A 56,271-nucleotide genomic window follows, 5' to 3' on the forward strand; every position below is an offset into this window, starting at 1 on the left:
GTCGCGGAGCGCGGCAAGATCCTCGTCGTACGCCGAAGTCCCGGTCGTACGGCGGAACTTGTCCAGGAAGGTGCGGGCGGCGGCGCTGGTCACGAATCCGGCCGGGCCGCTCGTCAGCTCCTCGAAGAGGTACGCGGCGACGGCGGACGGGTCGTCGCCCGGGATGACGGCCGCCCACTCCTCCTGAAGGGCGTCGACCGCCGGGGCGAGGCCGAAGGTCTCGCGGGCGCGGGCCAGCGAGAGCGCCCGCCGGGTCCATGAGGTGCGCCGGGCCTCGTCCGTGCCGTACGCCCAGAAGAGCTGGGCCGACGCCCGTACGGCGGGCGGGCAGCGCAGCAGGCCGGCCCCGGAGTGCAGCCGCAGCAGGGCGGTGAGGATCGCGGTGGCGTCCTCGTCGTGCACGCCGCGCTGATGACCCTCGTCGTACCCGGCGGCAGCCGACTCCCGTACCAGAGAGGTGAGTTCGGCCGGGTCGAGGGCGCCGAGGGTGTCCGCGCCCCGCTCGTCGAGGAGCCGGGCGGCCAGGTGTTCGCCCCGGTAGACCTGCGGGGACTCGGAGGGGAGGGTCTGCTCCCAGTACGGGCGGGTCGCCTCGAACTCCGGGTCGGTGACCGGGGAGCGGTAGTCCGTGCCGGTGAGGGCGAACGCGAGCCGGTCCCCGTGCGGGACGAGCGTCAGGTCGAAGGGCTGGGTGTTCACGGCGAACCGGTGCCGTCCCAGCCGGATCGTGGCGCCGCCGTCCGCGTACAGCTCGCTGCGGTCGCGCAGCGCCCGACCGGCCTCCTGGCGGGCGGCCAGCAGCTGCCCGTCGAGCTCCTCGGCCCGCACCGGATCGCCGAGTCCGCGCAGCTCCTCGGCGGTGCGGCGGACCTTGGCGACCATCGGGTCGGAGGCGAAGTAGGTGTGGACGGCGTCCAGATCGGGCAGGGCGGACAGCCGCCGCGAGACGGTCTCCAGGACCCGGGCCGCCGAATCCGCCAGCCGCTCGGCGCGCCGGGCGCGGGCGTCCTGCAGGGTCTGCTTGCGGGCCGAGAACGCCTCGTACACCTCCGTACGGCGCTCGGCCAGCTCGGCGAGGAAGTCGTCGAACTCCGCGAACCGCGACTCCAGGTTCTCCAACTGGAGGAGCAGCCGGGCCAGTTGTTCGTCGCAGGCGTCGGGGGTGTCCGAGGCGGCGATGGCCCCGGTGACGGCCTGCCCGAGCAGGGCGAACTCGGCGGCGAACTCGGCGCGGCCCTCGTGGTCGAGGAGTTCGCGACGGCGTGCTTCGAGCGTGGCGCGGGCCCGGTTGACCCCGCCGAGGACCTCGGCGATCCGCTCCAGGATCGACGTACGGACCGTCGTGTCCCCGATGTCGAGACCGGCGACGACATCCGTGACGGTGCTCAGGCCCTCCGTCATCCCGGTCAGCCGCTCGCCGAGCGCCGCCGCGTCCGCGACGGTGGCGAGCGCGGACGCCTCGGCGGTGAGGCCGGCGATGTCCTCGTGGTAGCCGCTGAAGGCGTCGTCCCGGCCGAGAAAGGCGACGGCGCGCTGTGCGGCCGATTCCAGGTCGGCGGCGGTCGCGGCGGAGAGTTCGGCGATCCGCCCGGTGTCCGCGTACCGCATCTCGGAGAGCGTCGCCAAGTGGCCGTGGGCGCGCCGCAGTTCGGTCAGCCGGTCCACCCAGGCGGCGGCCGAGCGCGGGGCCTCGCCGCGGATGCGGCGGACGAGCGCGGTGATCCGGTCGGCCGCCCCGTCGAGTGCTTCGGCGGCCTGCCGGGTCAGCTCCCGCACCGTCTCGAACTCGGTCAGGACCTGCTGGGCGGTGGCCCTCAGCTCCGCCAACGGGTCAGCGAGCGCACCGAGTTCGGCGTCGGTGAGCCAGTGGTAGCGGTCGGTGGCGCGGGTGCAGTCCGTGACCAGTTGCGCGTACACGGCGGCGGTCGGGGTCGTCTCGGCGGCGCTGTGCGCCAGCGCCAGGCAGTCGGAGATCCCGCGCACCAGATCGGCGTTGCCGACCCGGGCCAGCGGACCCGTCCCGGCGGGGCGGGAGGCCGCGTGGGTGTCGGAGACGTACGGGGTCCGCCAGCGCTGCAAGGGGTGGACCCGGGCCGGTTCGTCGCCGGTGGCGGTGGTGCGCAGCAGGACGAGCGTGCCGTCGTCGAGCAGGGCGTGGCCGCGGCCCTGGAGCGGGGTGGCGACCTCCTGCCGGATCAGGTTGTAGGGCAGGAGCAGGCCGCGGCCGTCGTCGGGGGAGCGGAAGACGTAGAGGACGTCCTCGCCGTTCGGGGAACGGACGGCGCCCTCGAAGACCGGGTCGGTGAGCGGCTCGGCGATGTCGAAGGTCTTGGCGGTGCCGGTGGTGAGGTAGTAGCCGCCGGGGAAGATGATCCCCTGGTCCTCCGGGAGCCGGTGGCAGGCCGGCCCGATGCCGTCCAGGCGCAGAACGGTCCCGAGCAGCGAGTTGAAGACCAGGTACCGCCAGGACTCCTCGTTGTACGGGCGGACCCGGAGCAGGACCAGCGGTCCGATCGTGGCGTGCTCGACCTCCGCGTCGGCGAGCGACTGGAGGGGTTCGGCGACCGGCTCCTCGTAGATCCCGTCGGGAGTGCCGGTGTCGTTCACCGTCTTGACGGTGAGGGTGCCGCCGAGCGTGTCGACGTAAAGCACGGCGGCGTCCGCGCCGTCCCCGCCCACCGCGATGTGCGGGTGCCGGCCGAGGACGTGCGACTCGCGCCCCGCGACGGTCCAGGTGAAGTCGTGCGACGGCGGGAAGACGTGGTCGCGGTCGCCGCGCGCGTCCAGGAACGCGCCCGGCGAACCGTCCGGGCCGAGCGCCCAGCGGAGCACCCGGATGCCGTCCGCGCTCTCGCCGGTACGGAAGACGGCGAGCAGCTTTCCGTCCACCCGGCGCAGCCGCAGCAGCCGGGCGTCGCGGTAGTAGCGGTGCAACCCCGTGAACTCGCGTACGAAGCTCTCGTCGGCCAGCGGCCCGTCCGCGACGGGCGACCCCAACTCCGGCTCGTACAGGGCGAGTACATCGGCCACCTGGGCCGGATCCGCCGCCCCCGGGCCCCGTTCGAAGCCGAACAGCAGCCGTCCGCCGACGGCCACCAGGTCGCGGGGCACGGCCGCGCGCTCGGTGCGGATCTGCTCGGTGCCGGTGAGCCGGAGCTCGGTCGAGCCGAACACCTCGGTGCGCCGCGTGTTGAGCTCCTCGGCGCGGCGCGCGAGCTCGGCGGCCCGGTCGCCGAGCCGGCGGCGCAGCACGTCGTACGTCCCCGCGTCCACGGGGCCGCCGGTGGGCGCTGCGGTCGTGGTGTCGGTGTCCATACGTACGGCTCTCCCTGCGAGGTGTTACGAGGCGTGCGGTGCGGGTGGTGCGTCCGGTCGTCGGGTTGCGCAGCCTCCGGCCGCGCTGTTTCCTCCGTCGCCGGACGGGCTTCGGGTGCCCCGCCCGTCCGGCGATCCGCGCCCTACGACAGGGCCTGGGTGACCGGCGTCGACCCGTTCCGCGAGACGGGTACGGCGGAGGCGTCCACCGCTCCGGTCGCCGCGGGGACATCCGCCCCGGCCATCGCCGAGACCGGCAGGTCGGCCAGTCCCAACTCCTTCGCGGCGGACAGCAGTTGCTGGATCTGGCCCGGGGCGACCCCGGCGCCCGGGGCCCGCATCATCCGCATCAGCAGCGCGGACACCGTCAGATTCTGCACATCGCCCGTGGACACCGACCCGAGCACCCGGGTCAGATCGTCCGTGAACGAGGACGTGCCGTTCAGCCACGGACCCGCGAGGGCCTTCGCGGTGTCCGAGTTCTCCACGAACCCGTCGAGGCTCTTGCCCATGGAGATGGACGAGACCAGCCGGTCGAAGAAGACCGACTCCCCGCCGACGATGTCGATGTCGGCGTTCTCCAGGCCGGTGGCCAGCACCGTCGCCTGTGCCTCGGCCACCTGCCGCTGCACATCGAGGCCGGCCAGCCGGATCTCCTTCTCCGCGGCGAGCCGCAGCCGGTACTCCTCGTGCCCGCGCGAGGCGTCGTCCAGCGCCGCCATCGCCGCCGCCTTCTCGGTCAGGCCCGCCGCCTCGGCCTTCAGCTTCTCGCCGATCACCGCCGCGTCGGCCGTCGCCTGGGCCTGGGTGCCCTCCGCCGTCGCGAGCGCCTTGAGCCTGGCGCCCTCCGCCTCGGCCTTGAGCCGGGCGGACGTGGCCTCGGCCTCGGCGAGACCGGCCTTCTCGATGACATCGGCCTCCGCCTCACGCACCTGGATCTCCGCCAGGCCGGGCGCCGCGGACTCCGCCTGGATGCCCTCGGCCAGCCGCAGCTTCGCCTGGGCGTCCAAGTCCGCGGTCTTCAGCCGGGCCTCGGCGAGCGTCAGCTGCTCGGCGGCCAGGTGGGTGGCCGCGGCCTCGGCCGCCTCGGCGGCCTTGATGTCCTTGACCAGCTTCTCCTGGGCCTCCGCCTCGGCGGCGATGATGACCGACTTGCGGGTGCGCTCCGACTCCTCGACGGCCCGCAGCGTCTTGATGGACTCCTCCTGCTCGGCGACCGTACGGTCCACTGCGATCCGTTCCCGGATCACATCGGCGACCTCGCGGCGCTCGGCCTCGACCTCCTTCGTCGCGGCGATCCGATTCAGTTCGGTCTGCCGCTCGCGCCCGATGACCTCGATCAGCCGGTCCTTCTCGATGCGCTCGTTCTCCACGGCGATGACCCGCTCACGGTTCTTCTGCGCGACGGCGATCTCCCGGGCCTGGTTCTCGCGCTGGATGCCGAGCTGCTCCTCGGTACGGATGAACGCGGCCTGGGAGCCGAGCCGTTCCTCCTCCTGGACCTTGGCGGTGGCGGCCTCCTCGCGGGCCCGCAGCGTCTCGACCTCGCGGCGCTGCTTGATCTCGGCCTCGGCCTGCCGGCGCTCCAGCTCCAGGATGGTCTCCCGGGCGTCGACGTCCTGCCGGGTGATCTCCTTCTGCTCGGTGCGCTGGAACTCGTTGGTGCGCACGTGCTCGATCGCCGTCAGCTCGGTGATCTTGCGGATGCCCTGCGCGTCGAGGATGTTGGCGCCGTCGAGCTGCGTCATCGGCGTCTGCTCAAGGAAGTCGATCGCCGCGTCGTCGAGGTGGTAGCCGTTCAGGTCCGTACCGATGACCCGGATGATCCGGTCCCGGAACTCCTCGCGCTTGGTGTAGAGATCGACGAAGTCCAGCTGCTTGCCGACGGTCTTGAGTGCCTCGGCGAACTTCGCGGCGAAGAACTCCTGGATCGCCACCTTGTCGCTGGCCCGCTCCGTACCGATGGACTGGGCGACCTTGATGACGTCCTCGACGGTCTTGTTGACCCGCACGAAGAAGTTGATGTGGATGTCGGCGCGGATGTTGTCCTGGCAGATCAGGCCCTCGCGCCCGGTGCGGCGGATCTCGATGGTCTTCACCGAGATGTCCATGGTCTCGGCCTTGTGCAGCACCGGCAGGACGACGGCCCCGGTGAAGGTGACATCGACCTTCTTGGTCTTGGAAATGATCAGCGCCTTGCCCTGCTCGACCTTGCGGAAGAGCCGGCTGACGACGAGAAGCAGGGCGACGGCGATGAGCAGGACAACGGCTACGAGCACACCGAAGCCCAGGGTGATGGCATCCATGACAGTCCTTGGCGGCTGGTGAGGAAGGTGGTGAAAGGAAGGGGGTGCGGCGGTTGTGGCAGCGGAAGGGGTCCGACGGCGGGCGACCGGCTGCGCGACGGCGGCGACGCGACGGCGGCGACGCGACGGCGGCGACGCGACGGGCGGTGCGGGCGGCCGACCGCAGTGGCCGGTCCGGGCGGTCCGGCCGGTCAGCCGGTCAGCCGGTACGGCGCGGGGTCCGGCGCGCACCCGTGCGCGGCGCCGTGCGTGGTCGGGGCGTCGGCGGTCCCGGGTCCAGGGCCTTGTCGTAGGGCGAGACCCAGAAGAACTCGCCCTCGTCGTCGTACGCGTACAGAAGTCCCGCACTGCCCGCGGCGAGGACCGTGTCGTCCGCCGGAGCGAGCAGCCTGACCTGGACGATCGCAGTGGAGCCGTCGTCCGCCCTGACCTCGGCCTGGCCGAAGTCGGAGCTGACGGAACCGGTACGGATCGTGCAGACCCGGCCCAGGAAGTCCTGCCGCGACGGAGGAGGCTCGTCCGGGAAGCGCCGGCGGAAGCAGCGCACCAGCACCCGCAGCACGATCCAGCCGAGCAGCAGTGCCCCGACGAGCACTCCACAGGCGAGCGCGGCCCGGGTGAGCCCGGTGGTCTCGCCGCGGTGCAGCAGGACCGTACCGGTGAGGCTCGCGAACCAGCCGACGACGACCATCACGGACATCGAGACGGTGACCGGCACCCCGCCGATCCCGGCCAGGTCGGTGTCGAGGTCGCCGTCGAAGGAGTGGTGGTCGGCCGCACCGGCCAGCACGAGGAGCCAGAAGAAGACGACGACGGCCAGTGCGGCGCCGAACAGAACGGTCGGAAACGCGGTTGCCGCGCTCAAGAACTCCTGCATTCGTCCACCCCCATGTCCTGCCGGGCGGCCGGTGGTGACCCAGGTGCTGCGGCACCGCCTGAAACGGTGCCGCAGCAGCCGGGTCGTCCCCCGTGTCCCCCGTGTTCCCCCGGTTGGTGCTGACCGGATCGTGTCATCGGGAGGCCTGACACCGCACTGCCGGAGTCCGGCAATCTTTGCCCTTCCTTGATGCCGGGCACCGGCACCGGCCGGTATGCGTTGAGTGAGTGTCAAAGTCGCGTCAGGACTGAAGGAGAAGGCGTGCCGGAGCCGGAGATACCCGATGAGCTTCTGGGGGACTATGCCCACATCCTGGTCGATGTGGCCGCCACCGGCCGCCGTCTCACCCGGGACGAGCTGAAGGACCGCCGCCTGCTGGGCCGGGAGGCCGCCGAGTCCGGATTCCAGTTGCGCGCCCTGGTCGTCCGTCATCTCGCCGAGACCCGTGCCGCCTGGCCGCTGACCTCCGCCGTCGGCGGCGCGTCCGCGGATTCGGTGCTGGCCGCGGTCGAGCAGGCCGTCGACGCCTTCGCGGAGGGCTTCGAGCGGGCCCAGCGGATGACGGTGCGCCGGGAGGAGGCGGCGCGCCGCGAGTTCATCGACGATCTGTTGTACGGGCGCAGCGATCTGGGTCGGCTCGCCGAGCGGGCCACCCGGTTCGGGCTGCGGCTCTCGCGCGCCCACGCGGTCGCGGTGGCGACGGGCCCGGAGGCGTACACGGAGACCGACTCCGTGCCGCGCACGGTCGAGGCGGCGCTGCTCGCCCGCTTCGGCGGCCGGAAGATCCTGCTCACGACGAAGGACGGGCGGCTGATCTGCATCGCCCCCGGCAGCCAGCCCGACGTCCTGCGGTACTTCGCCAAGCAGTCGCACGCGGCGACGGACGGCGGCCGGGTCGCAGTGGGCCGCCCGCACCACGGGCCCGGCGGCGTGGTCCACTCCTACGACGAGGCGCTGGACGCGCTGGATCTGGCGGAGCGGATGGCTCTGGACGATCCGGTGCTGTACGCCGCCGATCTGCTGGTCTACCCGGTGCTGACCCGGGACCGGCAGGCGATGGCCGATCTGGTGCGCAGCGAGCTGGGCCCGCTCCAGCAGGCCCGCGGCGGTGCCGAGCCGCTTCTGAAGACGCTCACCGTCTACTTCGACGCGGGCTGTGTGGCCGCCGAGACGGCCCGCCGGCTGTCGCTGAGCGTGCGGGCGCTGACCTACCGGCTGGAGCGGATCCACCAGCTGACCGGATCCGATCCGTCCGACCCGATGCACCGCTACACCTTGCAGACGGCGGTCATCGGGGCCCGGCTGCTGGACTGGCCCGCCAAGGAGCTGTGACGGGGCTGGGCGGGGCGGGACGCCACGGAACCCCGCACCCGTCGACGCGCTCGTCGCGCGTGCGGTGGATGCGGGGCCCGGAGAGGAGTGGCCGGGAATGCGCAGGGGGGGAGTCGCGCATCCCCGGCCGGCCGGACGCCGACCGGTGGTCAGTCGGTCCGCGTTTCTTCCGGCGGTTCGGGGCGCCGGACCGGGCAGCCGGTCCGGCGGACGGGACGAGCTACAGGTCGAACTCGTGCGGCGGGAGGTCGAGGGCGAAGCACGCCTCCCGCACGACGGCCTGCTCCGACTTGTCGAAGTCGCCGTCGGCGCCGCCGATGACGATGCCGATCTGGATGACGGCACGCGCCTCGGCGGGCTTCTTCTTCGCCTTGCCGATCTCCTGGAGCACGCTGACCTTGCCGAAGGCGAAGTCGGCGGTGAGCTTGTTCACGTAGTCGTTGAAGCGGCGCTGCAGATCGTCCGCCGGGAAGTTCTGCAGGACCTCGTTGGAGGCGATCAGCGAGGCGACGCGCTGGCGCTCGGACGGGTCGATGGAACCGTCGGCGGCGGCGACGAGGGCGCACATGGCCATGCTCGCGTCGCGGAACGCCCCACTCTTCAGGTCGTTCTTCTTCGCTTCCAGCTGCGACTGCATCGACGAGGCGGATTCCTTGATCCGATCCCACAGTGCCATGACGTCTCCATACGTTGCGTTGCGGCGCGTTGCCGGATTGAGGTCCAACTCTACAGACGTGTAGAAGTAAGTGCCCCTCCCGGCATGCTTTGCCCCGTCGCGTCGTCCGGCACGCACGCTCGCCGCGTTGGCCGGGAGTCCTGGTAGCTCCGCTACCAGGACTCCCGGCCGCCTTGCGATCGCACGCACTGGACGACGCTCCTTCCGGGCAGACATTGCCGGTCACGGCACTCGCAGCAGCGGTGCCCGCCGCGTCCCGGAAATATGCCCCGGAAACGGCGGCCAGTAAGATGCTGCGACGCCGCGGCCGACGCGGCATCGCAGAAGGGCGGACCCCCGATGGACTCGGCCAGGCCCGGCCACCACCCGGACAACGAACCACCGCGCGACGGAGTGCCCGCCCCCGCGGAACCACTCCCCGGCGCCGTGCTCCCCGGCGCGGTGCACCCCGCGGCCCGGCGGCTGCGCAGGCGCGGGCAGGGCGAATTGGAGGCCCAGGTCCTCGCCGTGCTGCACTCGGCGAACGGCCCCGCGACGGCCGGCTGGGTCCAGGAACACCTCGAAGGCGACCTCGCGTACACCACCGTCATCACGATCCTCTCCCGCCTCTACGCGAAGAAGGCCGTGACCAGGTCCCGCGAGGGCCGCTCCTACACCTGGACGTCCGCCTCCGACGAGGCCGGTCTCGCGGCCCTGCGGATGCGCCGGGTGCTGGACGGCGAACGGGACCGGGACGCCGTGCTCGCCCGCTTCATCTCGGACCTCTCCCCCGGCGACGAGGAGCGGCTGCGCGCACTTCTGGCGCGGGCGGACGCCCCGGACGATCCGGACAACCTCCGTGACACGGAAGGCCTGTAGACCACCGATGGGTGTCTTCGTCTGCCTGCCGCTCGTGCTGCCGCTGACCGCGCTGCCGATCGCGCGCCTGGCCGAACAGCATCTGCACCCCCGCATCGCGACCCGGCTGCTCGCCGTCGTCGGCGCGATGCTCGCCCTGTGCAGCACGCTCTGTCTGGGCCTGTTGATGGTGGTGGGTACCGCACAACTGCCGGGCAATCCGCTGCCGGACAGCTGGTCGGACCCGGAGGTGCGGGACGCGGTGCCGTACGAGGTGAAGGCGGGCATCGTCGCGATCGGGGCGCTGGCGGCGGTGCTGGCGGCGTGCGGGTGGACGGTCTACCGCCATCTGCGGCTGCGGATCGGCGCGCGCCGCGTGCTGGCCGCCGCGCCCTCCGTCGTCTCCGGCGATGTCGCGGTGCTCCCGGACCCGGAGCCGTACGCCTACGCGCTGCCCGGGAGTCCGGGTCGCGTCGTCGTCTCGACCGCGATGGCCGAGTGCCTGGACGCCCGTGAGCGGCGGGCCCTGATCGCCCATGAGCGGGCCCATCTGGCCGCTCGGCACCACCGTTATCTGCTGGCCGCCCAACTCGCGGCGCGGGCCAACCCGTTCCTGCTGCCGCTGCGTACCGCGGTGTCGTTCAGCACCGAACGGTGGGCGGACGAGGAAGCCGCGTACGCGGTCGGCGACCGGCGGGTGGTGGCCATCGCGGTCGGCAAGGCGGCGCTGTACTCGCACCGCGCTCCGGACGTCTCGGCCGGCTTCGCCGCCTTCGCGGCCCCGGCGGGCCCCGTGCCCCGCCGGGTCGCGGCGCTGCTCGCGCCGGTTCCGCCGGTCCGGCTGTGGCCGCCGTCGTCCGCCCATGTCGCCCTCGCGGCGCTGGTCGCGACGGTGGGCACGGCGGCCTCGGCGCTGTCGTCGCTCAACGCGGCCGTGACGCTGGTGGGGATCCTGCACGCGGCGACCCCGCTGTGAGCCGGGCGGGCCCGGCGGACGGTCGTCCGCCGGGCCCGAACGTCCGGCCTCAGTCGGCGGAGGAGGCGTACTCCTCCTGGACGGCGGGCGCGGCGGACGCGGCGGGCGCCGGATGCGTCGCGGGGAGCTCGACGCTCCCCTTGCCTCCGCCGCTGCTGCTGCCGCTGCCGCTGCCGCTGCCGTCCCGGCCGCGCCACGCCTGGATCCTGGCCACGACCGGCTGGGTCCAGCGGGCGGTGAGAGGTCCGACGATGACGAGGATGAGGACGTAGGCGGTGGCGATGGGCCCGATCCGGGGCTCGGTCGCCACGGCCAGACCGGCGATGACGATGGAGAACTCACCGCGCGCGACGAGCGTTCCGCCGGCCCGCCACCGTCCGCGCGAACCGATTCCGGCCCGCCGGGCCGCGTACCATCCGGTGGCGATCTTGGTGAGGACGGTGGTGATCGCCAGCAGCGCCGCGGGGAGCAGCACCGGCGGGATCTCGGCCGGATTGGTGGAGAGCCCGAAGAACACGAAGAAGACGGCGGCGAACAGGTCCCGCAGCGGCGTCAGCAGCTTGCGCGCCCCCTCGGCGACCTCGCCCGAGAGCGCGATCCCGACCAGGAACGCGCCGACGGCGGCGGACACCTGCAACTCCTGTGCCACACCGGCCACCAGGACGGTCAGCCCGAGGACGACCAGCAGCAGCATCTCCGGATTGTCCGAGGACACCGCGCGGCTGATCAGCCGCCCGTGCCGCAGCGCCAGATAGAGCACGAACCCGACGGTGCCCAGTGCGATGAGCAGGGCGATGCTGCCCCCGGCGAGGCCCACGCCCGCGAGCATCGCGGTGAGCAGCGGCAGATAGACGGCCATCGACAGGTCCTCGATGACGAGCACGCCGAGGATGACGGGCGTCTCCCGGTTGCCCAGCCGCCCGAGGTCGGTGAGCACCTTCGCGATGACCCCGGATGACGAGATCCAGGTGACCCCGGCCAGGGCGACCGCGCCCACCGGCCCCCAGCCGAGCAGCAGCGCCGCCACCGCTCCCGGGGTCGCGTTGAGCACGAAGTCCACGGCCCCGGACGGGTATTGGGTCTTGAGGCTGGTCACCAGTTCCGAGGCGCTGTACTCCAGGCCGAGCAGGAGCAGCAGCAGGATGACGCCGATCTCGGCACCGACGGCGGTGAATTCCTCACTGGCCCCCAGCGGCAGGAGCCCGCCCTCGCCGAAGGCGAGCCCGGCCAGCAGATAGAGCGGGATCGGCGAGAGCCCTATGCGTCCGGCGAACCGCCCGATGAGTCCGAGCCCCAGAATGACGGAGCCGAGCTCCACCAGCAGTGCGGTCGTGTCGTGCACGGTCAGCCCTCCGCAATGATCTCGGAGAGCGTGTCGACGCCCTCACGTGTACCGACGACCACGAGCGTGTCCCCGATGGCCAGCCGGAAGTCCGGTCCGGGGGACGGATGCGCGCTGTGGGTCCGCAGCACGGCGACGATCGAGGCTCCCGTCCTGGTCCGGGCCTTGGTGTCCCCGAGCAGCCGCCCGCCGTACGGGGAGCGCGTCCCGAGCGGGATGTGCTCGGTGACCAGGTCGATGCCCTCGGTGCGTACGGCGTCGATGGGCGCGGCGTCGATGAGGTGCGCGAGGCCGGTGGCCTCCTGTGGTGTCAGGGGTACCGAGAGCCGGCAGGAATCGGGGTCGTCCTGGTCGTAGAAGCCGATGAACCGCCGCCCGTCGTGGTGGACGACGACGGAGATGTGCTGGCCCGACTCGGTCGTGTAGTCGTACTGCACACCGACTCCGGGCAGCGTGGTGCGGTGGGTTCCCATGGCTTCCTCCCGAGAGGTGCGGCGGCTCTTGACGCACTTGGTGATCTCTTTATCTACGCATTACCTTATCCGGAGGGTCCCGCCGCCTGCGGCGTGCGGGGCTGTCGGGTTCGTATCCGGTGCGCCTCACGCGTGAGCGATGAGTTGGGGCGACGGATCGGATCTGCCCGGTATGGCCCGGATCGTCGCTGATCGCGGCCATCGCCGGGCCGGGTCCGGAGATGCGGTGGAGTACCTCGTCGGTCGAAATGCTCCACCCCGCTGGCAGCCCTAGTTCGGGGTAGCCCTCGCATCGGTAAGAACTCCGTCGCTGATCGCGCCTCGCAGTAAGTGAGCAATCTCTTCGGGCTTGAGGTCGATGCTGTCGACTCCGGCCATGGTCAGCGGGATCTCCTCCAGGGCGTATTCGCCCCGGCCTTCGGTGCTGAACTCGGGTCCGGTGCGGTCGTCGAAGGACCATGCCTCGATGCGGGCGAGGTAGAAGAGATGTCGCTCGTCGTCGGTCTCCAGCGTGTGCAGGAGGCGGACGATGTCGGCCTTGCCGGCGATCTCCTCGTGGATCTCCCGATGGAGGGCGGCCTCCCGGGATTCGTCGGTGGCTTCGACGCCGCCTCCGGGCAGGACCCAGTAGACGGGGATGCCGGGCCGGGTGCGGCGGATGACCAGCATCGTCTCGTTCGGGGTGACGAGGACAGCGCGGACTCGCTCGATCATGTGGTGCTCTTTCCTTGGTAGTTGGCGGTCTCAGTGCAGCAGCCAGCCGCCGTCGACGTGTACGGATTGCCCAGTGATGAACGACGCGGAGGGGCCGACGAGGAACGCGACCAGGGCCGCTACGTCCTCGGGCCGTCCACGGCGGGGAACGCACTGCCGCTGGATCTGGTCTGCGGGACGGGCCCGGAACTGGGTCGGGATGGCGGTCTCGGCCTCAACCTGGATGGCTCCGGGCAGGACGGTGTTGACGCAGACGCCGTACGGGCCGAGTTCGCGGGCGAGGGAACGGGTCAAGCCCAGCAGCCCGGCCTTCGCGGTGCTGTACGCGACGAGGTCGGTGCGTCCGACGCGGGCGTTGACGCTCCCGATGTTGACGATCCGGCCCCACCGGCGTTCGACCATCCCGGGGGTCACCGCGTGGCAGATGCGGTAGTGGGCGGTGAGGTTCACGTCGAGGGAGTAGTTCCAGGCGGCCTCGTCGGTGTCCTGCCAGGGGACGCGGGGGTAGGAGCCGGCGTTGTTCACGAGGATGTCGATGGGGCCGATCTCGGCGCGGACGAGGTCGGCCATGGTCTGGACGGCGCCGGGGTCGGTCAGGTCGGCGTTCACTGCGATCCCGGAGCTGCCGTCTCGCTCGAAGGCGGCGAGGAGGGCATGGGCGTCGGGGTCCTGGCCGAGGTGGTTGACGGCGACGGTGGCTCCGGCGGTGGCGAGTGCCCGTCCGATTTCGGCGCCGATGCCGGTGGCGCCCCCGGTGACGAGAGCGATGCGGCCCTGCAGGGGTCGGGCCTGGAGAGGGCTTTCAAGCAGGGACAGGGACATTGCTGCTCCATTCGCCAGGGTGGGAATCAGGGGCCGGTTCGATGGTGAAGAATGCGTCGAGGGTCGTGAGAGGGTCCTGGCTCTCGGCGAGCTTGATCAGTACGAGCAGGAGGTCGTGGCCGGTCAGGCGGGCTGCCGGGATGACGCCGAGGATGCGCAGGGCGAGGAAGGCGTGGAGCCCGTCCAGGCCGGTGCTGCCCTGGCCCCGCAGACTGTCCAGGGACCGCATGATGGCCGCGCGGCGGCCGGGCCCGGTATGCCAGGAGTACCGGACGTCGGTGTGCCGGATGCCCTGGTGCAGCTCCAGGCGCTCGATGCGTGGGCGGGACTGCGGCGGCAGGGCGAGGCGGAGGGTGCGGGCGTACACATCAGGTTGGTAGCGGGGAACGAGCCAGCCGCCCAGGGCCATCAAGTACCAGAGCAGGTTCGCGGCCTCGCCCGCGGCGGTGTTGCGGCCGGCGAACTCGAAGTCGAGCCAGCACAGCGGGTCGGCGATGTTGGGTTCGGTGGGATCCCCCTGCGTCAGCCCAGCAGGCCACCGTCGGTCGGGGGACAGCACGTGGCGGACGCTGTCGATGATGTCAGCGACGTTCAGCGTCAGCTGTCTGCCGTTGGCCGTGACGGTGAAGTCGGCCAGCTCCCGGAGGGAGAGGGCCGTATCGGTGTAGGGCAGGGCGATCGGCAGGTCACGGCCCAGGTACCAGCGGTCCAGTCGGCCGCCGGACCGGATGCGGTCGAGGTAGAGATCCGGAACGCAGTCGACCAGAGGCACGCTCTTCCCGGTCTCCTCGACTGCTGCCCGCAGGTCGGCGCAGACGCCGTCCACGAGGCGGGCCAGGCGGGGCAGCATGGCCGGGTCGCGGTCGGCCAGGGCGATCACGTCGCCCATCAGCAGCTCGCACCGGCCGGTGGCGAAGACGTCCTCGTAGGCGAGGACGTACCTGTCCGGTAACGCGATCTGCCCGTGAAGGGCCGATACCGGGATGCGGGAGGCGAGCTGCGTCCACCCTTTCGCCTCTGCGTTGGCTTGCTCGCGGGTCGCCACGGGCCTGTGGAAGGTGGCCGCGGTCACCGGGGCCGACCAGGCGCTCGCGCTCACTGGATCTCCCCGGGAAGGGTGTCCAGCCAGTTCTGGAGAACGAGGGCTGCCAGTGCTTCGGCGGCGGGCCGCTCGACGCGGGCGGCGGTGACCGCGTTCGTGTCCTGCCGTTTGGCGTCGAGGAGGACGGTCAGGGCGTCGCTGTCAGAGGCACACTCGATCCCGCCGAAGCGGAGTTGGATCTTCGCGAGCAGCGCGGTGACCTTGTAGAGGTCGCGTAGGTCGGGTGCTCTCTTGAGGAGCTGGCGTCGGATCTCTATGGCGGCCTGAATGCCGTCGCGCAGGCTCACGTCGATGTCGGTGGCGGCATCCGGGGCGGGCAGGACCAGGCCGGGGGCGGACCACAGCGGGACCAGTGCGCCGCTGCCGATGAGTGCGAGGACGTGCAGAAGCCGGGAGGTCACGGCGCCCACCCGGCACTCGGCTCGGGTCAGCACGGTCAGACCGAGCTTGACCCCGCCGAGTTCAGCCTCCAGCTCCGCGAGAACCTGGCGCATCCCGTCGAGGGAGGAGGCGTCGGCGATGACGAACACGTCGAGGTCGCTCCAGCCGTGCTGGTACTTGCCCCGGGCGCCGCTGCCGGTGACGGCCAGTAGGTCGATCAATGGCTGTGGGCCGGTCGTGCGGTCGAGGAACTCGGCCAGGTAGGACTCCAGATGCACCGGGAGTCCGAGGGCGTTCACCGGCATGGTGCTGGGCTGGTGTTCCGGCCAGCGGCGGGCGAGCGCCATGCGGTCCAGACAGCGTTCCAGCTCCAGGCGCGGCCCGTCGTTGCAGATGACCTCTTGGGCGATGGAGACGATCCTGTCCGCACCTCGGGCACTTTTGACGACGTCTCTCTCGGCAACATCTTGGGCACCGGCGGCCCCGCGCCGGGTGCGCGTGATCGCGGAGGCGTCCAGGTAGGCGATGGTGAGCTGGGACCCGAGCATCCGGGCGAGTTCGGCCGTCGAGTCGAAGTCGTGCAGCGACTCGACGCTGACGAAGTCGAGGAAGTGATGAGCCTGGCAGTACCGGTCCAGGGCATCCACGATCAGTTCGGCCTGCACGATGGAGCCCAGCCGGTACGGGTCGGGGATGCCCGCCCGGCTCGCCGCGTCCTCGATGAGGTAGCCGATCTTGAGGCGGGCATGTCCGTGGTGCGTGCGCAGGTACTCGCCGGCCGTGCTCTTGCCGCTCTCCGACATGCCGCCGAGCGCGGTGACGTGTACCCCGGCCAGAGCCCGGCCGGGCACGTTCGGGTGCAGGGGCGCCAGGAGCCGGCGGATCTCGTCCTGGATGGTGAGGGTCGGCCGGTCGCCGATGCGGATCGACATCGGGAAACGGCCGTCGGCGACGAGTCGGTTGATCTGCTCGTGGAGGTGGCGCTGGTAGGACGCGTAGGTGTCGGCGACGGTCACCTCATGGGCCAGGCTCCGGCGGGTGCCTTCCTCGGGGTCGTCACAGTGCAGGAGGGCGAGGGCGCGTTCGCCTGCTTCGGCGGCCCGGAGGTCGGTTTCGTACGGGGCCAGGAGGAGCCGAGCTCGGTCCGCGGCCTGCGGGACGCCCAGGTTCTCCCGTACGGCGACCGTCGCGGCGACGGATGCCTCCAGCATGGGGATGCCCCGGTCCAGGAGGCGAAACGACGCGGAAAAGTGGCGCCTGGAGCGTTCCAGGTAGGAAGTGGCCAGGACGTCCGCTACTTCTTGGACCGGGCCGGTCTCGAACCACCACCGGGCCATGCCGTCGGCCCTGATGGTGGCCCAGCGCGGGTCGTAGTGGTCGAGCGGTCCGGCCGAGGTGGCGGCCGGACCCATGCGCCGGGCGAGGATTCCGATCTGCTTGGTCTTCCCTGTGTTGTCGGGGCCGCTGAACGCGACCGACATGGGGAGGGGGTGCGTGTCGCTGCTGTACTGGCTGGACATCGGCTTCCCTTCACTGGTGATGCGGAGCACGTGTGCCGGCGAGGTGCCATAGAGGAATCGCGCCGGGAAGCTGGTGGGCCCCCGGCCGGGCGGTCATGGCCACCGTCGGTTCCTCTTACGTGTCCGGGCAGGCGCCAACAGGCCGTGAACAGTGCCTGTTCGAGCCACTTGGAGTTCTGTGGGGTGATATTCAGTGAACGGTGGTCCGGCCTCCTGGGACAGGGCCCAGGATGTAGTCCTGCGTAATCCCGTGTAATCCAGGTGGGGAGGGTGACGGGGTGCCGAGGAACCCAGCTGTCGCAGATTTGATCAAGCAGGCCTGCCAGGAACGAGGCTGGGGGCCGTCCGAGTTGGCGCGCGCCCTTGGCCTGGCGGAGAGCGGAGATCCGCGACGTCTGCAGCGCCAGCACGCCCGGCGGTGGATCGAGGGAGAGCGGACCCCCGACCACTGGTGGCCCTACATCGCGCAGGTGTTGGGGCTGGATCCCGAGGCGATCAACCTTCCGGAGGCCATGCCGGTGGCACTCCACGCCGATACCGTGGCATCAGTCCTGCACCTGGGAAGGAGCGACGTGGAGCGTCGGGAATTCATCCTCGCGTCCAGTGGATACGCCCTGTCCGCGCTCGGTCTGCCCGACATGGACAGCATCACCCGCCGGACCAGGACCGTCCTCTCCGGAGCCGTCCGCGTCGGCCAGGGCGAAGTGTCGGCCGTGCGTCACATGGTGAAGGCCCTCGGCGATTCGGCCTCCGAGCTCGGCGGCGGCCACGCCCGCCACCTGGCCGTCCGCTACCTCACCCAGGACGTAGCTCCCTGGCTGGAGGGCCGCTTCACCGAGGCCACCGGCCACGAGCTGTTCGCCGCGACCTCTCAGCTCGTCCATCTCGCCGGCTGGATGGCCCAGGACGAGGGAGACACCCCCGAACTGCGCGGACTTGCCCAGCGTTACTACGCGCACTCGTTCCGCCTGGCCGCCGAGGCCGGCGATCCAGAGCTTTCGGCGACCGCGCTGCGGGGGCTGGCCGTCCAGTGTGTCGATCTGGGCTATCGGGCCGAGGCGGTCCAGCTCGGTGAAGCCTGCGTCGAATACGGCCGACACCTCGACAACCCGCGCGCGGTCGCCTACTACGAGGCCACCCTCGCCAACGCCGCTGCCCAGGACGACGACCGAAGCATGGCCATCAAGCATCTCGCCAGGTCCGAGACCGCCATCGCCAAGCCGGCGGCCGCGGTCGGCGACTCCTGGGCCGCCCACTACTCACCCGGCCGCTGGGCCCACGAATCCGGCATGATTCTCTCCCGCCTCGGCGACCTCGACGCCGCCGAGGAACGCCTCCACCTGGCTCTCGACATCCACGGCCTCGACCGCCGCCGTACACGCGCTATTGTCCTCGCCGACCTTGGCGGCGTCCGCCTGCGGCAGGGCAACATCGACGGCGCCATGGCCACCTGGCGCGACTTCCTCGACTGCGCCGACGGCATCCGCTCGGTGAAGGTCCAGGCCGCTCTCCAGGACATGCGCGTCCGCCTGCGTCGGCACAACGGAGTTCCGGAGGCCCAGGAACTCCGCGAGCGAGCGGCCCGCGTGACCGTCTAGACCAAAAAATTGTCCACCTGGACCCGGAGGACCTCTTGTCTGTAAGCACTTTTTTGGCTTCAGTGCACGGAGTTCTCTTGGCTCCACCGACCGGCCGAGTGGGGCGTGTTGACGGTAGCTTTGAAGCCTCGGTGGACCTTCGTCAGCGCGCCCCGGCAGGTGTGTGGAGGGTTGCCGACCCGGCTCGACTCAGGTTGCGGACCGCCCAGTGGCCGCGCCGGGTGGACGAGAACGGGCGATGGTGCGGCCGGCACTGGGACCTGACTCGTCGGCCCCAAGCGCGTATCCGTCATCGGTTGCGGTCACCCGCTCCACGAAGAAGCCCCGGGCCAGCGGCCCGGGGCTTCTTCTTTGTCCACTCCGCGCTGGAGCGCTGTCCATAAAAGTGGACGCGCTGTCAGGAGATGTGGATGGCCGACCAGTTCGTGGTCTTGCCGGCCTGTGACCGGTTGTCGAAGCCGCCGTGGCCGTTGCCCCGGTTCAGCCAGGCGTGGCCGGTCTTGTCGAGCGAGATCAGGTCGGCCCGGCCGTCACCGGACAGGTCGAGCCCGCCGACCACGTCCTTGTAGGAGGTGCCCCAGTCCTTGAAGACCAGCGACCGGGGCTTGAAGGTGCCGGTGCCGGTCCCTCGGAACCGCCACAGCTCGTTCGACGCGTCGAGGGCCAGCAGGTCGTTCTTGCCGTCGCCGTCGAGGTCCCCGGCGGCGAGCAGCTTCTTGTAGCCGCCGAAGCCGGACCCGGCGAGCGAGCGGGCCTTGAAGCCGCCCGCGCCGTTGTTCGCGTACACGTACAGCTTCCCGGTCGAGGCGGACCGGGTCAGCAGGTCGGCCCGGCCGTCGCCCGTCACGTCGCCGGGCGAGACGACCGCGTCGTACCCGCTCCAGTCCGAGGAGACCTTGACGTGGAACGACTGCTGGTCGGGCAGCCCGCCGCAGACCGTCGGGTAGACGCGGGCCTCGCCCTTCGGGTAGCGGACGAACACGTCGTTGCAGCGGTCGCCGTCGAGGTCGCCGTACGGCAGCACGAGCGTGCCCGTCGGCCAGCTGCTCGCGCGCTGCCCCGCCGACAGCTTCGTCGCGTCGCCCGCGTACACCTTCAGCCCGGTGCTGTTCCGGCCGAACAGGTCGGGCTTGCCGTCGTCCGTGTAGTCACCCCACTTGGGCAGCGCGCGGCTGGTGGTGGTGGCCTGCTGGACGCCGTCCAGGACGATGCTGTTCGTCCCGGTCAGCTTGTACTCGTCCCACAGCACGACGGGCCGGCCGAGCGCATCGGCAGCCACCTGGGGCGCCCCGGTGGACTGGGCACTCGTCGCACTCAGCCGCCGCGGGGCGGACCAGGTGCCGCCCTTGAAGACGGCGGCCATCGTGTACTCCTCGCCCGAGTAGCCCTCCCGCCAGGTCACCGTGACCGTGCCGCCCGAGGTGGCGGCCGCGCTCACCGCGCGCACCTTCTTGTGCGTGGAGAAGGGCTGCGTGTACGGCTGCCAGACGCCGGTGGCCGCCGAGCGCACCGCGTACCAGGGGCCGGTCGAGTAGCCGGGTCCGCCGGCGACGAAGAGGTCGCCGTTGGGCAGGTGGACGGGTGCCGTCATCCCGTACGTGCTGCCGTAGTTGGCGGCGGAACGAGGGGTGCTCCACTGCGTGGCGCTGACGGCCCGGCGCGTGTGCATGAGGTGCGCGTTGTCGTCGTAGAACACATCGAAGCCGCCCTGCGGACTGGCGAAAACCTTCGGGCGCGCCAGGTCCACGCCCGGGACCGGGAAGCCCTTGACCGCGGTCCAGGCGGACGCGCCGGGGGCCTTCTCCAGGGCGACGACGGCCTTGCTCGCCTGCCACTGCCACACCAGCAGAGCGGTGCCGTCCTTGGCGACCGCCAGGTCCATGGCGGAAATGTCCCGGCTGCCGGACGGCGGCTGCACGTTGAGCTCGACCGGAGCGGTCCACGCGGCCTGCGGGCCGGTCTTCTCGGCGGCCTTCACCACGCCGGAGACCGACCACACGGCGACCAGCCGGCCATCGGGGGCCGCTGCCAGGTGGTGGTAGCCCTTCTCGGGGACCGCGGCGACGTACTCGGACTCGGAGAAGGCGGTCGCGCCGGGCGCGAGGGTGGCCACCTTCAGCCAGTAGTTGTTGTGGTCGTCGGCGCGCTTGGCCCGCCAGACCAGGCGCACCGAGCCGTCGCCGAGCGGGACGAGCTCGGTGTTGTACCCGCCTGCGTCCGGCCAGGTCTGCGGGGCGAGCCAACGGGTGCTGCCGGCGGGCCTGATCCGGGTGGAACGGGAGAGCCCGTCGCCGGTGAGGGAGACGAGGGCGCCGTTCCCGGCCGACTCCAGGACGTTCAGCCCGCCCGATGCGGAGGCGGGGTTGGGGTTCGGGGCATGCAGGGTGCGGGTGCCCCACGGGCCCGGCGCACGCGTCTCGACGGCGGCCGTGGCGGTGGTGCCGGTGGTGGCCGGGGCCGCGACCGTGGCGGTGGTGCGGGCGGCGGCCGGGGCGGCGGCCGCCAGGGCGAGGATGGGAGTGAGCGCGATGCCGAGCACCACGCGGGACTGCGAAGTCATGGGAATGCCCCCCCGGGCAGGCGTATCCGGAGATACGGATTCGCCGAACTGTTCGATCAAGTCAGGCGCAGCGTATATCAGCCAAGATCGGCCCGTTCGGGGGTTTCCCTGCCCCTGCTCAATCGTTCTGTGCGGGGGATTCCCTGCCCCTGCTCAGAGGAATTCGGCCAGCACGCGCAGCACCGGCAGAGTCTCGGTCAGCCCGTGCCCGCCGATCGGCTTGACCGACCTGTACCTCTATCACTCCGCGTCCGCCCCAGCCGATGAGATCGCCGCGCACCACGACGCCCTGTGGGATTCGCTCGCCGCAGGTGGCTGGAGGGAAGCACCCGGTCCGGTGCCAGAGCTCGCCGAGAACTACGCCCCTGGCGACAGGAACCCCTCGTCGCTGAGGTCCACGACAGACTGTTCGGCCTGATGACGGCAGCGTAGAAGAGAGAAGGAGACACCGATGGCAGCCAGCTCCCGGCCCACGCCAAGCAGGCGGTACGCACGCAGGTCTGGGACGCCCTGACCGCCGCGGACGCCGTCCACGACGCCTCCGTTCACGGCCGCATCCCCAACTTCAAGGGTGCCGAGGAAGCCGCGGCCCGACTCGCGGCGCTCCCGGCCTGGCAACGCGCGAGCGTCGTCAAGGCCGTGCCGGACAAGGCCCAACTACCGGTCCGCGCAAGGGCCCTGGAGGAGGGGAAGACCGTCTACATGGCGGTCCCGAAGCTGGCCACCCTCAAGCCCTTCTACCTCCTCGACCCGGCCGCCCTCACGGTCCCGCCCACCGAGGCCGCGGTCAGCCGCAACGCAGCCACTTTCGCCCCCACTGTCGAGGTCGACGCCCTTCGTCCCCTGGACCTGATCATCCTGGGCAGCGTCGCCGTCAACCGCGACGGCGCCCGCATCGGCAAGGGCGCCGGCTACTCCGACATCGAGTTCGCCCTGCTCACCGAGGCCGGTCTTGTGACGCCGGAGACCACCATCGTCACCACTGTCCACACACTCCAGGTGACCGACACCCCGATCCCCACTGCCGACCACGATGTGAGCGTCGACCTGATCGTGACGCCTGGCGAGGCCATCGTCTGCCCGAACCCCCACCGGCCGTCAGGAGTCGACTGGTCGGCCCTCACGGCGGAGAAGATCGCTGCGATCCCGGCGCTGGCGGCACGGCAGGGAGCCTGACGACCGAAGCCGGAAGTGTCCGCTCCCAGCGCGGTAGAACTTTCCTACTTCATCAAGGCGCCTCGCAACGCTCGCCGCGCGCTCCCCGGCTCACCGCCAGGGCCTGACGCCTGCCTCCGGCCCGCTCTGGCCCCGGCTGTGCCGGTCGCGCGGCTGGAGCGAGCACCGTGGTGGGGGAGAAACCCGCTGTGGCCGGGGCGGTCGGCTCTACGGCTCTAGGCAGCCACTTTGGGGCGAGCCTCGAAGATCACGGCCCCAGCATCGTGCTCTGCAGGCAGGTCCACTGGCTGCCCGACTCGTCATCATTTTGCGGGGCCGTGATCACTCGCCCCAAAGCACCTCCAGCCCAGGGCCGCTCCGCCGACCTAGTCAGACGCCGCTAGCGGTGTAGCTACACAAGGCATACGGTTTGGAGAGCAATCAGGGCGGCTAACGTCTTATAACGGGATGAAACTGCACCTAGCTAGTGAGGTAGTCATGCTTCTGAGGTTCCGCGTCACCAACCACAAGTCCATCCGTGACACCACTGAACTCGTGCTCACCAAGTCAAGCTTCGAAGGGGTGCGCCCCAAGGACGGTGACTGGGGCTCGGTGACGAACCGTGCCATCGGCATCTTCGGACCGAATGCATCAGGCAAAACCACACTCCTAGATGCAATGGATTTCGCCGCGAAAGCCATTAATCATTCCGCCACATGGAGCGATCGAGACTCCTTTCCTTACGCCCCCTTCCTGCTTGACGAGGACTCAAAAAAGGAAACCTCTGCTTATGAATTCGACTTCACGGTCAAGGGGACGCGTTACGCGTACGGATTCGAAAGTAACTCCACAGGGGTCGCTTCCGAGTGGCTTTATTCATTTCCGGAGGGGCGACGCCGCACTCTTTTCGACAGGAGTGGCCCGAGTCCAAAAGATTTGACTTTTAGTAGGAACCTGAAGGGTGAGAACGTTCGAATTTCCCGCCTGATGGGAGCCCGTAACCTTTACCTCTCCACGGCAAGCATGGCAAATCATGGGCAATTGCAGGGAATTCACCACTACCTGACCAGGCATTTGCGCTACGCCGCATTCTCCGAATTCTATAAACAGAGCAGAATCAGGTCGGTAAAGAAATGGATTGAAGAAGAGGAGACTCTGGGGCAGGCCCAAACTTTGCTACGTTTCGCCGACCTGGGGATTCAGCGCCTCTCGCTGGAGGAAATTGAGATCGATGAGAAGACCCAGTCGAACATGCGTAGGGCAATGAAGGTCGTTCTGGAGGAGGGGGATGATGAAGAAAAATTCTTCGCCGACTTCCTGGAAGAGCAAAGGAAGGTGATCAGTTTTTGGCATCAAGGATCATCCAGCGATGACGGCTCCCACAATCTGGACCTAAGCGACGAGAGTAGCGGTACGGTTGCATGGCTTTCTCTTGCATTGCCTGCGCTACGAGAGATTAGGTACGGTGGGGTACTAATCGTGGACGAGCTCGACTCCAGCCTGCACCCAAGGCTCGCATCGGCACTCATTGCCATGTTCAAGTCCCCGAAGATCAACCCGCTCGGCGCTCAGATTGTATTTACCTCACACGACACTTCTCTGATGGGGCATCTCTCGGGTGATGGCCTGGACAGGGAGGAGATGTGGTTTGCCGAAAAATCACCAGATGGAGTCACGGAGCTATACCCCCTGACAGATTTTCCCGTCAAGAAGGACCACAACGTGGAGCGCCGGTATCTCGGCGGAAGATACGGAGCGGTCCCCACGCTCGCCTGGGAAGAGTTGCTTGCGTCACTGCAGATGGAGGCGCAAGCATGAGCCGTCGCCAATTGCGGGGCCCTCAGAGAATTTCAAAGTCGAAAAATAGGAGGATCGAGCACACAAAGATTCTCATCGCCACTGAAGGTATCAACACGGAGCCACAGTATTTCGAGAAGTTCACCGCATTAATAAAAGCCAAAGCCATCCGAGTGGTCAGCATAAAACCAGTCGGAGTCGGTCGAGATCCTTTGAGTGTGGTAAGCGAAGCGAAAAGACTTCGGGATCTCGAAGGGAGAGGTGGAGATCCCTTCGATGCGGTCTGGTGCGTGGTTGATGTGGACGAACACGCCAGTCTTGAGAGAGCATGCATCGAAGCTGGCCGCGCGAGCATCGAAATAGCGGTCAGCTCGCCGTGCTTCGAAATTTGGTTACTTTGGCATTTCGAGAACCGCACGTCATGGATAAATGCGAGCATGCTTTCTAAACTCTTGCGAAAAAAGGGATTCTCCGGAAAAGACATGCCGAGTGGATTCCCTTACGAGAAGTACCCGGAAGCCATGAATAATGCCTCTAGGTGCGAGAAGGTCAAGGTGAAGCACGCGCCACCAAATCCGCATAGTTCAGTCCCAGATCTGATCTCGGCGTTACTCGACGCGCATGGTCAGAAGCCTTAGTGAAAAATGCTGTTGTCAAAGTAATGGATTACGCGGGCCGACCGTCTGCGACTTGGCCCATTTCCCTCAAGCGAGCCCTAGCAAGCCGGGGAGTTCACTCTCAAAGCCAGTCCGGCTCGAACAGGCTGATCCCTCCACAATAGGCCGGAGCTGCGGGTCTACAGCTGTCGGTCGACGGTGGTAGGGCGATCGCCTGACCGAGCAATGTCGGAGGACTGAACGGCGGCCACGGCGCACCAGATGAGCACCAGTACAGCCAGTCAACAGCGGTCAGCGCCAGTCGTGTAATCGTCATCCAGCAAGGCGACGGAGGCACGGTTGCCGCAGGTCAGGATCCACCCGCCCGCAAACGATAGGGCGGTTCGACGCCCTCCAAAGCATCGGCGATCTGACGCCGCCCTTCCCTGCGGCGCTCAGGCTGCTGCTGGAACGCCAGCACGTCCGCGAGGCGGACCACGCGGTGGCTGCTGCCAGGCAGGTTCGTCGAGGGGATGTCGCCGGCGTCGAGCAAGCGTGTGACGAACGGCCGGGACAGTCCCAGGAGTTCAGCGGTCTCAGTGGGGGACAACTGCACCTCGGAGGCCAGGACCGTAACCGCATGTCCGCGGGCCAGCTCACCGGCCGAGGCCAGAAGGATGCGGACCAGCTCCCCCGGCAGTATCAGTTCGCCGCCATCCGGGGTGCGCACCAACACCTCGACTGACTCCGGCGCCATCCGAGCAGTCGTGGCGAGCGCGCACCGGTGCGAGGGATTCGGTTCGACCTTCTCGGCACGGGCAAGAACGCTGGAACGAGCCATGGCCGCCCCCAATCACTGACCCGCCGAAGAATGCATCTGCAATACCTGTAACTGTACGGTCCGCGTGGGTGACCGTGGAGAAGGCACCCCCGCCTCGCTCGCTCCCGCGATTCGCGGTCGGCTTCGCGGGGACTGGTCAAGTCGCCCTGAGAAAGGCCGTTTCGGGCGGGCCGGGCAGGTTGGGTCGGGGATTTCCGGTTGTGGTGCAGGGAGCCGATTTCATGCGGTACCGTGATCGCGTCATCACGCTCCGTGTGTTCCAGTGCATGGGGCGGCCCCCGGGGGTGTTACGAGCACCATTCCGAGGGCCTTCACCACGAGTGGAAGAGACTCCACCGGGATGCTTTGGCATGCTATCGCGCCCTCTCGGCGCTACACGAAGGCTTCGCACGACGTCGTGCGGCATCCGCGTCTGAGCAGTGACGCGAAGATTCTTCTCCTGTACGTACAGGGGCTTCCCGATGAGCAGGCCGACAAGGCGCTCAGTGAGCACGCGAAGAAGCTCGGGATCACGGGACGGGCGTATCAGAGGGCCAAGGGGCAGCTGATCGCGGTCGGGTTCGTGCACGAGTGGAGGCGGCAGGGGGACCGCGGGTTCTGGGTGACCGACCAGCTGTGCGCGAATGTTCCTCTGACGGTTGAACAGGCTGCCGCAGTGCGGAACGACAGGGTTGGTGCCCCATCAACCCCATCAACCCCAGCGGCTCCTGCGGCCCCGGGCGCCCGTCCGGGTGCGCGGAATCCGGCCGTCGGTGAGCCGGGGGGCCGGGCGGTCGGTGGTTATGAACCGGTAGATGAAGAACTTGGGGAGAACTACTCCCACCCACCCTCCGAAGACGTCGAAGCGTTCGAAGCGTTCGAAGAGTTCGTAGCTTCCGAAGTCGGGGAGGGAGAACGGGTGTTGCTCTCGCTGCGGCACGCGAATCCCCAACTGCACCTCGGGGTCCGGGAGGCGCGGGGGCTGGCCGAGGTCGCTGCCGAGTGGATTCGGCGCGGGGTGAGTGCTGCGGATCTGCGGCGGGCGTTGATCAGTGAGCTGCCCAGGGACGGCGTACGGTCCGCTGTCGGGTTCCTGCGTCACCGGCTCGTCCAGAAGCTCCCGGCGCCGGTGGCTGACCCGGCCCCACCCGTCGCGCCGCCGCCCGTAAGGGAGTTCATCGTCTGTGAGGGGGAGGGCGAGGAGCATGTGTTCCGTCCCGCCGGGGACGAGACCCTGTGCGGGCCGTGTGCCCGTGAGGCGAACCGGGTCTACTGGGCTGCCCGGCGGGCCGAGATGGAGAACGAACCCGATCCGTTGCCGTGGCGGGAGCGGGTCGCGGCGATCATCGAGGGAGAGCAGGGGCCGGAGCGAGGCCGAGGGCGAGGGGCGGAAGCGGGTCCGCTCGCGGTTCCCGCCGTCATGCGCGCTTCCAGCAGCGCCCGCGATGCGGCGACAGGGGCGTAGCGTCGTAGGCGTGCGGGCGCAGTCGTCACGGGGGCCGGCCGGGATGCCCGCAGGCGGCGACAGGTGGAAGGGACACGCGATGGCGGACTTTCGGGATCTGAAGTTCAGGGCGGTCACCTCGCTCCAGCGGCACGTGGTGAACCCGCTGGCCAGGCGGTCGGGATCGCAGATCCTGCTGGAGACGACCGGCCGCACCTCCGGCCTGCCACGCCGCACCCCGGTCGGCGGTCGGCGTGTGGGCCAGGAGTTCTGGCTGGTCTCCGAGTACGGCGACAAGTCGCAGTACGTCCGCAACATCCGGGCCGATCCCCGGGTCCGGGTCCGTATCGCGGGTCGCTGGTACGACGGGATCGCGCACCCGCTGCCCCAGGACGACGCCCGTGCCCGGCTCCGGACCCTGCCGCGCTACAACAGCGCCGTCGTGCGGGCCGTGGGTACGAATCTGCTGACCGTGCGGGTGGATCTGGCCGATTGAGTCCGGAACCGAGTGAGTCCGGAACCGATTGAGTCCGGAACCGAGTGTGCCGGAACCGAGTGTGCCGGAACCGAGTGTGCCGGAACCGAGTGTGCCCGGACGATGTGCAATCGTCCGGGCACGTACGGGCGTTGGTCCGCCGGATCAGTCGGTGATCTCGATCTTGCCGTTCTGGCTGCCGTCCTGGGCGGCGGTCTCCGGCTGGGCCGGGACCTCCGCCCGGGAGCCCGAGCCCTTGAGGTTCTTCAGCAGGGCGGTGAGGTCGACTCCCGTGGTGGAGCTGAGGAGTTCCATGCCCTGGGCGACATTGTCGGTGACCGTACGCGACAGCTGGCTCGCGCCGTCCGTCGAGATCACGGTCATCTTGTCGATGGCGCTCAGCGGCTCGGACGCCTTGGCGACGACCTGCGGCAGCACCTCGACCAGCATCTGGAGCACGGCCGCGTCGCCGTACTGCGCGAACGCGTCGGCCTTCTTCTGCATGGCCTCGGCCTCGGCCGCACCCTTCGCCGCGATGGCCGCGGCCTCCGCCTCGCCCTCGATGCGGACGGCGTCGGCGAGCGCCGAGCGGTGCAGCTTCTCGCCCTGACCGGTCAGCCGGGAGCGCTCGGCGTCCGCCTCGGCCTCCTTGACCTGGGCGATCCGGCGGGCCTCGGCCTCCTGCTCGGCCTGGTAGCGGGCGGCGTCGGCGGGCTTGCGGACCTTGGTGTCGAGCTCGCGGTCGGTCAGCGCGGCCTGGCGCTGGGCGACCTTCTCCTGCTCGGCGAGGACCTCCTGCTGGCGGGCCGCCTCGGCGAGCGGGCCCGCCGCGTTGGCCTTGGCCGCGGCGGCTTCCGTCTCGGCCTTGATCTCGGCCTGCTTGAGGTAGAAGGTCCGCTCGGCGATGGCGATCTCCTCGGCGGCCTTCAGCCGGGCCTGCTCCGAGGCCCGCTTGGCAATCGCCTCGGCGATGTCCGCCTCCTGCTTGGCGCGGGCGGCCTCGGGGCGGCCGAGGTCCTCCAGGTAGGAGCCCTCGGTGGTGATGTCCTGGATCTGGAAGGCGTCCAGGATCAGGCCCTGGCCGGAGAGGCTGGCCTCGGCCTCCTCCGCCACCTGGCCGGCGAACGCGGCCCGGTCGCGGATGATGTCCTCGACCGACATCCGGCCGACGATGGCGCGCAGCGCACCGGAGAGCACTTCCTGGGTGAAGCCGACGATGCCGTCCTGCTGCTGGAGGAAGCGCTGGGCCGCGGCCCGGATCGCTTCCTCGCTGCCGCCGACCTTGACGATCGCGACGCCTTCGAGGTTGGACTTCACGCCGCGCAGGGTGACGGCGCCGCGCACCGCGATCGGGATGTGCCGGCTGGAGAGGTCCAGGGTGAACTTCTGCTGGACGAACGGGACGACGAAGACGCCGCCGCCGACGACGACCTTCTGGCCGCTGTTGTCGATGCTGGTGCGGCCGGTCACCGGGTCGGTCGACTTCTTGCCGCGGCGGCCGGTGATGATGAACGCCTCGCTGGGCCCGGCGACCTTGTAGCGGGTGATGACGACGAGTGCGAGCAGCACCAGGAGTACGACGACTCCGGCGACTGCGGTCACGACTGGGCTCATAAGGGTGTCCCCCCTGCCTCCCTGAGGGGACGGCAGCTCGGTTTCGGGCGGTGTGCCGCGGTGCGGCACGGTGGATCGGCTCGGGCGGTGGTCGGCGCCCTACGGGTCGGACTCGGCGTTCGACGGGTCGGACTCGGTGCCCGACGGGCCGGGCTCAGCGCTCGACGGGCCGGACCGCGACCGAGGTGGCCGACAACGCGGCCTCCACCCAGATCTCGGTGCCGCGTGCGACCGGCACCGCGCTCTTCGCCGCCAGCTTCACGTGCTGGCCCGCGAGTCGCAGCAGGACCTCGCCGTAGCCTTCGGCCGGGATGGCCGTGACGACCGACCCGGACGTGCCGACGAGGTCGTCGCTGCGCGGTGTGGCGCTGGTCTGGTCCCGCATCAGGGCCCGGCTGAACTTCCAGGTCAGCCAGGCCGCGACCAGCCCGGCCAGCGCTCCGGCGGCGGTCGCGGCGACCGTGCCGGCGCCGGTGGTGCCGAGCACGATCGCGCCGCCGAAGCCGAGCATCGAGAGGAATCCCGCGATGACCGGGAGGGACAGGAGGCCGTCGAAGAGGCCGTCCAGCACGCCCCCGAAGAGACCTTCGAGGATTCCGTCGAAGGTCAGGGACAGTACGAGCAGGACGATTCCCGCAATGCCGAGACCGAGAAACAAGGTCACGTGATCACCCTCCCCGAGATCTTCGAAATCCCCCGAACATTTCCGTCGAACTGGCTGGATGATCCCATAGGCGCCCGACAACCCGTACTGCCGGGTTCCGGCAATCTTTTACGCGCTCTTGATGCCGGACAACTGCTCGGTCAGTTTGTCGAGCGACTGGTACGTGGCACCGAGCAGCGCGACATGCTTCCAGCGCAGCACCCCGTCCGGGCCGATGAGGAAGATCGCGCGGCGCACCCCGATCCCCGGCGCCGCGACGCCGTACGCCCGCGCGGTCTCCCGCCCGGTGTCCGCGAGCAGCGGCATCCGCAGGCCGTGGGCGCGGGCGAACGACTCATGGCTGTCCACACCCTGTGGACTGATTCCCCAGACCTCCGCGTCGAGCTCGCCGAAGGCCTTCATGCCCGAGGAGTACGAGCAGAGCTGCTTGGTGCACACGGCCGTGTTGTCGCCCGGGTAGAACGCGAGGACCACGGAACGGCCGCGCGCCGCGGCGAGGCCGTAGTCGCGGCGTTCGAAGTCCTCGCCGGCGAGCCGGCCGCCCGGCAGGGTGAAGTCCGGGGCGATCAGGCCGAGTTGTGGTGACGATCCCATGTCGGTTCCTCCGTGGTCCGGTGCTGCCGGGTTTTTCCGTCCGTGTCCCGTACAGCATGCTCGGTACGGGTCCGGCTCCCGCACCAGGAGGTACGTATGGCAGCACCGCCGTCCGCCGTCCGCCCGTCAGCCGTCCGCCCGTCAGCGGCCGTGCTCCTGCTGCACGGGGGCGCGGAGACGGGCCTGGCCGCGCCGCTGCCCGGCCCGCTGAATCTGCCCGGCATGCGGATGCGCCCCTTCGCCCGGACCATCGCCGGGGCGACGGGCGGCGGCGGAGACGTTCTCGTACGCACCGCCCGCTACGCCCACCACGGCTGGAACGGCCCCCGCGAGGACCCGCTGCACGACGCCCTGCGCGCCCTGGACGCCCTCGGCCGCGAGGCCGGGGAGATCCCGGTGGTCCTGGTCGGCCACTCGATGGGTGCCCGCGCCGCCCTGCGCGCCGCCGGTCACCCGCTGGTGCGCGGGGTGGTCGGCCTCGCCCCGTGGTGTCCGGCGGACGATCCGGTCGACCAGCTCGCGGGCCGCGACGTCGTCCTGCTGCACAGCACCCGCGACCGCATCACGAGCCCCCGCGCGTCCCAGCGCCTCACGGCCCGTGCCCGGCTGGCCGGTGCCCGCTCCTGTCTGGTCGCGATCCGGCGCAGCGACCACGCGATGCTCCGGCGCGCCGGGGAGTGGCACGCGCTGACCGCCCGGCTCGTCACCGGTCTGCTGGGCCTGGGCCCGCTCCCCGGGCCGGTCGCGACCGCCCTACGGCTCCCGCCGGACGCCCCGGCGGTGGCGGGCACCCTCGACCTGGACCTGCTGGAGGCGTGGCGGAACCGGGGGCCGGTGCCGTGGTGCAGGGGCGGGGGAACGGGAGCACCCTGGTAGGGAGGTGATCGTGATGGTGATGACAACTGTCGGGTGGCATGTGGAGCTCGAATTCGACGAGGACACCCACCGCACCCGCGCGGCCGCCCTGGTGCGGCTGCCCGACGGGACCGAGGTGCGGGCCCACGGCTACGCGAGCCGCCACCCCTCCGACAAGGACCAGCCGAGGGTGGGCGAGGAGATCGCGGGAGCCAGAGCGCTCAATGAACTGGCGATGAAGATGCTGACGAAGGCGCACGACGAGATCGACGAGGCGTCCGGCCGGACTTCGCACCCGCTGGCCTGACGCGGGGCCGGGGCCCGCGCCTGCCCCGGGACCCGGTCCGCACGGCGGACGCCGGCCCGGCGGCACCGGTCTGCGGATGCGCGGCGGGTGCGGGCGGCCGACGATATGAGGGCCGGGCAGCGGGTGGTCCGCGCCCGTCCAGGAGGTTGACGTGCAGGCCGATGCGTACGCCGACAGCCCTGTGCCGTTCGAACTCCGCGAGTTCGCGGCCCTGGTCGGCGGCACCATGGCCGGGGTGGGCGTGCTCGACACGGGGCTGCGCTACCTCTACGTCAACCCGGCCCTCGAACGGATCAACGGCATCCCGGCCGCCGAACACCTCGGACGCACCGTCGCCGAGGTCCTTCCGGGGCTCGACGCGCGCGAGGACATGATGCGCGCGGTGCTCGCCGACGGGAAGCCACGCGAGATCACCCTCAGCGGCTTCACCGCCGCGGACGCCACGGTCCGGCGGTACTGGCACGGGGCGTTCCACCGGCTGGAGTCCGACGGGCGGGTCGTGGGCCTGGCCGGGATCGTGCTGGAGGTCATGGCCGCGGACAAGGAGCGGCGCGAGCTGGAGCAGGCCCGGCGGCATCTGACCCTGCTCGACACCGCGGCCGCCCGGATCGGCACCACCCTCGACATGGACACCACCTGCGCCGAACTCGTCGACCTCGTCGTGCCGGGGCTGGCGGACCTCGCGACGGTCGAGGTGTTCCCGCCCGACGTCGCCGCACCGGTCCGGCCCGCACCGCCCGGGGTGCTGCGGCTGCGACGGGCGGCGCTGCGGGCGGTGCGCGGACTGAGCGACGAGCTGGACGGGTTCGGGCTGACCGGCGAGTACATCGACTACCAGGAGGGCGCGGCCGTGCAGCGCTGCCTGGCGGTCAACCAGCCGGTGGTGGAGAACCTCACCTCCGACGAGCAGCTCGTCCGCTCCGCCCCCGGCCCCGAACGGCTCGCCGCCTACCGCGCCCTCGGGATGCACTCGGCGGTCATCGTGCCCGTTACCGTGCGCAGCGGCCCGCTCGGCATCCTCGGCCTGATCCGGGCGGGCGACTCACCGGTCTTCACGGACGAGGACGTGGTGGTCGCCCGGGAACTCGCCGGCCGGGCCGCCGTCGATCTCGACCACGCCCGCCGGTACGCCCACGAGCACACCATCGCCCTGGAGCTCCAGCGCTCCCTGCTGTCCGAACCGCGCCCGCCGCATCCGCACATCGAGATCGCCACCCGCTATCTGCCGGCCGACCGCAGTGTGATGGTCGGCGGCGACTGGTTCGACGTCATCCCGCTGCGGGACGGCCGGCACCTCAAGGCGATGGGCGATGTGATGGGGCACGGGGTGGAGGCGGCGGTCGCCATGAGCCACTACCGCTCCCTGCTGCGGATGCTCGCCGACGACGAGCTGCCGCCACACCGGATCCTGGAACAGCTGGACCGGATGGTCGAGCGGTCCGGCCTGGACCGGGCGGCGACCTGTCTGCTGGCCGTCGTCGACCGGTTCGGCGGGGCATGCGAGGTGGCGAGCGCCGGGCATCTGCCGCCGGTGCTGATCGATCCCCGGGCGGGGGCCAGGGTGTGCGAGGAGATGGCGGTGGGGCCACCGCTGGGGACCGGTTTCGGCGGGTACCGGACGACGCTGCTGGAGTTCGAGCCGGACACGGTGCTGTTCCTGTACACCGACGGTCTGGTCGAGCGGCGCGACGAGGACATCGACGTCTCGGTCGGCCGTCTCAAGGAGCTGGTCCTGCCGGCCGGCGGCAGCCTCGACGACCTGCTGGACGACGTTCTCGAACGGTTCGGGCCGGGTGCCGAGGACGACATAGCGGTGCTGGCCTCCCGCACCCGGAACCCGCGGGCGTGGACGCCCGACGCCACCTGATCCCGTCCGGGCGGCGTCAGCCCAGCTCCAGGCTGGTGATGCCGAACAGTCCGGTGTGGTCGACGTCCGGTACCGGGCCGGTGTACATCCGGGCGGTCTCGAACGACGGGGTGAGGCCCAGCTGTTCGGCGAGACGCACGGCCGCCGGGTTGACGTCGGGCACGTCGATCGCGACCGGGACGCCGGGATCGGTCGCCGCCAGCGCGCCGACCAGGGCGCCGGCCACCTCGGGCGATTCCGCGTACACGGGACCGATGCGGGACGACGTACGGCAGGGGCGCAGCACGGCCAGACCCCGCAGTTCACCGTCGCGGACGGCGGCCAGCGAGGTGCGCGTGGGGTGGGCGATCCACGGCGCGAGGAAGCTGTCACGGTCGGCCGGGAAGAAGCGGCGGTCGTAGGCGGCGAGCCGGTCGAACGGGACGGAGCGGCCGTCGACGAGCTCCGTACCGGCCGGGGCGGGCAGGCCGGCGGGCGGCAGACCCTCGTAGCGCATGTTCGTCCACACGGAACGGAAGCCGGACTTGCGGTAGTTGGGCTGCTGGGCCACCACCCCGTCGAGGCCGACGTTGCGCCCGTCCAGCCGTGCCATGCCGGCCTGCCAGAGCTGGATGCCGTACCCCTGGCCGCGCAGGTGCGGGCGGGTGAGGTAGAAGCCGAGGAACCCGAAGCCGGAGCCGTAACGGACGACGGAGACGCAGGAGACCGGCTCGTCGTCGAGGCGGCCGATCAGGAAGCCGCGCGGATCGGCGGCGAAGAAGGCGTGGCGGTCGGTCAGTCCGGGATTCCAGCTCTCCTCGTGGGCCCATTCGGCGAGCATCGTGAGGTCGTCGGCGCTTGCGGTGGTGATCTCGAAGTTCGGCACGGGGCACCTGTACCCCTCGCGCCACCGTTTCAACGGTGGCTTCTCCGTCACCACCCGGTCCACAGCAGGTGGTTGACGAGCAGGGCGACGACGGCCTGTGCGGTCAGCCAGCCGCGCCGGGTGGCGGTGGGCAGCAGGGCGCCGAGGGGCAGCAGCCAGAGGATGAAGGGCTGCCAGATGCGTTCCGTCTCCGCCTTGCTCAGCCCGGACAGGTCGGCGGCCAGGAGCGCCGCGAGCGCCGCCAGGGCGAGCAGGATCAGCTGCCCGGCCGGGCAGGGGGCGCCGCCGCGCAGGGCGCGTACGGCCGCCGGGGCACCGGCCAGGGCGCGGCGGAGGCCGGCGACCGTGGCGAGGCCCGCGGCGATCGTGGTGCAGGCGAGATTCGCCCACACCCAGTAGGAGTACGGACGCAGCCCGCCCGCCCCCTGGTGGTAGCGCTCGACCAGCAGCCGGTAGCCCTCCCACCAGTCGTAGCCCGCCAGGGTGAAGACGGCCGGGACGACCAGCGCCCCGAGGAGGACGAGCGGGAGGGGGCGGGCGGTGCGGCTGAGCACGAGGACGGCGAGGAGCGGGACCGCGATCAGCGTCAGTCCGTAACTGAGATAGCAGGTCAGGCCGTACAGCAGACCGGAGCCGAGCGCGGCGAGGCGGGGCAGGCGCCCCGAACGGGTCGCGGCCACGGCGAGGAGCGCCACCGACCAGGCGGCGACGGCGGTGAAGTAGGCGTCGGCGGATGTGCCGGCCCACACCGCGACCGGCGCCAGGACCAGGAACGGGGCGGCACGGCGCGCGAGGCGTTCGCCGGCCAGCGCGCGCAGCGCGATCAGGGCGGCCGGGACGGCGGAGCCGCCCACCACGATGCACCAGGTCCCGGCCCAGGCCCCGCCGCCGAGCCCGATGTGGTCGAGCAGCACGAAGGTGAGCGTGGCGCCCGGCGGATGACCGGCGACATGGGTGGGCCAGTTGTCCGGGGAGCCGAGCAGGATGTGCTGGTCGAAGCCGCGCAGGGCGGCGCCGATGTCCTGGAAGCGGTTGACGGCCGACAGGTATTCGTTCCTGGTGGTGAGCCGTTCGGCGACACCGGGGCCCCAGCCGTCGATCAGCGCCAGCGAGAAGATCCAGGCGAGCGAGGCCGCCCAGGCGGCCGGGGGCAGCGCCCGCGGCCGGATCCGGTCGGCCAGCGGCGGCCCGTACGCGACGACGGCCGCCGCGACGGCGAGGGCGGCCGGGGTGCCGGGGCCGGCGTGCGGGTGCCAGGACGCCAGCAGGGGAGGCCAGTGGACGGACAGGATCCGGTCGGCGTTCCGGATCGACCGGCCGACGAGCACGGCCGCGGTGACGAGCAGCACGCCCGCTGCGGCGGCGAGCAGGTCGCGGCGGCGGCCGGTGCGGTCCGCGGTGCCGGTGGGGGTCTTCACGCGGTCACGCTATGCAGGGCGCGGCGCCATCGGGCGGTGCCACGGGGCCGCGTCACCGGACCGGCGGGTCTTGCATGGCCCCCGGGCGGTCGTGGCGCGTTGGTACGGGGAGGGCGGCTGACCGGTCTCCGCCCCGGTCGCCGCCTACCGGAGCGGCGGCCGGGTCAGCCGGGCGAGGGTCGCGGCGAACCGGCCGTGCGGCGCGGCGGCGGCGACGGCCTCGGCGTCCCGCGCGGTGTCCACATCACGCAGCCGGGGCAGATCGCGCACGGTCAGCCCGGCGGCGACGAGGCGCCCGCGCTGCACCGCGCCGGTCTCGGGTACGGACATGGGCACGCCGCGCAGGAGCTCCGGGGCGGGGGAGGCCAGCCCCAGCGCCCAGAAGCCGCCGTCGTCGGCCGGGCCGAACCAGGCGTCGCAGCCGTCCCAGGCGGCCGGGACGAGCGCGGCGGCCAGGTGGGCGGCGGTGATCTGGGGGGTGTCCATGCCGATGAGGAGCGTCGGGCCGGTGACGGCGGCGAAGGCCGCGGCGAGCCGCTCGTCGAGGCCGCCGGTGCCCTGCGGGAGCACTTCGATGCCGGGCGGCAGCCACGGCCCCGGCCGCCCTTCGAGGACGACGGCGCGGCGCCGGGCGGGCAACGAGCGCACGGTCCGCAGGGTGTCGGCGAGCGCCGCCTCGGCGAGCCGGGCCGCCTGGGCGGGCGTGAACGGCGGGGTGAGCCGGGTCTTGACCCGGCCCGGCAGCGGCTCCTTGGCGATGACCAGCAGGGTCGTGGGGCCGGAGGGGAGGGCCGGGGCGCTCATCGGGGCGCCCCTCGGGCGGCTGCCGCGGCCGGTGGTTCGAGCAGCACCGCGCGCATGTCGCGCACCGCCTGCCAGGTGCCCCGCCAGGTGCCGGTGACCTTCGACTTCCCGGTGCGGGGGACGTACGGGACGCCGGTCTCCGCGATCCGCAGTCCGGCGTCCGCCGCGCGGACCACCATCTGGAGCGGATAGCCGCTGCGGCGGTCGGTGAGACCGAGCCCCAGCAGCTCCGTCCGCCGCCCGGCGCGCATCGGGCCGAGATCGTGCAGCCGCAGGCCGGTGCGGCGGCGCAGCAGCCGGGCGAGCACGAGATTGCCGGCCCGCGCGTGCAGCGGCCAGGCGCCGCGGCCACGGACGAGGCGGCGGCCGAGCAGCAGATCGGTCTCCCCGGCGGCGATCCGGCGTACGAAGGCGGGGAGCAGGCCGGGGTCGAGGGAGCCGTCGCAGTCGCAGAAACAGACGAACTCCGTCTCGGCGGCGAGCAGTCCGGCGTGGCAGGCGGCGCCGAAGCCGCGCCGCGGCTCGTGCACGACGGTCGCGCCGAGCGAGCGGGCCAGGTCGGCCGAGCCGTCCGTGGAGCCGTTGTCGACGACGATCGCGCGCCAGCCGTCGGGGATCGCGCCCAGCACCCGGGGCAGGGCCGCGGCCTCGTCGAGACAGGGCAGGACGATGTCGCTGGGCGGCACGGGGGCGGCGGCGGGCACGGTGCTCACCGTCGCAGCGGGGACGTCGCGAACTCCGCCATCCCCTCCGCGAACCCCACCTCCGGCAGCCAGCCCAGTTCCGTGCGCAGCCGCCCCGAGTCCGCCGTGATGTGGCGTACGTCCCCGAGGCGGTACTCGCCGGTGACCACCGGGGCCGGGCCACCGTGCGCGCCGGACAGGGCCGAGGCCATCTCGGCGACGGTGTGCGGCTCCCCGCTCCCGGTGTTGTACGCGGTGAAGCTGCCGGGTTCGCGTACCGGGAGGGCCTCCAGCGCGGCGGTGTTGGCCGCGGCCACGTCCCGTACGTGGACGAAGTCCCGCCGTTGGCCGCCGTCCTCGTGGACCCGGGGCGGCTCGCCGCGCGCCAGGGCCGAGCGGAAGAACGAGGCGACCCCGGCGTACGGGGTGTCGCGGGGCATTCCGGGGCCGTACACGTTGTGGTAGCGCAGCGACACCGCCCGTCCGCCCGTCGCGCGCGCCCAGGCGGCGGCCAGATGCTCCTGGGCCAGCTTGGTGGCCGCGTACACAGTGCGCGGGTCGGCGGGCGCGTCCTCGGTGACGAGGCCGGGCACCAGCTCCGCGCCGCAGCGGGGACAGCGCGGTTCGAACCGGCCCGCGGCCAGGTCCGCCGCCGCCCGCGGCCCGGGGCGGACGCGGCCGTGGCGCGGGCAGTCGTAGCGGCCCTCCCCGTAGATCACCATCGAGCCCGCGAGCACCAGATCGCGGACCCCGGCCCCGGCCATCGCGGCGAGCAGCACCGCCGTGCCGAGGTCGTTGCACCCGACGTACTCCGGAGCGTCCGCGAAGTTCCGGCCCAGCCCCACCATCGCCGCCTGGTGGCACACCGCGTCGACACCGGTCAGCGCGTCCGCCACCGCGTCGCGGTCCCGCACGTCCGCGACGACCGTCGGCCCACCGTCCTGCGGGGCGGGCACCTCGCCCCGGTCCCCGTGCGCCTGCGGCAGCAGCGCGTCGAGCACCACCGGCTCGTGCCCCGCCGCCCGCAGCGCCCGGACGATCCGCGACCCGATGAACCCGGCTCCGCCGGTGACCAGTACCCGCATGTCCGCCACGCTAGGCCGGGTCGCCGGGGCCCGCGCGGCGGACCGGCGCGGATCAGAGGAGCAGGAACGCGCCCGCCGTCGCGGCGCCCAGCGACGCCCCGGCGACCGTCTGGGCCACCGAGTGGTACCCGAGCGCGACGCGGGACCAGCACACGGCGACGGTCATCGCGTAGGCGAGCAGCCACCACGGCGAGTGGACCGCGGCGAGCAGGGCGACGACGGCCGAGGCGACCGCGGCGTCCACCGAGATCTTCCAGACCGTGTTGACGGCCAGCAGGATCACGGTCATCGCCCAGAGGGCGAGCATCGCCACGAGGATGCCGGTGGGGGCGTGGCCCAGGACCATCACCACCGAGCCGGTGCCGATGGAGCCGAGGATGACGAAGAAGATCGGGGCCCGCTTGGTGCGGTCGACGACATGGCGGTCGCCCCAGGTGCCGCGCCCGCGCTCCCACTCGATGTACCCGGCGGGTATGAGGCCCGCGCACAGGGCGCCGAGGAATCCCCAGAGCAGGCCGGTCCAGTGACCGGCGGCGGCCAGGCCGATGGCGAGCATGCCGATCAGCAGGACGTTGCGGGGCTGGAAGACGTCGGTGACGGTGCGCGCGGCGCCGGTGTACGGCGATGCGGGGGTGTCGGTGGTGTCGGTGGTGTCGGCGGAGGTCATGCTGTCTCCTCGGTGGAGTCCGTGCGGGGCGCGGCGGTTGCGGTGGACGGGGCGGGTGCGGCATCCGCCAGCACCTGCGCCGCCCGGTCCTGCGGGACCGTCCGGTACGCGGTGGCCACCCGGACCAGCCAGGCCACCTCGCCGTCCTGGTCGGTGGCGTGCTGGGTCTCCACCGCGGCGGCGGTCGAGGCGGGCGCACCGCTGTTCTTCGCGGTGAGCGCCGCCTTGATCCAGTACGCCTCGGCGAGCGGGCCCGCCCAGTCCGGGTCCGTGCTGCCGTCCGCCGCGGCGGCCTTCGCGGCCGGGAGCAGGGTGTCGGGCACGTAGTGGCGCAGCTTCTCCACCGCGTCCGCGATGTCGGCGGCCCAGCGGTCGATCCGCAGGTCCGCGGGGGTGTCGAAGCGGGTGAGTTCGCGGACCAGCGAGGCCGGGGGGTCGAAGGGCTGCTCGGGGAAGGCGGTCATCAACTCGCGCCAGAGGCCGTGCAGTTTGACCTGGGCCCGCCACAGTTTCGCGCGCCGCCGCCCCTTGCTGAGGGCGGGGATGGAGGCGCCCACGGCGAAGAAGGCGAAGAGCACCACCTGTGCGGCCTCGGTGATCTCGTCGAAGTGGAGCGCGAAGGACTTGCTCGGGGTGTCGACGACGCTGACCCACAGGAACAGGGTCCGGCTGACGGTGTAGCCGACCCCGATGAACATGGCGAACGTCATCATCCCGAGGCCCACCCGCAGATGACGGAGCCCGGCACCGGCGGTGGCCAGCGCCCACTGGTACGCGCAGACGGCGGACGCGGCACCCAGGTAGAGGTAGAACACGCTCATGTACAGCGTGGCTCCCCACTGTCCCGCGTGGTCGGCGACGAAGCGGTCCGAGGGGACGGAGCGGTCGACGACGGTGAAGAACAGCACCGTCAGCAGGACCAGCGTGGCGATCGACGCCTTGGCCGCCACCTGCTGGATGGCACGGGCGAACCGGACATGGCGCGGGACGGTTCCGGCGTCGGGGTACTGGCCGTAGATCGCGACGATGTAGCTGAGGATCGCCAGGATCGCGATCGTCGCCGTGTAGTGCTTGATCAGGACGGCGAGGTCGGTGACGGCGCTGTCGTTGAGCGCGATCCGCACGGCCCGGGTTTTGGTCCACAGGGCGGCGGCGAAGCCCGCGTAGCAGCCCCAGAGGGCCCGGCGGCGCTTGTCTTCTTCGTCGCCCCACAGGGCTGCCGGCATGCGCCACAGGGCGACGGCCGTCATCAGGACGGCTATGAGGTAGCCGGCGAGGTCGAGCGGGGTCACGGCGGAGTCCTTGGGGTGGGGGACGAGGGACGGAGAACGGGGGACGGGGGACGTGCGGTGTCAGCTGCGGCGGAACAGGCCGCGACGGCGGTTGGCGACCGGGCGGGAGAGGGAGTTGGCCAGCCGCCCCACCATGTCGTCGCTCGTCACGTCCATGGCCATCCGGGGAATGAGCGAGGCGCCGAACTCGGCCATGCGCTCGTCGTGGGTGTCGTACTGCGCGCGGGCCTGCACGGTGCCGTCCCCCGACCGGAGCGCGTCGGCGATCTCGGCCACGGCCGGGGGCGGAGGCGCGGGCGACGGCGGGGGCTCGGTTCTGAGGACCCGGGCGATCAGCGAGGTGTCGAAGACCGGGAGCAGGCGCCGGAGTTGCTCCGGGTCGAGGGAGGTGCCGTGGTCGAACCACTCGTGGCACAGCTCGTGCAGGATCACGTGCTGGGTCTGGTACGCGGTGGGCCGGCGGCGGTAGAGCACGAAGCTGGTCCCGCCGGTCTTCAGGCGCAGCCCGCAGGCGGCGTTGACGCGGGCCAGCCGGTCGGGCATCTCGTGCAGCACGATGGTGCGGCCACGGGCGGCCTCCATGTTCGCCACCAGTGCGTCGATGGAGAAGGGCGCGGGGATGGGCAGGTCGGCCAGCCCGGCCTCGCACTCCTTCCGTAGTTCGCGCAGGGACATGGAGGGCTACTTCTCCGGCTCGCCAGGGGCGCCGCCGTCGGCCGCGCCCTGCCGGCCCCTGGCGTCCTCCAGCAGGGAGAGCGCGAACTGCAGCAGCTCCGGCGGGAGTCCGTCCTCGTCGAGGCCGCGCCCGGCCACCCCGCTGATCTCGCCCGTGCGCCGCATCGCGAGGAACTGCAGACCGGCGACGACATCGTCGACGACCTCGGACTCCTCCTTGAAGAACCGCCAGTCCACGCCGAAGCCCAGGCCGAGCGCCTTGAGGATGTCCTCGGAGGGCTGAGTGACCTTTCCGGCCAGGATGTTGGAGAAGTAGCTGTGCGAGAGCGAGCCGCCGCGTTCCTTGACCAGATCGGCGAAGACGCGCCCCGAGATCTTCTGGCCGGGGAACGTCTTCTCCACCATGTACTCGACCTTCTGCTGCAACGTCCGCAGCTCCGGCGTGCGTTCCTCGACGCTGTCCATCCGGCCCCCCACGTATCCGCTCCGTCCGATCGGCGTTCGCGGTCGTCGATTCGGTCAACGGGCTCGTACTGTAACGAACCCTGACGTGGTGCCCTCGGTCCGGTAGGCGGTACGGGAACGGGCTTGCGCAAACACGCTACGTCACTGTTAACTCGAAAAAACACGGGCAGGGGACCACGAGGGGAGTCCCCTGCCCGTGAAATCGACGTGTTCCGTGTGAATTCACCGCGGACAAAAGGTGCATGACGCACATGCATGTTGTGCGGGCATAGGTGTAGCCCTTCACGACGGGGGATGCGTGAAGGGCTACACCTGCATTATGACTGCTGGTCAGGCCGTCATCAAGCAGCCTCCGGGGCGGCGGGTGGTCGGGCGGGGCCGCGGGGCGCGGTGGCGGCGGGCCGGCGAGGGGTGCTCGCCGGTGGGATCGCGGGTGCGCGGGCCGGGCGGACGAATGTGCGTCGCCGGTGGAACGGAATTTCACGCGCCGACGGAAAATGATTTCACGCAATGTCCCGCGTGAATTTATTTATCATCCGTCGGAGCGCAATTACTTGCCGCGCCCGGTTGCTTCCGTCGTGCTATTCTGGAAGCAGTTGCAGTTGTGGTTCCCGAAGACTCCAAGTGCCCTCCCCGGCTCAATGTGCCGAGGGCCGCGCTTCTGTGTTTTCCGGTGCTTTCCGGATGGGGTAATCATTGCGGCGACGTGGGATCCGCACCGTGCGAATCCCCGGGAACTGCCCCCCATGAAGGAGATAAAACATGGCTACTGGCACCGTCAAGTGGTTCAACGCGGAAAAGGGCTTCGGTTTCATCGAGCAGGACGGCGGCGGCCCCGATGTCTTCGCCCACTACTCGAACATCGCTGCTACCGGCTTCCGTGAGCTCCAGGAAGGCCAGCGGGTGAACTTCGACGTCACGCAGGGCCAGAAGGGCCCGCAGGCGGAGAACATCACTCCTGCCTGATCCCGCCGCTCCGGCGCCGACGCGCTGAGACGACTTGCACGACCGGGACCCGCACCTCCGGGTGCGGGCCCCGGTTCGCTGTTCTCCGCCGGTCCGCCCGAGCCGGCCGCCCCGAATTTTTCGCAGCCGGGCTCCGTCCAGGCTTGTCAACGGCCCGTTCTTGCGATTCCTGTGCCGCCCGTCGCCGCAGCGAATTCCTCGATACGCGCCCTATCGAGGAAGGGTTCCGTATGGACCGCGACCGTAACCGTGATCGCACAGCACGTTCGAACGACCGGTTTTCCCGTGGCCCGGGGGGCCGTTCCGGCGCGCCCGCCCGGCGTTCCGGCGGCCCCGGTGGTTCCGGCGGTTCCGGCCGCAGGCCCGCCGCCGTGCAGGGCGAGTTCGCGCTGCCGAAGACCATCACCCCGGCGCTGCCCGCCGTGTCGGCCTTCGCGGAGCTGGAACTGCCCGGTCCGCTGCTTTCGGCGCTCACCGCCGAGGGCGTCACCACGCCGTTCCCGATCCAGGCGGCCACCCTGCCGAACGCCCTCGCGGGGCGCGACGTGCTGGGCCGCGGCCGGACCGGCTCCGGCAAGACGCTCGCCTTCGGCCTGGCCGTGCTGGCCCGTACCGCGGGCAACCGGGCCGACGCCCGGCGGCCGTTGGCCCTGGTCCTGGTCCCCACCCGGGAACTGGCCCAGCAGGTCACCGACGCGCTCACCCCGTACGCCCGCGCGCTCAAGCTGCGCATGGCCACCGTCGTCGGCGGCATGTCGATCGGCCGCCAGGCCTCCGCGCTGCGCGGGGGCGCCGAGGTCCTCGTCGCCACACCGGGCCGGCTCAAGGACCTCATCGAGCGCCGCGACTGCCATCTGGACCGGGTCGCCGTCACCGTCCTCGACGAGGCCGACCAGATGGCCGACATGGGGTTCATGCCGCAGGTCACCGAACTGCTCGACCAGGTGCGGCCGCAGGGCCAGCGGATGCTGTTCTCGGCGACCCTGGACCGCAACGTCGACCTGCTGGTCCGCCGCTATCTGCACGATCCGGTGGTCCACTCGGTCGACCCGGCGGCCGGTGCGGTGACGACGATGGAGCACCACGTGCTCTATGTGCAGGGCACGGACAAGTACGCCACCACGACGGAGATCGCGGCCCGCGACGGCCGGGTGATCATGTTCCTGGACACCAAGCACGCCGTGGACAAGCTCACCGGCCATCTGCTCAACAGCGGGGTGCGGGCCGCCGCGCTGCACGGCGGCAAGTCCCAGCCCCAACGCACCCGCACCCTGGACCGGTTCAAGACCGGGCAGGTCACGGTGCTGGTCGCCACGAACGTCGCGGCGCGCGGCATCCACATCGACAACCTGGACCTGGTCGTCAACGTCGATCCGCCGAGCGACCACAAGGACTACCTGCACCGGGGCGGCCGTACCGCCCGTGCCGGTGAGTCCGGCAGCGTCGTCACGCTGGTGCTGCCGGGACAGCGCCGTGAGATGACCCGGCTGATGGCCGACGCCGGGATCACCCCGCAGATCGCCCAGGTCCGTTCCGGCGAGGCCGAACTGAGCCGGATCACCGGCGCGCGCAAGCCCTCGGGGGTGCCGGTCGGCGGCGGCGCACCGGTGCCGGAGCGGGCCGGGAGCGGTGGCTCGTCCTTCCGGGGCCTGGGCAGCCGCCCCGCGAGGGCGGGCCGGTCCCGCCGCTCCGACCTGCCCACCGCGGAGGCGCGCGCCGCCGCGAAGCAGCGCCGCACCAACCGCGGCGGGTAGCCGGTCCGCGGCGCTCAGGGGCTGTCCGGCGGCTCAGGGTCGGGCAGACCCAGAGCCGGTCCCCGGCCCCGTTACCGGCCGCCCGCGACCCGCAGGACCGTCCCGGTCACATAGGACGCCTCGCCCGACAGCAGCCAGGCGATGGCGGCCGCGACCTCCGGGGCGGCTCCGACGCGGCCGAGCGGGATGCCGGGGACGGCCGCGTTCGCGCGCCCGGGGTCGCCCGCCGTGGCGTGCATGTCGGTGTCGACCATGCCGGGGGCGACCGCGTTGACCCGGATGCCGTCGGGCCCCAGCTCCTTGGAGAGCCCGATCGTCAGCGCGTCCGTCGCGGCCTTCGTGGCGGCGTAGTGGACGAAGTCCCCGGGGCTGCCGAGCGTGGCGGCGGCCGAGGAGACGTTGACGATCGCGCCCGCCCCGCCGGCCGCCATGTCCTTCGCGGCCCGGCGGCAGCACAGCAGGTAGCCGAGGAGATTCACGTCGACGACGCGGCGCAGCGTCCGGGTGGAGGTGTCGGCGAACCGCCCGAGCGGACCGGTCACCCCCGCGTTGTTGACCAGCCCGGTGACGGGGCCGAGCTGCCCGGCCGCCGTGTCGAAGAGGCGTTCCACATCGGCCTCCTCGGCGGTGTCCACCCGCACGGTGACGCAGCGCGCCCCCGCGGCCCGGACCGCCGCCGCGGTCCGCTCGGCGGCCTCCTCGTTGTGCACGAAGCCCAGGGCGAGGTCATGGCCGTCCGACGCCAGACGGATACAGGTGGCGGCGCCGATTCCCCGGCTGCCGCCGGTGACGACGGTGACGGGGCGCGACGACGGAGTGGTGCTGGTGTCCGGCACTGGAGGCCTCTCGTTTCGCTCGGGGACGATGAAGATCACGACGGTCGTGGAGATCACGCGGTTCATCCGTTTCATGCAGCGAATCACCGCGGGCGCCGGCGGATCAAGGCCCGCCGGCCGGGTGACGGCGCCGGGACCGGCGCGCATCGCGGCGCCTGCCGTTGGGGTGGTGCCGGTCAGGACACCGGCGTGGTGCCCGGCGCGGGGCGCGGACGGTTGCCTAGCGTCGGCGCCTGACGGACCGCTGTCGGCGCGGAACGGGTTGAATCGCCCGGCGCTCGGCGACGGCTCCTCCTCAACGGCGTTCCCCTGCCTCCGCCTCGCATTGCGGTGGCAGGGGACGCCGACCGTTCCCGCCCCGCCGCTACGCCCACAGCTGCCGCGCGAGCGCGACCCCGGCGAACACCGCGGCCAGCCCCGCCGCCACGCTCGCCACGACATTGGCCGCCGCGTAGGACCTGGCGCCGTCCTCGGCCAGCCGCAGCGTCTCGTAGCTGAACGTCGAGTACGTGGTGAGCGCCCCGCACAGTCCCGTGCCGAGCAGCAGTTGCAGGTGCGAGGAGGCGGCGCCGGCCGCCACCGCACCGGTCAGCAGGCCCAGGATCAGGGAACCCGACACATTGACCGCGAAGGTCCCCCACGGGAAGACGCTGTCGTGCCGGGACTGCACCGCCCGGTCGGTCAGATAGCGCAGCGGCGCCCCGACCGCCGCCCCGGCGATCACCAGCAGCCAGTTCACCGGCCCCGCTCCCGCCCGCCGCCGAAGCGCACGATCTCGCACTCGTCCAGGACGACCAGACCGCCGTCCGCGACCAGCTCCTCCACCAGCGGCAGGAACGCGCGGATCCGTGCCTCGGTGTCCACGATCACGACCGCCACCGGCAGGTCCTCGCTCAGCGAGAGCAGCCGCTGGGTGTGGATCACCGACGAGGCGCCGAAGCCCTCGATCCCGCGGAACACGCTGGCACCCGACAGCCCGGCGCGGTGCGCCCGGTGCACGATCTCGGTGAAGACCGGCCGGTGGTGCCATCCGTCGGACTCGCCGACGAGGACCGTCAGGCGCAGCGCCCGTTCCGTCCGCGGGGTCGTCATGGCTGCCTCCAGGCCAGCACGCGGCGGGTCGCCCACACCGCACTCCACACCGCCGCGAGAGCCGCGAACAGCGTCAGTCCCAGATACCCGAGACCGGCACGGACCCGGTCGCCGTCGATCAGGCGCTGGATGTCCACCGCGTACGTCGAGAACGTGGTGAACCCGCCGAGCACCCCCGTACCGAAGAACGGCCGCACCAGCCGGTGTGCCGTCCACACCTCGCTGATCACCACCATGAACACGCCGATCACCGCGCATCCGACGACGTTCACGACCAGCGTCGTCCACGGGAAGCCGCCCGGGGCGGTGGGCCAGATCAGCGTGGCCCCGTAGCGGGCACACGCTCCGACCGCACCACCGAGTGCCACCACCGCGACGACGGATCCTTGCGGATTGGGGGCTCCCATGGGTGCACATGTCTCCTGCCTGCTCCACGCACCAGGCTATCGCCGCCGCCCGCGGCGGGCCCACCGCACCATGGGCGGGCCCGCCGGCCTCTTCGTCGGTGCGTGACCTACCAGGTCTTGCCCGGGGGCTGCTTGGTGGTGACGTTGATGCGGTTGAACAGGTTCGTCAGACCGATCGCGAGGACCAGGGCGGAGAGCTGCTTCTCGCCGAAGTGGCGGGCGGCCTCGTCCCAGATGGCGTCGGGCACCGGGTCGGAGCGGTCGCTGAGCCGGGTCGCGTGCTCCGCGAGCGCCAGCGCGGCCCGCTCGGCGTCGGTGAAGTACGGCGCGTCGTTCCAGGCCGACACGGCGAAGAGCCGCTCATCGCTCTCGCCGGCCTTCCGGGCGTTGCGCACGTGCCCGTCGACGCAGAAGGTGCAGCCGTTGATCTGGCTCACCCGCAGACCGACCAGTTCGAGCGTGGTTTCCGGCAGCCCGCCCTTGCCGATGGCCTTGACCAGGCCCAGTACGGGCGGCAGGGCCTCGGGCAGGATCTCGGCCGGGTTCTGGATGCGTGCCTGCATGATGTCTCTCCCTCGATGTCCGTCGCGGTCGCGGCTGCGTTCTCGCCGCGCCCTCACTGCACTGACGGACGGCGAAGGGGAAGTGTGACGAGAGCGGCGGCCGGGGTCCTCACCGCGTCCGCCGGAGGGAGCTGCGCAGCCCGTTCTCCTCGGTGACCCTGGCCCGGAGCTGCCGTATCGACGCGGAGTCCCCGGCGGCGTTGTCCTCGCGGGAGCGGCACCGCGCGCACTCGCAGGGCGGCCAGCGCAGCGGGTTGAACTCGGGCGACTCCGGCTCGGGCTCAGGTTCTTGATCCCTCATGCCGACCCCCGCTCCGTGCAGTCCGCCGTGCCCCGGTGGCGCTGGAGCAGCACCCGGCAGTCGGTCGCCCCGCTGTAGTCGTACTGATCATTGGCGAGGGCCTCGGCCAGCCGGAGCTTCTGGCATTCAGGACAACAGCCTTCTGTTTCACGCCCGTTTTCGGCGAGCACAGACAACTCCTCTCCGTAGTCATTCCACTACTAAGGGAGCTCAGATTGGCCTAGAGTTGGGAGTGCTTCAACTTGTTGGGCATGAGCGAAGAGTCAGGTGACAGCCGTTGAACCGCAAGGACTTGGACCCCGAGAGCAGCCCGGAAGCCGCCTTTGGCGCACGCATCCGCCGCTTGCGAGAGGAACGCGGGTGGAAACAGGAGGAGTTAGCCGACCGGATGGGCTACTCCGGCACGCATATCTCCGCCGTCGAAACTGGTCGCAAGATGCCGACTCTTCGGTTCTCGCGCAGTGCGGACCAGGTTTTCGGCACCGGGGAGACAGCAGACACGTTCGAACGCCAGTACCGCGAGATCCGGCACGGTTCGCTGCTGGAGGGGTTCCCGCAGTACGTGGGGCACGAGGGACGCGCGGCGGAGATCCGGCTGTACGAAATTGGCATCATCCATGGGCTGTTGCAGACGCCGGAGTACGCGCAGGCGCTGGTGAACAGCGCCATGCGGCGAGGGGTCATCGGCCCCGAACAGGCGGCCGAACGCACCTCGTTCCTGGCGGAGCGTCAGGCTGCGCTGGTGCGGCCCCGTCCTCCCGCGATGCTGGTGGTGATGGACGAGAGTTGCATCCGCAGGAGGGTCGGCGGGGACGGAGTCATGGACGCCCAGCTCGACCGACTGCTGGAGTTCGCCGAACTGCCGAACACCGTGCTCCAGATCGCCCCGTTCGGCATGGGGGAGCACCGCCCGTTCAACCTCCCGATGACCCTGCTGACACTCTCGGACCTGTCTGTGATCGCGTATGCGGAATCCCAGATGCGGGGACATCTGGAGCGCGATACGACCGCTGTGCTGCCCCTGTTGGCGGGCTACCATCAACTACAGGCCGAGGCGCTGTCCCAGGCGGCATCGGTGGCCATGATCCGCGAGGCACGAAAGGGCACCCCGTGACGACCACGACCGAATCCCCCCGTTGGTTCAAGTCCTCGTACAGCGACAACGGTGGCCAGTGCATCGAGGTCGCCGCCAACCTCGTCGCCTCGCGCGGCGTGGTCCCCGTCCGCGACTCGAAGAACCTGGGCGGTCCGGTGCTGAACGTTCCCGCCGCCTCGTTCGCCTCCTTCGTGGCGGGCGTCAAGGCCGGAGAGTTCGGCACCGTCTGACCTCACCGGGTCCGGCGCATGCGATCCCGAAGTCCCCATCGTGCACCGCGCGGTGGGGCTTCTCGCTGTCGGCATCGTGCTACCGGGGGCTACCCCCACCGCTTTCCGTCGTGCCTCCCGGATGGGCTGAGGACGTTCGCTCAACAAGGCTTGCAGCATGAGGACTTACGGAAAATCTGCCGGCTTCGTCGCCCTGTCCGTCACCGCCGTCGCCACCGCTCTCACCGGGGCCGCGCCCTCGCAGGCCGCCGCGTCGGCCAACCCCGCCCCCTCGCTCTCCTGGCGGTCCTGTGCCCAGGACGGCGGCCCCGCCGCCCAGGAGTGTGCCGAACTGCCCGTACCGCTGGACTACCGCGATCCGGACGGCCCGCAGCTCTCCCTCGCGGTGACCCGGGTCCGCAGCGACCGCCCGGCCGCCCGGCGCGGGACGCTGATGGTGATCCCGGGCGGGCCGGGCTCCTCCGGGGTGCAGCGGGTGACGCAGAAGGGAGAGCGGTTGCAGCGGGAGACGGAAGGGCGGTACGACATCGTGAGCCTCGACCCGCGCGGGGTCGGCGGCAGCCCGAAGGCGAGCTGCGGGCTCGCCCCGGAGGACCGGGAGCTGGTGAACCTGCGGTCCTGGCCCGGCGCCGACGGCTCGATCACCGAGAACGTGACACGCTCCCGGCGCGTCGCCGAGGCCTGCGCCCGCAACGGCGGAGCGATGCTGCGGAGCCTCACCACGGCCAACGAGGTACGGGACATCGACCGCTTCCGGCAGGCCCTCGGTGAAGAGAAGCTGTCGGCCTGGGGGAGCTCGTACGGCACCTATGTGGGCGCCGGGTACGCGCAGAAGTACCCGCAGCACACGGACCGTTGGGTGCTGGACAGCAGCGGCGACCCGGACCCGTCGCGAGTGGCCAAGGGCTGGCTGGCGAACATGGCGGTGGGGGCGGCCGACCGGTTCCCCGACTTCGCGCGCTGGGCCTCGGACCCGGCCAGGGAAGCGGAGGGGCTGCGACTCGCGCAGCGGGCCGAGGACGTGCAGCCGCTGGTGCTGGACCTGGCGGCGCGGCTGGACCGTGAGCCGAGGGAGTCCACCACGCCGGGCGTTCCGCTGACCGGCAACCGGCTGCGCCAGGCGATCCAGCTGGCCCTGTACGAGGACGATGCGTTCGCCGGGCTGGCGGGGCTCGTCCGGGCGGCCGGGGACCCGTCGGTGAAGCCGGTCCTGCCCGATGCGCTGAGCGGGCCGATACCGGACGCGGACGCGGCCGTCACGGTCGGCGTGATCTGCAACGACGTGCGCTGGCAGGGCACGGTCTCCTCGTACGCGCGGGCCGTCGCCGCCGACCGCGTGAAGTACCCGCTGACCGCCGGGATGACGGTGAACATCACCCCGTGCACCTTCTGGAAGGACGCCCCCGCCGAGCAGCCGACCAGGATCACGGACCAGGGACCGTCCAACGTCCTGATGATCCAGGGCCTGCGCGACCCGGCGACCCCGTACTCCGGCGCCCTGAAGATGCGCGCGGCCTTCGGCGACCGGGCCCGACTGGTCGCGGTCGACCACGGCGGGCACGGCATGTACCTGGGCCACGGGAACGCCTGCGGCGACCGCGCGGTCACCACGTTCCTGAACACCGGGACCCGGCCGGAGCGGGACGCGTACTGCGCGGACTGACCGTGACCGGGCTGCGACTGGGCAAGCGCTCCGCTCAGTCGCAGCCTGGTGTCACATGTCCGCTGTTCCTGGCCTGTGCCAGCAGGGAGACGACCTCCTCGTCGGACGTCTGGGAGAAGTCCCGGTACCACTCGCCGACCGCGTAGAACAGGCTCGGCACCGACAGGCACACCACCTCGTCCGCGCTCCGGCGCAGCCGCACGACCGCCTCCGGCGGCGCCACCGGAACCGCTGCCACCACCCGCTCCGGGCGCTGGGCCCGTACCACCAGGCAGGCCGCCTCGGCCGTGGCGCCGGTCGCGATGCCGTCGTCCACGACGATCACCGTCCGACCGGTGAGCGGAGTCCGTGCCCGGCCGGCGCGGTACACCTGGGCCCGCCGTACGAGCTCCGCCTCCTCGACCCGTTCGACCGCCGCGAGATCCTGCTTCCCGGCCCGCAGCCGGCCGACGACGTCGTCGTTGACGACCCGCACCCCGCCCTCGCCGAGCGCACCGAACGCGACCTCCTCGTGGTGCGGCACACCGAGCTTGCGGACGACGATCACATCGAGTTCGGCACCGAGGGTCTGTGCCACCTGGAAGGCCACCGGGACTCCGCCGCGGGGCAGTCCCAGCACGACGGGGTGCTCCCGCTCAAGGTGGCGGAGCGCCTCGGCCAGCTGCTGTCCCGCGTCCACGCGGTCGGCGAACAGCACGGTGGTTTCACCCCCAGCCAGGGGAGTCGGGGCCGCTTGCGTACGTGCCCCACCGGCTTCCCTACTACCGAAACAACCTCATGCGCGGCGGCCCCGCAACTCGGGCGGTCGCCGTCGGCTGCCGTACGGGACGGAGCGGTCAGGAGACCGGTGTCGTCCTGGGCACCTCGCCCTCGGTCGTGTTCACGTCGATGACGGAGAACGCCGTGCCCTGCGGGTCCGTCAGCGCGGCGAACCGGCCGAACGGCATGGTCATCGGGCCGAACCGCAGAATGGCGCCGCGCTCGGTGGCCTTCGCCACCGCCGCGTCGCAGTCGGCGACGGTGAAGTACACGTTCAGGTACGGCGGGACCTCGGGCGGGAACTCGTCGCCCATCTTCATCCGCCCCATGACGGTCTTGTCGCCGAGGTTGAACATCCTGAAGTCGACGTGCTCGTCCGCCATCTTCACCATCGTGTACGGGAAGACGGCGGGGAAGAAGGCGTCGGACTTCTCGGGCTCCCGGGTGAAGACCTCGGCCCAGCAGAACGCACCGGGCACACCCTGCGCCTCGAAGCCCTCGTGGGTGCCCGCCTGCCACACACCGAAGGCCACGCCACTGGGGTCGCGGGCCAGCAGCATCGTGCCGAACTCGCCGACCTGCATGGGATCCATCAGCGTCTCGCCGCCGTTGTCCCGGATCTTCGCGGCGGTGGCCTCCGCGTCCGGTGAGGCCAGGTACAGGCACCAGGCGGAGTGGCCCTCCTGGCCGGGCATCGGAGGCACCACCGCGGCGACCGCCTTGCCGTCGGCGTACGCCTGCGTGTAGTCGCCGAACTCGGACGAGGACTCGCCGAACGTCCAGCCCAGCACATCACCGTAGAAGCTCTTCGCTCCGTCCAGGTCGGCGAACATCGCGTCGGCCCAGCACGGTGTGCCCTCCGGTTGTACAGCCATGGCCCTGACTCCCTCGCGCTCGGTGGGTGGTCCGGTTTTTCACGCTAGCCAGCCGACCGCCTCCCCGCGCGCTGGAAGCGGCGGGTCGGGAACGTGCGCCATATTCGTACGTTTGTTCGCTCAGGGGTGTCCGGGTGTGCTCCGGCCCTGCGGCGGGTCCACCCGCACCAGGCCCGACTGGTAGGCCATGGCGACCAGCTGGGCCCGGTGCCGGGCGCCCAGCTTCGTCATCGCCCGCCCGACGTGCGTGCGCACGGTCAGCGGGCTGACGTGCATCCGCTCGGCGATCTCGTCGTTCGACAGGCCCTCGGCGGCCTGCGCCATGACCTCGCGCTCGCGGGCGGTCAGGACGCCCAGGGCCTCGGGCGCGGCGACACCGCCCTCCGGGCGGGCGAGGTAGCGGGTGATCAGGGCCCGGGTGGCGGTGGGCGACAGGAGCGTGTCGCCCGAGGCCACTGTCCGGATGGCGTCCAGGAGCTCCTCGGGGCCGACATCCTTGCCGAGGAAGCCGCTCGCGCCCGCGCGCAGGGCGCGGGCCACGTACTCGTCGATCTCGAACGTGGTGAGGATGAGGATGCGGGTCTCCCGCAGCGCCTCGTCGCGGCAGATCTCCTCGGTGGCCGCCAGCCCGTCCATGCCCGGCATGCGGATGTCCATCACGACCACGTCCGGCACGGTGGCGCGGGCCTTCTCCACCGCCTCCCGGCCGTCCGCCGCGACACCGACGACCTCCATGTCGTCGTTCGACTCGATCAGCAGCCGGAACGTTCCGGCCAGCAGCGCCTGGTCATCGGCCAGCAGTATCCGGATGGTGTGGCCCAGCAGCAGAACGACCGGGGGCACCGCGGCCGCCAGCGAGAAGGCGAACGTCGGGGGGCGGACGATCCGGGCGTTGGTCAGGGTGCTGGAGAAGACCGCGAAGGTCCACAGCAGCACTGCCACCACCACATCGACGGTCCGCGGGTGGCGCGAGGCCCACTGCCGCCAGTCGGTGAACATGCGCTCTCTCCTCCTCGGGTCCGTCCGACCATCGTCGTCGACCCGCCTGGTCCACCCCGCGCAGGGCGCCCGGGACCGCCCGCCGTGCGCTGGTCCACCCCGCGCTGGGCGTCCGGGACCGCCCGCCGTGCTGCCCGACGAGCGGCCCCGTACTTCCCGTAACGCCCGCCGTGCTGACCGACGAGCGGCCCCGTACTCCCGTACCGCCTCACCTCACCTCACACGCGTACGGGATCGGGCTCCGCCTCGGGCCGCAGCGCCGCCGGTCCGGGGTGGTTCAGCTTCTCGCCCTCGACGTCCACCTGGGGCACGACCTTCGCCAGCCACTTCGGCAGCCACCACGCCCGGTCGCCGAGCAGGGCGAGCACGGCCGGGACGATCGTCATCCGGACGACGAACGCGTCGAAGAAGACGGCCGAGGCGAGACCGACGCCCATCATCTTGATCATCGACTCGCTCATCCCGATGAACCCGGCGAACACCGCGATCATGATGACCGCCGCGGCGCCGACGACCCGCGCACTGTGCCGGAACCCGGTGACGACCGCCTCGCCGGGCCGCTCCCCGTGGACGTACGCCTCCCGCATCCGGGTCACGAGGAAGACCTCGTAGTCCATGGCCAGACCGAAGACCACGCCGATCAGGAAGATCGGCATCATGCTCATCACCGGCCCGGTCTGCTCGACGCCGAGGGCGTCGGCGAGCCAGCCCCACTGGAAGACCGCGACGATCGTGCCGAAGGCCGCGGCCACCGACAGCAGGAAGCCGAGCGCCGCCTTGAGCGGGACCAGCAGCGAGCGGAAGACGACCATCAGGAGCAGGAAGGCCAGGCCGACGACGAGTGCGAGGTAGGGCAGCAGCGCGTCGGTGACCTTCTGCGACACGTCGATGTTCACCGCGGTCGCGCCCGTGACGAGCATCTTCGCGCCGGTCCGGGACTCCAGGCCGTGCGCCTCGTCACGGATGGTGCGGACGAGTTCCGTGGTGGCCTCGGAGCTGGGCCCCGTGGAGGGTACGGCGGTGAGCACCGCGGTGTTTCCGGCCCCGTTGAAGGCGGCGGGCGTCACAGCCACGACGCCTTCGGTGGTGGAGAGCTCCTTCGCGGCCCGTGCCGCGGCGGCCTTCGGGTCCTTCGAGGCCTTCGCGTCGACGACGACGGTCAGCGGCCCGTTGAAGCCGGGACCGAAACCGTCGGCCAGGGCGTCGTAGGCGCGGCGCTGGGTGGTCGAGGTGGGCTGCGACTCGTCGCCCGGCATGCCGAGCTGGAGATCGAGCGCGGGTACGGAGATCAGCCCGAGGCCGAGCACGGAGAGCACCAGGACGGCGAGCGGGCGCCGGATCACGAAGCGGGCCCAGCGGGTGCCCATGTTGGGCTTGCCGTTCGTGGCCGTCTTGGCACGCTGCCCGCCCCGGGCCCTGCGCGCGGTACGCGGCAGGACGGCCTGCCGGAAGAAGCCGAGCAGCGCGGGCAGCAGGGTCATCGCGACCAGGACGGCGATCACGACGGTGCTCGCCGCGGCGAGGCCCATCTTCGTGAGGACGGGAATGCCGACCACGGACAGGCCCGCGAGGGCGATGACCACGGTGAGGCCGGCGAAGACGACGGCGGAGCCCGCCGTGCCCACGGCCCGTGCCACGGCCTCCTCCGCGTCGTGGCCCTCCGCGCGTTCGGTCCGGTAGCGCGAGACGATGAACAGGGCGTAGTCGATGCCGACCGCGAGCCCCAGCATCAGGGCGAGCGTGGTGGTGGTCGTGGACATTCCGACCGCGACGATCGAGGCCACGCCCACGCCGATGCCGACGATCGCGGTGAGCAGCGGGAGGCCCGCCGCGGCGAGCGACCCGAAGGTGATGAGCAGGACGACCGCGGCCGCGGCGACGCCGACGAGCTCCGTCGTGCCGCCGAGCTCGGCCTCCGGCACCAGGGCCGAACCCCCGAGCTCCACGGTCAGCCCGGCGTCCCGCCCGTGCTTCGTGGCGTCCTGGAGCGCCTCGGTGGTGGCGTCGGTGAGATCGACGCTCTGTACGTCGTAGCTGATGGTGGAGTACGCGGTCGTGCCGTCCTTGCTCACGGCCCCGGCCATCTTGAACGGGTCGAGGGCGCCCTTGACCTGATCGCCGCCCGCCACGTCCGCGACGATCTTCTCGATGGCCGCCTTGTTCGCGCTCGCCGTGACCTTCTGACCCTCGGGCGCGACGAAGACGATCCGGGCGTCGGCGCCGTCCGAGCTGCTGCCCGGGAAGCGCTGGTCCAGCAGGTCGAAGGCCTTCTGCGACTCCGTTCCGGGCATCGAGAACCCGTCCTCGGGGGCGGTCGGCGCCTTGGCCGCGGCAAACGCGCAGGCGGCCAGGACCACCACCCAGAGCAGGGCGACGAGCCGGCGTCTCCGGAAGGAAAAGCGGCCTAGCCGGTAAAGGAAGGTAGCCACGAAGAGGCGCTCCAGTCTCTCTGGATCGGGCAACGGGTCGCGGCGCGGTGCCGCGGCTCCGGCCGTGCCTGGGCCGCGCCGGGGCACGGCGGGGCCGGAGGAATGCCTCAATCCTTCGTGAACGTGGGCGTCATCGTCGTCGTCGCCCTGCATGGAGTCGTACGTACGGTTGCTGCAGTACGTGGCGGGTCCGTCGTACCCCTTGGACAGGACGGCCGGAGTGCCGCCCTCCGCCGTGAGACCGACCCCGCGGGCTGTGAGAAAACGCCCGCGACCCGGAAGGCCCGAGACCCGGAACGTCCGCTCGTCCTCCTTGGGCTCGCACGACCGCCACCCGCGTGGAACCGCCGGGGCAAAAGCGGTTGATCGGCTGGTTCCCCTCGGATAGCAATGCTCCGTGATACATGGCGAAAAGATCGGGCTGCGTGCCCGGCACGAGAGCGACGTCCCCGTTCTCCAGTCCGAGCTGTACGACGATGTGGCTACGCGGTCACGCGCCGACTCCCGCCCGTGGCGGCCCATTCCGCCAGGCTCGGGGCAGTCGCCCTACGCAGTGGCTGAGCCGTCGGACGAGGCGGCCTGCTTCTCCGTAGTGGAGCTGGAGTCGCAGGAGCTGGCCGGCGAGGCCCTGCTGTGGGGCATCGACACGCACAACAGGACGGCCCACATCGGGATCTCCCTGCGACCCGCATTCCGCGGCCGCGGGCTCGGCGTCGATGTCGTGCAGGCGCTGTGCGCATACGGATTCGCCGTACGTGGACTGCAGCGCCTGCAGATCGAGACCCTCACGGACAACACCCCGATGATCGCAGCGGCAACCAGGGCGGGGTTCACGCGAGAGGGAACGCTGCGGCACTCCGCCTGGGTGTGCGGCGCATACGCGGACGAGGCCATCCTCGGCCTCCTTGCGAACGATTGGAAGCCCCGGTCATGAACAGCCGGAACCCGAGTCCGCAGTAGAGCGGACCACCACCGTCGCCGGGGCCCGATCGCTCCAACTCTCTTGTGAGCACGTGGAAATGACGCCCCGAGAGCGCTGCGCCTGCCGCGCGGCGGTGGCTGACGTTCTTCCTTCCCGAATGGTGCACGTACCGTCGCCGAACGACCAGCACGGCTCGCTCCGGCTTGCCTGATCGCGCGAAGTCCCGTTCGCGTGGCGGGAGATGGAAGCAGTGCGGTACGGTATCGAAATCGTCACGCTCCGTGTGTCATCGTGCACATGGAGCGGCCCCCGGCGGTGCGTCAACACCAATCCGAGGGCCTACACCACCAGTGGAGCTGAGAGGCCACCGGAAATGCTGCGTCATGCTATCGCGCCGTCGGCGCGC

At 71.1% G+C, this 56,271-nt stretch carries 52 protein-coding genes and 2 pseudogenes (1 of these 54 only partly in view); 18 read left to right on the plus strand and 36 right to left on the minus strand.

Translation table 11 applies throughout. From position 1 onward, the window contains the following. The 3 genes from OG520_RS21100 to OG520_RS21110 form a co-directional block, all read right to left on the minus strand. Window positions 1-3,315: the 5' portion of a DNA repair ATPase gene (locus OG520_RS21100; protein WP_406014185.1), read on the minus strand. The gene continues 1,644 nt to the left of window position 1, outside the view; only the first 3,315 of its 4,959 coding nucleotides appear in the window; the start codon lies at window positions 3,313-3,315; the stop codon falls past the left edge of the window. Window positions 3,316-3,458: 143 nt separating this feature from the next. Then, a complete protein-coding gene (locus OG520_RS21105) occupies window positions 3,459-5,621 on the minus strand; it encodes a flotillin family protein (protein ID WP_406014186.1) in 2,163 nt (720 codons plus the stop codon). 199 nt (window positions 5,622-5,820) lie between these two features. Further along, on the minus strand, window positions 5,821-6,498 hold the full coding sequence (locus OG520_RS21110; protein WP_406014187.1) for a hypothetical protein: 678 nt from the start codon (window positions 6,496-6,498) through the stop codon (window positions 5,821-5,823). Between the two features lie 261 nt (window positions 6,499-6,759). Between OG520_RS21110 and OG520_RS21115 the strand changes: the two genes are divergently transcribed. Continuing rightward, a complete protein-coding gene (locus OG520_RS21115; protein ID WP_406014188.1) occupies window positions 6,760-7,830 on the plus strand; it encodes a PucR family transcriptional regulator in 1,071 nt (356 codons plus the stop codon). A gap of 220 nt (window positions 7,831-8,050) precedes the next feature. Here OG520_RS21115 and OG520_RS21120 read toward each other — a convergent pair whose 3' ends face one another. Then, window positions 8,051-8,506: a tellurite resistance TerB family protein gene (locus OG520_RS21120; protein WP_093899464.1), complete on the minus strand. Its 456-nt coding sequence runs from the start codon at window positions 8,504-8,506 to the stop codon at window positions 8,051-8,053. A gap of 339 nt (window positions 8,507-8,845) precedes the next feature. On the opposite strand from OG520_RS21120, the gene OG520_RS21125 reads away from it, so the two are divergent. Further along, window positions 8,846-9,364, plus strand: coding sequence for a BlaI/MecI/CopY family transcriptional regulator (locus OG520_RS21125; protein WP_399328552.1), 519 nt, complete (start codon window positions 8,846-8,848; stop codon window positions 9,362-9,364). 7 nt (window positions 9,365-9,371) lie between these two features. Beyond that, entirely contained in the window at window positions 9,372-10,319 is a 948-nt protein-coding gene (locus tag OG520_RS21130; RefSeq protein WP_406014189.1) for a M56 family metallopeptidase, read from the plus strand. 49 nt (window positions 10,320-10,368) lie between these two features. Here the strand turns inward: OG520_RS21130 and OG520_RS21135 are convergent, their stop codons facing one another. The 6 genes from OG520_RS21135 to OG520_RS21160 all read right to left on the minus strand — a co-directional run bounded on the left by OG520_RS21135 (window position 10,369) and on the right by OG520_RS21160 (window position 16,673). Further along, window positions 10,369-11,661 carry a cation:proton antiporter gene (locus OG520_RS21135; protein WP_406014190.1) on the minus strand — a complete coding sequence of 431 codons (1,293 nt, stop codon included), beginning with the start codon at window positions 11,659-11,661 and terminating at the stop codon, window positions 10,369-10,371. Between the two features lie 2 nt (window positions 11,662-11,663). After that, window positions 11,664-12,134 carry a TrkA C-terminal domain-containing protein gene (locus OG520_RS21140; protein WP_352274180.1) on the minus strand — a complete coding sequence of 157 codons (471 nt, stop codon included), beginning with the start codon at window positions 12,132-12,134 and terminating at the stop codon, window positions 11,664-11,666. A 270-nt stretch (window positions 12,135-12,404) separates the two neighbouring features. Continuing rightward, window positions 12,405-12,848 (minus strand): NUDIX domain-containing protein, encoded by a 444-nt coding sequence (locus OG520_RS21145; protein ID WP_406014191.1) that lies wholly within the window; start codon window positions 12,846-12,848, stop codon window positions 12,405-12,407. A 30-nt stretch (window positions 12,849-12,878) separates the two neighbouring features. Further along, window positions 12,879-13,670, minus strand: coding sequence for an SDR family NAD(P)-dependent oxidoreductase (locus OG520_RS21150; RefSeq protein WP_406014192.1), 792 nt, complete (start codon window positions 13,668-13,670; stop codon window positions 12,879-12,881). Beyond that, a complete protein-coding gene (locus OG520_RS21155; RefSeq protein WP_406014193.1) occupies window positions 13,651-14,769 on the minus strand; it encodes a hypothetical protein in 1,119 nt (372 codons plus the stop codon). Before OG520_RS21155 ends, OG520_RS21150 begins: the two co-directional genes overlap by 20 nt. Then, window positions 14,766-16,673: a nucleotidyltransferase domain-containing protein gene (locus OG520_RS21160; RefSeq protein ID WP_406014194.1), complete on the minus strand. Its 1,908-nt coding sequence runs from the start codon at window positions 16,671-16,673 to the stop codon at window positions 14,766-14,768. The genes OG520_RS21155 and OG520_RS21160 overlap by 4 nt, the downstream gene beginning before the upstream one ends. A gap of 278 nt (window positions 16,674-16,951) precedes the next feature. Between OG520_RS21160 and OG520_RS21165 the strand changes: the two genes are divergently transcribed. Then, window positions 16,952-18,271: a tetratricopeptide repeat protein gene (locus OG520_RS21165; protein WP_406014195.1), complete on the plus strand. Its 1,320-nt coding sequence runs from the start codon at window positions 16,952-16,954 to the stop codon at window positions 18,269-18,271. A gap of 397 nt (window positions 18,272-18,668) precedes the next feature. Here the strand turns inward: OG520_RS21165 and OG520_RS21170 are convergent, their stop codons facing one another. Further along, window positions 18,669-20,831 carry an FG-GAP repeat domain-containing protein gene (locus OG520_RS21170; protein ID WP_406014196.1) on the minus strand — a complete coding sequence of 721 codons (2,163 nt, stop codon included), beginning with the start codon at window positions 20,829-20,831 and terminating at the stop codon, window positions 18,669-18,671. Window positions 20,832-21,305: 474 nt separating this feature from the next. Here OG520_RS21170 and OG520_RS21175 point away from each other — a divergent pair. The 3 genes and pseudogenes from OG520_RS21175 to OG520_RS21185 form a co-directional block, all read left to right on the plus strand. Next, window positions 21,306-22,007 (plus strand): annotated as a pseudogene (locus OG520_RS21175) (5-formyltetrahydrofolate cyclo-ligase); the annotation flags it as partial. A gap of 477 nt (window positions 22,008-22,484) precedes the next feature. After that, a complete protein-coding gene (locus OG520_RS21180; protein ID WP_406014197.1) occupies window positions 22,485-23,804 on the plus strand; it encodes an ATP/GTP-binding protein in 1,320 nt (439 codons plus the stop codon). Then, window positions 23,801-24,421, plus strand: a complete 621-nt coding sequence (locus OG520_RS21185; protein WP_406014198.1) for an RloB family protein — start codon at window positions 23,801-23,803, stop codon at window positions 24,419-24,421. Before OG520_RS21180 ends, OG520_RS21185 begins: the two co-directional genes overlap by 4 nt. 328 nt (window positions 24,422-24,749) lie before the next feature. Here the strand turns inward: OG520_RS21185 and OG520_RS21190 are convergent, their stop codons facing one another. Both OG520_RS21190 and OG520_RS21195 read right to left on the minus strand, forming a co-directional pair. Continuing rightward, on the minus strand, window positions 24,750-25,220 hold the full coding sequence (locus OG520_RS21190; protein ID WP_406014199.1) for a helix-turn-helix domain-containing protein: 471 nt from the start codon (window positions 25,218-25,220) through the stop codon (window positions 24,750-24,752). Between the two features lie 691 nt (window positions 25,221-25,911). Next, on the minus strand, window positions 25,912-26,139 hold the full coding sequence (locus tag OG520_RS21195) for a hypothetical protein (protein ID WP_406014200.1): 228 nt from the start codon (window positions 26,137-26,139) through the stop codon (window positions 25,912-25,914). Between OG520_RS21195 and OG520_RS21200 the strand changes: the two genes are divergently transcribed. Beyond that, entirely contained in the window at window positions 26,119-26,664 is a 546-nt protein-coding gene (locus OG520_RS21200) for a hypothetical protein (protein ID WP_406014201.1), read from the plus strand. The two genes, OG520_RS21195 and OG520_RS21200, sit on opposite strands and share 21 nt — an antisense overlap. A gap of 79 nt (window positions 26,665-26,743) precedes the next feature. Continuing rightward, window positions 26,744-27,139, plus strand: coding sequence for a nitroreductase/quinone reductase family protein (locus OG520_RS21205; RefSeq protein ID WP_399328526.1), 396 nt, complete (start codon window positions 26,744-26,746; stop codon window positions 27,137-27,139). Between the two features lie 144 nt (window positions 27,140-27,283). Here the strand turns inward: OG520_RS21205 and OG520_RS21210 are convergent, their stop codons facing one another. From OG520_RS21210 to OG520_RS21220, 3 genes are all read right to left on the minus strand, one after another. Further along, window positions 27,284-28,732, minus strand: a complete 1,449-nt coding sequence (locus OG520_RS21210) for a flotillin family protein (protein WP_406014202.1) — start codon at window positions 28,730-28,732, stop codon at window positions 27,284-27,286. A gap of 154 nt (window positions 28,733-28,886) precedes the next feature. Next, window positions 28,887-29,396, minus strand: coding sequence for a hypothetical protein (locus OG520_RS21215; protein ID WP_406014203.1), 510 nt, complete (start codon window positions 29,394-29,396; stop codon window positions 28,887-28,889). A gap of 108 nt (window positions 29,397-29,504) precedes the next feature. After that, the gene (locus tag OG520_RS21220) at window positions 29,505-29,990 is read right to left on the minus strand and encodes a peroxiredoxin family protein (RefSeq protein ID WP_406014204.1); all 486 of its coding nucleotides are present in this window, start codon (window positions 29,988-29,990) and stop codon (window positions 29,505-29,507) included. Window positions 29,991-30,086: 96 nt separating this feature from the next. On the opposite strand from OG520_RS21220, the gene OG520_RS21225 reads away from it, so the two are divergent. The 3 genes from OG520_RS21225 to OG520_RS21235 all read left to right on the plus strand — a co-directional run bounded on the left by OG520_RS21225 (window position 30,087) and on the right by OG520_RS21235 (window position 33,019). Beyond that, window positions 30,087-30,866: an alpha/beta hydrolase gene (locus OG520_RS21225; RefSeq protein WP_406014205.1), complete on the plus strand. Its 780-nt coding sequence runs from the start codon at window positions 30,087-30,089 to the stop codon at window positions 30,864-30,866. 13 nt (window positions 30,867-30,879) lie between these two features. Continuing rightward, a complete protein-coding gene (locus tag OG520_RS21230; protein WP_385325773.1) occupies window positions 30,880-31,152 on the plus strand; it encodes a DUF1876 domain-containing protein in 273 nt (90 codons plus the stop codon). Window positions 31,153-31,303: 151 nt separating this feature from the next. Beyond that, window positions 31,304-33,019: a SpoIIE family protein phosphatase gene (locus OG520_RS21235; protein WP_406014206.1), complete on the plus strand. Its 1,716-nt coding sequence runs from the start codon at window positions 31,304-31,306 to the stop codon at window positions 33,017-33,019. A 16-nt stretch (window positions 33,020-33,035) separates the two neighbouring features. Here OG520_RS21235 and OG520_RS21240 read toward each other — a convergent pair whose 3' ends face one another. The 9 genes from OG520_RS21240 to OG520_RS21280 all read right to left on the minus strand — a co-directional run bounded on the left by OG520_RS21240 (window position 33,036) and on the right by OG520_RS21280 (window position 40,973). Continuing rightward, the gene (locus OG520_RS21240; protein WP_406014207.1) at window positions 33,036-33,884 is read right to left on the minus strand and encodes a GNAT family N-acetyltransferase; all 849 of its coding nucleotides are present in this window, start codon (window positions 33,882-33,884) and stop codon (window positions 33,036-33,038) included. 47 nt (window positions 33,885-33,931) lie between these two features. Further along, on the minus strand, window positions 33,932-35,302 hold the full coding sequence (locus OG520_RS21245) for a hypothetical protein (protein ID WP_406014208.1): 1,371 nt from the start codon (window positions 35,300-35,302) through the stop codon (window positions 33,932-33,934). Window positions 35,303-35,446: 144 nt separating this feature from the next. Further along, window positions 35,447-36,106 carry a DUF2064 domain-containing protein gene (locus tag OG520_RS21250; RefSeq protein ID WP_406014209.1) on the minus strand — a complete coding sequence of 220 codons (660 nt, stop codon included), beginning with the start codon at window positions 36,104-36,106 and terminating at the stop codon, window positions 35,447-35,449. Further along, on the minus strand, window positions 36,103-36,819 hold the full coding sequence (locus OG520_RS21255) for a glycosyltransferase family 2 protein (protein ID WP_406014210.1): 717 nt from the start codon (window positions 36,817-36,819) through the stop codon (window positions 36,103-36,105). The genes OG520_RS21250 and OG520_RS21255 overlap by 4 nt, the downstream gene beginning before the upstream one ends. Beyond that, window positions 36,816-37,874, minus strand: coding sequence for an NAD-dependent epimerase/dehydratase family protein (locus tag OG520_RS21260; protein ID WP_406014211.1), 1,059 nt, complete (start codon window positions 37,872-37,874; stop codon window positions 36,816-36,818). Before OG520_RS21260 ends, OG520_RS21255 begins: the two co-directional genes overlap by 4 nt. Before the next feature lie 52 nt (window positions 37,875-37,926). Beyond that, a complete protein-coding gene (locus OG520_RS21265) occupies window positions 37,927-38,541 on the minus strand; it encodes a hypothetical protein (protein WP_406014212.1) in 615 nt (204 codons plus the stop codon). Next, the gene (locus tag OG520_RS21270) at window positions 38,538-39,833 is read right to left on the minus strand and encodes an MAB_1171c family putative transporter (protein WP_406014213.1); all 1,296 of its coding nucleotides are present in this window, start codon (window positions 39,831-39,833) and stop codon (window positions 38,538-38,540) included. Before OG520_RS21270 ends, OG520_RS21265 begins: the two co-directional genes overlap by 4 nt. A 60-nt stretch (window positions 39,834-39,893) precedes the next feature. Next, the gene (locus OG520_RS21275; RefSeq protein WP_406014214.1) at window positions 39,894-40,508 is read right to left on the minus strand and encodes a toxin; all 615 of its coding nucleotides are present in this window, start codon (window positions 40,506-40,508) and stop codon (window positions 39,894-39,896) included. A 6-nt stretch (window positions 40,509-40,514) separates the two neighbouring features. Beyond that, window positions 40,515-40,973, minus strand: a complete 459-nt coding sequence (locus OG520_RS21280; protein WP_266417159.1) for a hypothetical protein — start codon at window positions 40,971-40,973, stop codon at window positions 40,515-40,517. Window positions 40,974-41,735: 762 nt separating this feature from the next. Here OG520_RS21280 and OG520_RS21285 point away from each other — a divergent pair. Together OG520_RS21285 and OG520_RS21290 are read left to right on the plus strand one after the other, a co-directional pair. Then, window positions 41,736-41,939 carry a cold-shock protein gene (locus tag OG520_RS21285; RefSeq protein WP_093547863.1) on the plus strand — a complete coding sequence of 68 codons (204 nt, stop codon included), beginning with the start codon at window positions 41,736-41,738 and terminating at the stop codon, window positions 41,937-41,939. Between the two features lie 230 nt (window positions 41,940-42,169). After that, window positions 42,170-43,693 (plus strand): DEAD/DEAH box helicase, encoded by a 1,524-nt coding sequence (locus OG520_RS21290; protein WP_406014215.1) that lies wholly within the window; start codon window positions 42,170-42,172, stop codon window positions 43,691-43,693. Window positions 43,694-43,764: 71 nt separating this feature from the next. On the opposite strand, the gene OG520_RS21295 is transcribed toward OG520_RS21290, so the two are convergent. The 7 genes from OG520_RS21295 to OG520_RS21325 all read right to left on the minus strand — a co-directional run bounded on the left by OG520_RS21295 (window position 43,765) and on the right by OG520_RS21325 (window position 47,062). Further along, the gene (locus OG520_RS21295; RefSeq protein WP_406016533.1) at window positions 43,765-44,529 is read right to left on the minus strand and encodes an SDR family oxidoreductase; all 765 of its coding nucleotides are present in this window, start codon (window positions 44,527-44,529) and stop codon (window positions 43,765-43,767) included. A gap of 364 nt (window positions 44,530-44,893) precedes the next feature. Beyond that, window positions 44,894-45,268: a fluoride efflux transporter CrcB gene (gene crcB / locus OG520_RS21300; RefSeq protein WP_399328496.1), complete on the minus strand. Its 375-nt coding sequence runs from the start codon at window positions 45,266-45,268 to the stop codon at window positions 44,894-44,896. Beyond that, window positions 45,265-45,621, minus strand: coding sequence for a DUF190 domain-containing protein (locus tag OG520_RS21305; protein ID WP_406014216.1), 357 nt, complete (start codon window positions 45,619-45,621; stop codon window positions 45,265-45,267). The genes crcB (OG520_RS21300) and OG520_RS21305 overlap by 4 nt, the downstream gene beginning before the upstream one ends. Continuing rightward, a complete protein-coding gene (gene crcB, locus OG520_RS21310; protein WP_406014217.1) occupies window positions 45,618-46,028 on the minus strand; it encodes a fluoride efflux transporter CrcB in 411 nt (136 codons plus the stop codon). Before crcB (OG520_RS21310) ends, OG520_RS21305 begins: the two co-directional genes overlap by 4 nt. A gap of 107 nt (window positions 46,029-46,135) precedes the next feature. Continuing rightward, window positions 46,136-46,591: a carboxymuconolactone decarboxylase family protein gene (locus OG520_RS21315; protein WP_406014218.1), complete on the minus strand. Its 456-nt coding sequence runs from the start codon at window positions 46,589-46,591 to the stop codon at window positions 46,136-46,138. A gap of 109 nt (window positions 46,592-46,700) precedes the next feature. Further along, on the minus strand, window positions 46,701-46,892 hold the full coding sequence (locus tag OG520_RS21320; RefSeq protein ID WP_406014219.1) for a hypothetical protein: 192 nt from the start codon (window positions 46,890-46,892) through the stop codon (window positions 46,701-46,703). Then, a complete protein-coding gene (locus OG520_RS21325) occupies window positions 46,889-47,062 on the minus strand; it encodes a hypothetical protein (RefSeq protein ID WP_406014220.1) in 174 nt (57 codons plus the stop codon). The genes OG520_RS21320 and OG520_RS21325 overlap by 4 nt, the downstream gene beginning before the upstream one ends. Window positions 47,063-47,169: 107 nt before the next feature. Here OG520_RS21325 and OG520_RS21330 point away from each other — a divergent pair, with 107 nt between their 5' ends. The 3 genes from OG520_RS21330 to OG520_RS21340 all read left to right on the plus strand — a co-directional run bounded on the left by OG520_RS21330 (window position 47,170) and on the right by OG520_RS21340 (window position 49,881). Then, on the plus strand, window positions 47,170-48,006 hold the full coding sequence (locus OG520_RS21330; RefSeq protein ID WP_406014221.1) for a helix-turn-helix domain-containing protein: 837 nt from the start codon (window positions 47,170-47,172) through the stop codon (window positions 48,004-48,006). Beyond that, a complete protein-coding gene (locus OG520_RS21335; protein WP_406014222.1) occupies window positions 48,003-48,218 on the plus strand; it encodes a DUF397 domain-containing protein in 216 nt (71 codons plus the stop codon). The genes OG520_RS21330 and OG520_RS21335 overlap by 4 nt, the downstream gene beginning before the upstream one ends. A 157-nt stretch (window positions 48,219-48,375) precedes the next feature. After that, window positions 48,376-49,881, plus strand: a complete 1,506-nt coding sequence (locus tag OG520_RS21340) for an alpha/beta hydrolase (RefSeq protein ID WP_406014223.1) — start codon at window positions 48,376-48,378, stop codon at window positions 49,879-49,881. A gap of 70 nt (window positions 49,882-49,951) precedes the next feature. Here the strand turns inward: OG520_RS21340 and OG520_RS21345 are convergent. From OG520_RS21345 to OG520_RS21360, 4 genes and pseudogenes are all read right to left on the minus strand, one after another. After that, a pseudogene (locus tag OG520_RS21345) lies at window positions 49,952-50,578 on the minus strand (phosphoribosyltransferase); the annotation flags it as partial. 139 nt (window positions 50,579-50,717) lie between these two features. Continuing rightward, window positions 50,718-51,515: a VOC family protein gene (locus OG520_RS21350; protein ID WP_406014224.1), complete on the minus strand. Its 798-nt coding sequence runs from the start codon at window positions 51,513-51,515 to the stop codon at window positions 50,718-50,720. A 120-nt stretch (window positions 51,516-51,635) separates the two neighbouring features. Then, entirely contained in the window at window positions 51,636-52,337 is a 702-nt protein-coding gene (locus tag OG520_RS21355) for a response regulator (RefSeq protein WP_406016534.1), read from the minus strand. A gap of 395 nt (window positions 52,338-52,732) precedes the next feature. Continuing rightward, entirely contained in the window at window positions 52,733-54,943 is a 2,211-nt protein-coding gene (locus OG520_RS21360; RefSeq protein WP_406014225.1) for an MMPL family transporter, read from the minus strand. A 397-nt stretch (window positions 54,944-55,340) separates the two neighbouring features. Here OG520_RS21360 and OG520_RS21365 point away from each other — a divergent pair, with 397 nt between their 5' ends. Continuing rightward, window positions 55,341-55,877, plus strand: coding sequence for a GNAT family N-acetyltransferase (locus tag OG520_RS21365; protein ID WP_406014226.1), 537 nt, complete (start codon window positions 55,341-55,343; stop codon window positions 55,875-55,877). Window positions 55,878-56,271: the final 394 nt, after the last annotated feature.

The organism is Streptomyces sp. NBC_00984, assembly GCF_045162475.1.
GTDB lineage: Bacteria > Actinomycetota > Actinomycetes > Streptomycetales > Streptomycetaceae > Streptomyces.

What these genes read in the sequence shown, in the direction of transcription:
- OG520_RS21105 (WP_406014186.1), bottom strand. Translation starts at nt 5,621, where the DNA reads ATGGATGCCATCACCCTGGGCTTCGGTGTGCTCGTAGCCGTTGTCCTG.
- OG520_RS21110 (WP_406014187.1), bottom strand. Translation starts at nt 6,498, where the DNA reads ATGCAGGAGTTCTTGAGCGCGGCAACCGCGTTTCCGACCGTTCTGTTC.
- OG520_RS21120 (WP_093899464.1), bottom strand. Translation starts at nt 8,506, where the DNA reads ATGGCACTGTGGGATCGGATCAAGGAATCCGCCTCGTCGATGCAGTCG.
- OG520_RS21125 (WP_399328552.1), top strand. Translation starts at nt 8,846, where the DNA reads ATGGACTCGGCCAGGCCCGGCCACCACCCGGACAACGAACCACCGCGC.
- OG520_RS21130 (WP_406014189.1), top strand. Translation starts at nt 9,372, where the DNA reads ATGGGTGTCTTCGTCTGCCTGCCGCTCGTGCTGCCGCTGACCGCGCTG.
- OG520_RS21140 (WP_352274180.1), bottom strand. Translation starts at nt 12,134, where the DNA reads ATGGGAACCCACCGCACCACGCTGCCCGGAGTCGGTGTGCAGTACGAC.
- OG520_RS21145 (WP_406014191.1), bottom strand. Translation starts at nt 12,848, where the DNA reads ATGATCGAGCGAGTCCGCGCTGTCCTCGTCACCCCGAACGAGACGATG.
- OG520_RS21150 (WP_406014192.1), bottom strand. Translation starts at nt 13,670, where the DNA reads ATGTCCCTGTCCCTGCTTGAAAGCCCTCTCCAGGCCCGACCCCTGCAG.
- OG520_RS21160 (WP_406014194.1), bottom strand. Translation starts at nt 16,673, where the DNA reads ATGTCCAGCCAGTACAGCAGCGACACGCACCCCCTCCCCATGTCGGTC.
- OG520_RS21170 (WP_406014196.1), bottom strand. Translation starts at nt 20,831, where the DNA reads ATGACTTCGCAGTCCCGCGTGGTGCTCGGCATCGCGCTCACTCCCATC.
- OG520_RS21180 (WP_406014197.1), top strand. Translation starts at nt 22,485, where the DNA reads ATGCTTCTGAGGTTCCGCGTCACCAACCACAAGTCCATCCGTGACACC.
- OG520_RS21185 (WP_406014198.1), top strand. Translation starts at nt 23,801, where the DNA reads ATGAGCCGTCGCCAATTGCGGGGCCCTCAGAGAATTTCAAAGTCGAAA.
- OG520_RS21190 (WP_406014199.1), bottom strand. Translation starts at nt 25,220, where the DNA reads ATGGCTCGTTCCAGCGTTCTTGCCCGTGCCGAGAAGGTCGAACCGAAT.
- OG520_RS21205 (WP_399328526.1), top strand. Translation starts at nt 26,744, where the DNA reads ATGGCGGACTTTCGGGATCTGAAGTTCAGGGCGGTCACCTCGCTCCAG.
- OG520_RS21210 (WP_406014202.1), bottom strand. Translation starts at nt 28,732, where the DNA reads ATGAGCCCAGTCGTGACCGCAGTCGCCGGAGTCGTCGTACTCCTGGTG.
- OG520_RS21220 (WP_406014204.1), bottom strand. Translation starts at nt 29,990, where the DNA reads ATGGGATCGTCACCACAACTCGGCCTGATCGCCCCGGACTTCACCCTG.
- OG520_RS21225 (WP_406014205.1), top strand. Translation starts at nt 30,087, where the DNA reads ATGGCAGCACCGCCGTCCGCCGTCCGCCCGTCAGCCGTCCGCCCGTCA.
- OG520_RS21230 (WP_385325773.1), top strand. Translation starts at nt 30,880, where the DNA reads ATGGTGATGACAACTGTCGGGTGGCATGTGGAGCTCGAATTCGACGAG.
- OG520_RS21250 (WP_406014209.1), bottom strand. Translation starts at nt 36,106, where the DNA reads ATGAGCGCCCCGGCCCTCCCCTCCGGCCCCACGACCCTGCTGGTCATC.
- OG520_RS21260 (WP_406014211.1), bottom strand. Translation starts at nt 37,874, where the DNA reads ATGCGGGTACTGGTCACCGGCGGAGCCGGGTTCATCGGGTCGCGGATC.
- OG520_RS21265 (WP_406014212.1), bottom strand. Translation starts at nt 38,541, where the DNA reads ATGACCTCCGCCGACACCACCGACACCACCGACACCCCCGCATCGCCG.
- OG520_RS21275 (WP_406014214.1), bottom strand. Translation starts at nt 40,508, where the DNA reads ATGTCCCTGCGCGAACTACGGAAGGAGTGCGAGGCCGGGCTGGCCGAC.
- OG520_RS21280 (WP_266417159.1), bottom strand. Translation starts at nt 40,973, where the DNA reads ATGGACAGCGTCGAGGAACGCACGCCGGAGCTGCGGACGTTGCAGCAG.
- OG520_RS21285 (WP_093547863.1), top strand. Translation starts at nt 41,736, where the DNA reads ATGGCTACTGGCACCGTCAAGTGGTTCAACGCGGAAAAGGGCTTCGGT.
- OG520_RS21290 (WP_406014215.1), top strand. Translation starts at nt 42,170, where the DNA reads ATGGACCGCGACCGTAACCGTGATCGCACAGCACGTTCGAACGACCGG.
- OG520_RS21305 (WP_406014216.1), bottom strand. Translation starts at nt 45,621, where the DNA reads ATGACGACCCCGCGGACGGAACGGGCGCTGCGCCTGACGGTCCTCGTC.
- crcB (WP_406014217.1), bottom strand. Translation starts at nt 46,028, where the DNA reads ATGGGAGCCCCCAATCCGCAAGGATCCGTCGTCGCGGTGGTGGCACTC.
- OG520_RS21315 (WP_406014218.1), bottom strand. Translation starts at nt 46,591, where the DNA reads ATGCAGGCACGCATCCAGAACCCGGCCGAGATCCTGCCCGAGGCCCTG.
- OG520_RS21320 (WP_406014219.1), bottom strand. Translation starts at nt 46,892, where the DNA reads ATGAGGGATCAAGAACCTGAGCCCGAGCCGGAGTCGCCCGAGTTCAAC.
- OG520_RS21340 (WP_406014223.1), top strand. Translation starts at nt 48,376, where the DNA reads ATGAGGACTTACGGAAAATCTGCCGGCTTCGTCGCCCTGTCCGTCACC.
- OG520_RS21350 (WP_406014224.1), bottom strand. Translation starts at nt 51,515, where the DNA reads ATGGCTGTACAACCGGAGGGCACACCGTGCTGGGCCGACGCGATGTTC.